55 protein-coding genes, 2 CRISPR repeat arrays and 1 riboswitch (2 of these 58 only partly in view) are annotated in these 57,671 nt (G+C 32.3%); of the genes, 38 read left to right on the top strand and 17 right to left on the bottom strand.

All coding sequences use genetic code 11. From position 1 onward, the window contains the following. From LKE46_RS02550 to LKE46_RS02570, 5 genes are all read left to right on the top strand, one after another. Positions 1-44: the end of an HAD-IIA family hydrolase gene (locus LKE46_RS02550; RefSeq protein WP_291718153.1), read on the top strand. 766 nt of this gene lie to the left of the window's left edge; 44 of the gene's 810 nt are visible here — the last part of the coding sequence; its start codon lies off the left edge, out of view; it ends in the stop codon at positions 42-44. Positions 45-114: 70 nt separating this feature from the next. Next, positions 115-1,149, top strand: coding sequence for an alcohol dehydrogenase catalytic domain-containing protein (locus LKE46_RS02555; protein ID WP_291718155.1), 1,035 nt, complete (start codon positions 115-117; stop codon positions 1,147-1,149). A 101-nt stretch (positions 1,150-1,250) separates the two neighbouring features. Next, entirely contained in the window at positions 1,251-1,946 is a 696-nt protein-coding gene (locus tag LKE46_RS02560; RefSeq protein WP_291718157.1) for an arginase, read from the top strand. A gap of 60 nt (positions 1,947-2,006) precedes the next feature. Beyond that, positions 2,007-2,702, top strand: a complete 696-nt coding sequence (locus LKE46_RS02565) for a metallophosphoesterase family protein (protein ID WP_291718158.1) — start codon at positions 2,007-2,009, stop codon at positions 2,700-2,702. 10 nt (positions 2,703-2,712) lie between these two features. After that, on the top strand, positions 2,713-3,489 hold the full coding sequence (locus LKE46_RS02570) for an alpha/beta hydrolase family protein (RefSeq protein WP_291718160.1): 777 nt from the start codon (positions 2,713-2,715) through the stop codon (positions 3,487-3,489). Positions 3,490-3,540: 51 nt separating this feature from the next. Here LKE46_RS02570 and LKE46_RS02575 read toward each other — a convergent pair whose 3' ends face one another. Continuing rightward, complete coding sequence (locus tag LKE46_RS02575; protein WP_291718162.1) at positions 3,541-3,777, bottom strand: hypothetical protein; 237 nt, start codon at positions 3,775-3,777, stop codon at positions 3,541-3,543. 284 nt (positions 3,778-4,061) lie between these two features. Between LKE46_RS02575 and LKE46_RS17645 the strand changes: the two genes are divergently transcribed. From LKE46_RS17645 to LKE46_RS17650, 4 genes are all read left to right on the top strand, one after another. After that, on the top strand, positions 4,062-4,247 hold the full coding sequence (locus LKE46_RS17645) for a CRISPR-associated endoribonuclease Cas6 (protein ID WP_363316075.1): 186 nt from the start codon (positions 4,062-4,064) through the stop codon (positions 4,245-4,247). Beyond that, a complete protein-coding gene (cas6, locus tag LKE46_RS02580) occupies positions 4,237-4,470 on the top strand; it encodes a CRISPR-associated endoribonuclease Cas6 (protein WP_291725528.1) in 234 nt (77 codons plus the stop codon). The genes LKE46_RS17645 and cas6 overlap by 11 nt, the downstream gene beginning before the upstream one ends. 290 nt (positions 4,471-4,760) lie before the next feature. Beyond that, positions 4,761-5,777: a CRISPR direct-repeat array (repeat unit 30 nt; unit sequence GTTGAACCTTAACATAAGATGTATTTAAAT). An 86-nt stretch (positions 5,778-5,863) separates the two neighbouring features. Next, positions 5,864-6,259 (top strand): GNAT family N-acetyltransferase, encoded by a 396-nt coding sequence (locus LKE46_RS02585; RefSeq protein ID WP_291718163.1) that lies wholly within the window; start codon positions 5,864-5,866, stop codon positions 6,257-6,259. Beyond that, entirely contained in the window at positions 6,225-6,344 is a 120-nt protein-coding gene (locus LKE46_RS17650; RefSeq protein WP_366843463.1) for a hypothetical protein, read from the top strand. Before LKE46_RS02585 ends, LKE46_RS17650 begins: the two co-directional genes overlap by 35 nt. A gap of 127 nt (positions 6,345-6,471) precedes the next feature. On the opposite strand, the gene LKE46_RS02590 is transcribed toward LKE46_RS17650, so the two are convergent. Continuing rightward, positions 6,472-7,665, bottom strand: a complete 1,194-nt coding sequence (locus LKE46_RS02590; RefSeq protein ID WP_291718164.1) for a multidrug effflux MFS transporter — start codon at positions 7,663-7,665, stop codon at positions 6,472-6,474. A gap of 295 nt (positions 7,666-7,960) precedes the next feature. Between LKE46_RS02590 and LKE46_RS02595 the strand changes: the two genes are divergently transcribed. The 10 genes from LKE46_RS02595 to cas2 all read left to right on the top strand — a co-directional run bounded on the left by LKE46_RS02595 (position 7,961) and on the right by cas2 (position 19,028). Next, on the top strand, positions 7,961-9,190 hold the full coding sequence (locus LKE46_RS02595; RefSeq protein ID WP_291718165.1) for an EAL and HDOD domain-containing protein: 1,230 nt from the start codon (positions 7,961-7,963) through the stop codon (positions 9,188-9,190). 193 nt (positions 9,191-9,383) lie between these two features. Continuing rightward, entirely contained in the window at positions 9,384-9,755 is a 372-nt protein-coding gene (locus LKE46_RS02600; protein WP_366843488.1) for an HI0074 family nucleotidyltransferase substrate-binding subunit, read from the top strand. Positions 9,756-10,380: 625 nt separating this feature from the next. After that, entirely contained in the window at positions 10,381-11,091 is a 711-nt protein-coding gene (locus LKE46_RS02605; RefSeq protein ID WP_291718166.1) for a CRISPR-associated endoribonuclease Cas6, read from the top strand. A gap of 17 nt (positions 11,092-11,108) precedes the next feature. Continuing rightward, positions 11,109-12,893 carry a hypothetical protein gene (locus tag LKE46_RS02610; RefSeq protein ID WP_291718167.1) on the top strand — a complete coding sequence of 595 codons (1,785 nt, stop codon included), beginning with the start codon at positions 11,109-11,111 and terminating at the stop codon, positions 12,891-12,893. Further along, on the top strand, positions 12,894-13,832 hold the full coding sequence (locus tag LKE46_RS02615; RefSeq protein ID WP_291718168.1) for a type I CRISPR-associated protein Cas7: 939 nt from the start codon (positions 12,894-12,896) through the stop codon (positions 13,830-13,832). Between the two features lie 3 nt (positions 13,833-13,835). Next, entirely contained in the window at positions 13,836-14,576 is a 741-nt protein-coding gene (gene cas5b, locus LKE46_RS02620; RefSeq protein ID WP_291718170.1) for a type I-B CRISPR-associated protein Cas5b, read from the top strand. Positions 14,577-14,594: 18 nt separating this feature from the next. Further along, positions 14,595-17,180: a CRISPR-associated helicase Cas3' gene (cas3, locus tag LKE46_RS02625; RefSeq protein WP_291718172.1), complete on the top strand. Its 2,586-nt coding sequence runs from the start codon at positions 14,595-14,597 to the stop codon at positions 17,178-17,180. Positions 17,181-17,197: 17 nt separating this feature from the next. After that, positions 17,198-17,692 (top strand): CRISPR-associated protein Cas4, encoded by a 495-nt coding sequence (gene cas4 / locus LKE46_RS02630; protein ID WP_291718174.1) that lies wholly within the window; start codon positions 17,198-17,200, stop codon positions 17,690-17,692. A 26-nt stretch (positions 17,693-17,718) separates the two neighbouring features. Further along, positions 17,719-18,723 (top strand): type I-B CRISPR-associated endonuclease Cas1b, encoded by a 1,005-nt coding sequence (gene cas1b / locus LKE46_RS02635; RefSeq protein WP_291718177.1) that lies wholly within the window; start codon positions 17,719-17,721, stop codon positions 18,721-18,723. 20 nt (positions 18,724-18,743) lie between these two features. Beyond that, entirely contained in the window at positions 18,744-19,028 is a 285-nt protein-coding gene (gene cas2 / locus LKE46_RS02640; RefSeq protein WP_291718179.1) for a CRISPR-associated endonuclease Cas2, read from the top strand. A 708-nt stretch (positions 19,029-19,736) separates the two neighbouring features. Beyond that, positions 19,737-22,262: direct repeats of the CRISPR family, unit length 30 nt; unit sequence GTTGAACCTTAACATGAGATGTATTTAAAT. A gap of 722 nt (positions 22,263-22,984) precedes the next feature. Here cas2 and LKE46_RS02645 read toward each other — a convergent pair. The 5 genes from LKE46_RS02645 to LKE46_RS02665 all read right to left on the bottom strand — a co-directional run bounded on the left by LKE46_RS02645 (position 22,985) and on the right by LKE46_RS02665 (position 27,584). After that, on the bottom strand, positions 22,985-23,293 hold the full coding sequence (locus LKE46_RS02645; protein ID WP_291718181.1) for a hypothetical protein: 309 nt from the start codon (positions 23,291-23,293) through the stop codon (positions 22,985-22,987). 213 nt (positions 23,294-23,506) lie between these two features. Continuing rightward, the gene (locus LKE46_RS02650) at positions 23,507-24,628 is read right to left on the bottom strand and encodes a DegT/DnrJ/EryC1/StrS family aminotransferase (protein WP_291718183.1); all 1,122 of its coding nucleotides are present in this window, start codon (positions 24,626-24,628) and stop codon (positions 23,507-23,509) included. Between the two features lie 21 nt (positions 24,629-24,649). Further along, a complete protein-coding gene (locus tag LKE46_RS02655) occupies positions 24,650-25,828 on the bottom strand; it encodes a DegT/DnrJ/EryC1/StrS family aminotransferase (protein ID WP_291718185.1) in 1,179 nt (392 codons plus the stop codon). A 42-nt stretch (positions 25,829-25,870) separates the two neighbouring features. Next, a complete protein-coding gene (locus LKE46_RS02660) occupies positions 25,871-27,070 on the bottom strand; it encodes a MerR family transcriptional regulator (RefSeq protein WP_291718188.1) in 1,200 nt (399 codons plus the stop codon). Between the two features lie 178 nt (positions 27,071-27,248). Next, positions 27,249-27,584, bottom strand: a complete 336-nt coding sequence (locus LKE46_RS02665) for a cupin domain-containing protein (RefSeq protein WP_291718190.1) — start codon at positions 27,582-27,584, stop codon at positions 27,249-27,251. A gap of 523 nt (positions 27,585-28,107) precedes the next feature. Between LKE46_RS02665 and LKE46_RS02670 the strand changes: the two genes are divergently transcribed. The 5 genes from LKE46_RS02670 to LKE46_RS02690 all read left to right on the top strand — a co-directional run bounded on the left by LKE46_RS02670 (position 28,108) and on the right by LKE46_RS02690 (position 32,375). After that, complete coding sequence (locus tag LKE46_RS02670) at positions 28,108-28,338, top strand: hypothetical protein (RefSeq protein ID WP_291718192.1); 231 nt, start codon at positions 28,108-28,110, stop codon at positions 28,336-28,338. Positions 28,339-28,510: 172 nt separating this feature from the next. Next, entirely contained in the window at positions 28,511-29,587 is a 1,077-nt protein-coding gene (locus LKE46_RS02675; RefSeq protein WP_291718194.1) for a M24 family metallopeptidase, read from the top strand. 90 nt (positions 29,588-29,677) lie between these two features. Further along, the gene (locus LKE46_RS02680) at positions 29,678-29,914 is read left to right on the top strand and encodes a hypothetical protein (protein WP_291718196.1); all 237 of its coding nucleotides are present in this window, start codon (positions 29,678-29,680) and stop codon (positions 29,912-29,914) included. 38 nt (positions 29,915-29,952) lie between these two features. Then, positions 29,953-30,594 (top strand): YidC/Oxa1 family membrane protein insertase, encoded by a 642-nt coding sequence (locus LKE46_RS02685; RefSeq protein ID WP_291718198.1) that lies wholly within the window; start codon positions 29,953-29,955, stop codon positions 30,592-30,594. A gap of 122 nt (positions 30,595-30,716) precedes the next feature. Beyond that, positions 30,717-32,375 (top strand): glutamine--tRNA ligase/YqeY domain fusion protein, encoded by a 1,659-nt coding sequence (locus LKE46_RS02690; protein WP_291718200.1) that lies wholly within the window; start codon positions 30,717-30,719, stop codon positions 32,373-32,375. Positions 32,376-32,419: 44 nt separating this feature from the next. Here the strand turns inward: LKE46_RS02690 and LKE46_RS02695 are convergent, their stop codons facing one another. Together LKE46_RS02695 and LKE46_RS02700 are read right to left on the bottom strand one after the other, a co-directional pair. Continuing rightward, on the bottom strand, positions 32,420-33,313 hold the full coding sequence (locus LKE46_RS02695; protein WP_291718202.1) for a DUF2156 domain-containing protein: 894 nt from the start codon (positions 33,311-33,313) through the stop codon (positions 32,420-32,422). Between the two features lie 14 nt (positions 33,314-33,327). Continuing rightward, complete coding sequence (locus LKE46_RS02700; RefSeq protein ID WP_291718204.1) at positions 33,328-33,894, bottom strand: GNAT family N-acetyltransferase; 567 nt, start codon at positions 33,892-33,894, stop codon at positions 33,328-33,330. A 153-nt stretch (positions 33,895-34,047) separates the two neighbouring features. After that, positions 34,048-34,156, top strand: a riboswitch (TPP riboswitch). A gap of 162 nt (positions 34,157-34,318) precedes the next feature. Here LKE46_RS02700 and thiS point away from each other — a divergent pair. The 4 genes from thiS to LKE46_RS02720 are packed head-to-tail and all read left to right on the top strand — an operon-like array spanning position 34,319 to position 37,058. Then, positions 34,319-34,513 (top strand): sulfur carrier protein ThiS, encoded by a 195-nt coding sequence (thiS, locus tag LKE46_RS02705; protein ID WP_291718206.1) that lies wholly within the window; start codon positions 34,319-34,321, stop codon positions 34,511-34,513. Positions 34,514-34,560: 47 nt separating this feature from the next. Then, complete coding sequence (locus LKE46_RS02710) at positions 34,561-35,325, top strand: thiazole synthase (RefSeq protein ID WP_291718208.1); 765 nt, start codon at positions 34,561-34,563, stop codon at positions 35,323-35,325. Positions 35,326-35,336: 11 nt separating this feature from the next. Continuing rightward, on the top strand, positions 35,337-36,446 hold the full coding sequence (thiH, locus tag LKE46_RS02715; protein ID WP_291718210.1) for a 2-iminoacetate synthase ThiH: 1,110 nt from the start codon (positions 35,337-35,339) through the stop codon (positions 36,444-36,446). Further along, the gene (locus LKE46_RS02720) at positions 36,447-37,058 is read left to right on the top strand and encodes a thiamine phosphate synthase (protein WP_291718212.1); all 612 of its coding nucleotides are present in this window, start codon (positions 36,447-36,449) and stop codon (positions 37,056-37,058) included. Positions 37,059-37,113: 55 nt separating this feature from the next. On the opposite strand, the gene LKE46_RS02725 is transcribed toward LKE46_RS02720, so the two are convergent. The 3 genes from LKE46_RS02725 to LKE46_RS02735 all read right to left on the bottom strand — a co-directional run bounded on the left by LKE46_RS02725 (position 37,114) and on the right by LKE46_RS02735 (position 40,154). Continuing rightward, positions 37,114-37,767: an HAD family hydrolase gene (locus LKE46_RS02725; protein WP_291718213.1), complete on the bottom strand. Its 654-nt coding sequence runs from the start codon at positions 37,765-37,767 to the stop codon at positions 37,114-37,116. 14 nt (positions 37,768-37,781) lie between these two features. Next, positions 37,782-38,612: a methyl-accepting chemotaxis protein gene (locus LKE46_RS02730; protein ID WP_291718215.1), complete on the bottom strand. Its 831-nt coding sequence runs from the start codon at positions 38,610-38,612 to the stop codon at positions 37,782-37,784. Positions 38,613-39,476: 864 nt separating this feature from the next. Beyond that, entirely contained in the window at positions 39,477-40,154 is a 678-nt protein-coding gene (locus tag LKE46_RS02735; RefSeq protein WP_291718218.1) for a Crp/Fnr family transcriptional regulator, read from the bottom strand. Positions 40,155-40,271: 117 nt separating this feature from the next. Between LKE46_RS02735 and LKE46_RS02740 the strand changes: the two genes are divergently transcribed. Next, positions 40,272-40,991: an ATP-binding protein gene (locus LKE46_RS02740; protein ID WP_291718219.1), complete on the top strand. Its 720-nt coding sequence runs from the start codon at positions 40,272-40,274 to the stop codon at positions 40,989-40,991. Here the strand turns inward: LKE46_RS02740 and iadA are convergent. Together iadA and LKE46_RS02750 are read right to left on the bottom strand one after the other, a co-directional pair. Continuing rightward, entirely contained in the window at positions 40,981-42,156 is a 1,176-nt protein-coding gene (iadA, locus tag LKE46_RS02745; protein WP_291718221.1) for a beta-aspartyl-peptidase, read from the bottom strand. The genes LKE46_RS02740 and iadA overlap by 11 nt on opposite strands. 66 nt (positions 42,157-42,222) lie before the next feature. Continuing rightward, the gene (locus LKE46_RS02750; RefSeq protein WP_291718224.1) at positions 42,223-43,209 is read right to left on the bottom strand and encodes a biotin--[acetyl-CoA-carboxylase] ligase; all 987 of its coding nucleotides are present in this window, start codon (positions 43,207-43,209) and stop codon (positions 42,223-42,225) included. A 121-nt stretch (positions 43,210-43,330) separates the two neighbouring features. Between LKE46_RS02750 and LKE46_RS02755 the strand changes: the two genes are divergently transcribed. From LKE46_RS02755 to LKE46_RS02795, 9 genes are all read left to right on the top strand, one after another. After that, a complete protein-coding gene (locus LKE46_RS02755) occupies positions 43,331-44,260 on the top strand; it encodes a ribonuclease Z (RefSeq protein ID WP_291718226.1) in 930 nt (309 codons plus the stop codon). Between the two features lie 52 nt (positions 44,261-44,312). After that, on the top strand, positions 44,313-45,668 hold the full coding sequence (locus LKE46_RS02760) for an MDR family MFS transporter (protein ID WP_291718228.1): 1,356 nt from the start codon (positions 44,313-44,315) through the stop codon (positions 45,666-45,668). Positions 45,669-45,796: 128 nt separating this feature from the next. Continuing rightward, a complete protein-coding gene (locus LKE46_RS02765) occupies positions 45,797-46,141 on the top strand; it encodes a hypothetical protein (RefSeq protein WP_291718231.1) in 345 nt (114 codons plus the stop codon). A gap of 319 nt (positions 46,142-46,460) precedes the next feature. Further along, positions 46,461-47,540, top strand: coding sequence for a carbamoyl phosphate synthase small subunit (locus LKE46_RS02770; protein ID WP_291718233.1), 1,080 nt, complete (start codon positions 46,461-46,463; stop codon positions 47,538-47,540). Continuing rightward, a complete protein-coding gene (gene carB, locus LKE46_RS02775) occupies positions 47,527-50,733 on the top strand; it encodes a carbamoyl-phosphate synthase large subunit (RefSeq protein ID WP_291718235.1) in 3,207 nt (1,068 codons plus the stop codon). The genes LKE46_RS02770 and carB overlap by 14 nt, the downstream gene beginning before the upstream one ends. Before the next feature lie 67 nt (positions 50,734-50,800). Further along, the gene (locus LKE46_RS02780; protein ID WP_291718237.1) at positions 50,801-51,388 is read left to right on the top strand and encodes a protein kinase; all 588 of its coding nucleotides are present in this window, start codon (positions 50,801-50,803) and stop codon (positions 51,386-51,388) included. Positions 51,389-51,452: 64 nt separating this feature from the next. Continuing rightward, positions 51,453-52,280, top strand: a complete 828-nt coding sequence (locus LKE46_RS02785; protein ID WP_291718239.1) for a hypothetical protein — start codon at positions 51,453-51,455, stop codon at positions 52,278-52,280. Continuing rightward, the gene (locus LKE46_RS02790) at positions 52,246-53,256 is read left to right on the top strand and encodes an SPL family radical SAM protein (RefSeq protein ID WP_291718241.1); all 1,011 of its coding nucleotides are present in this window, start codon (positions 52,246-52,248) and stop codon (positions 53,254-53,256) included. Before LKE46_RS02785 ends, LKE46_RS02790 begins: the two co-directional genes overlap by 35 nt. 102 nt (positions 53,257-53,358) lie before the next feature. Beyond that, on the top strand, positions 53,359-54,450 hold the full coding sequence (locus LKE46_RS02795; RefSeq protein WP_291718243.1) for a glycerol dehydrogenase: 1,092 nt from the start codon (positions 53,359-53,361) through the stop codon (positions 54,448-54,450). Positions 54,451-54,520: 70 nt separating this feature from the next. On the opposite strand, the gene LKE46_RS02800 is transcribed toward LKE46_RS02795, so the two are convergent. The 3 genes in view from LKE46_RS02800 to LKE46_RS02810 are tightly spaced (at most 20 nt apart) and all read right to left on the bottom strand, a layout consistent with a single transcriptional unit that may run on beyond the window. After that, complete coding sequence (locus tag LKE46_RS02800; RefSeq protein WP_291718245.1) at positions 54,521-55,582, bottom strand: glycosyltransferase; 1,062 nt, start codon at positions 55,580-55,582, stop codon at positions 54,521-54,523. Positions 55,583-55,584: 2 nt separating this feature from the next. Next, positions 55,585-56,745 carry a glycosyltransferase family 4 protein gene (locus tag LKE46_RS02805; protein WP_291718247.1) on the bottom strand — a complete coding sequence of 387 codons (1,161 nt, stop codon included), beginning with the start codon at positions 56,743-56,745 and terminating at the stop codon, positions 55,585-55,587. Positions 56,746-56,765: 20 nt separating this feature from the next. Beyond that, positions 56,766-57,671, bottom strand: partial view of an NDP-sugar synthase gene (locus LKE46_RS02810; protein ID WP_291718249.1) — the 3' portion only. The gene runs 156 nt beyond the window's last position; only the last 906 of its 1,062 coding nucleotides appear in the window; its start codon lies off the right edge, out of view; it ends in the stop codon at positions 56,766-56,768.

A 57,671-nucleotide genomic window follows, 5' to 3' on the forward strand; every position in this document is an offset into this window, starting at 1 on the left:
CACTGGGTGATGTAAGAAATGTATTGAAACAAATTTATAAGTAATTAGTAAGAAATGGAGATGATCAGGTAAATAAATATTTAAAAGGATGAAAGCTTATGGGGGGAATAAAGAATGAAAGCATTGGTACTCAAGGGACCTGACGATATTTCACTGGAGGAAGTCGATAAACCTATATGTGGAGACAATGATGTGCTGCTCCATATCAAGGCTATAGGATTATGTGGTTCCGATATAAGGACGATTACTTTTGGACATTATAAAGTGAAATATCCACAGATAATTGGGCATGAGATAACCGGACAAGTTGTTGAAGCAGGCAAAAACGTAACAAAATTTAAAAATGGAGACAGACTATTTGTTTCACCAGTAGTACCTTGTCATGACTGCAGGCCTTGTAAACTTGGTCTGGACGGTTTATGTGATGATCTTGTTGTCATTGGTACTCAGATACAGGGAGACTATGCAGAATACATGCTTCTCACTGAAAAGATATTAAGCAAGGGGCTTCCACTGCTTATTCCGGATGATCTTTCCTATGAAGAAGCTGTCATGACCGAGCCGCTGTCATCAGTATATGCCTGCCAGGAAAATGTGAAGGTAACTTTGGGGGATACTGTAGCTATTATTGGAATGGGGCCGATAGGCAGCCTTCATACCGAACTGGCTAAAATAAGGGGGGCAAAAACAGTAATAGCAATTGAACAGTCTGAGAGCAGACTTGAAATGGCAAAGGAATTTGGAGCCGATTATCTTGTAAATTCAAGTAAAGATGACCCGGTTGCAAGAGTCAGAGAAATAACAGGCGGCTGGGGAGCAGAAAAGGTAATAGTGGCCTGCCCGTCAACGGATGCACAGAAACAGGCTGTATCAATGGCATGCAAGGCAGGTACGGTTGTATTCTTTGGAGGAGTTCCAAAAGGAAAATTGACTGAGATTGATACAAATGTTGTACATTATAATCAATTGTCATTGGTGGGGCATTATGGATATAGTAATTTGCAGGCCAGCAAGGCTTTTTCCCTTATAGCTTCCCATAGATTAAAGGCAGGCAGGTACGTGACTCACGAACTGTCGCTGGAAGATATAAGGAAGGGCATAGAGCTTACAAGATCAGGAGAAGCGATAAAAGTAGTATTAAAGCCATAAATATTTTATCTTTATAGATTATTAATAAATTGTAAATAAATATAAAAAACACCTCTAAATAGAAATAACTATTGTAACATTATATATAAGAGGTGTTTTTTATGTCTAAAACTCTTTTGAGTATAGATTGGGATTATTTCATTCCTATAAAAGAAAGTTGGAGTGGATCTTACATTGAAAATAAAAGGAATATTATGCTCATATGGTATAAGAGATATTTTGAAAGTAAAAGACATGGAAATAATATAGAAAAATCTATAAGAGTAGGTAACGAATTGTATAGGTTTATCTGCAATATGCGAAAATATTTTAAATTGAGAAAAAATATTAAAATGTATGTTTCTGATTCACACAAATTTTCCTATGATATAGCATTAAAAAACAAGTGTGAAAGTGTTATTAATGTTGATGCACATTCGGATTTGGGATATGGTGGCATTAAATCACTTGAATTTGAAGTTAATTGTGCAAACTGGCTTGGGAAATTGTTAAAGAACAATATTATAAAAAGTGCAAATATAATCTATAGTCCATATACAATGGAGTATAAAGAGGAATTTTCTGAAATAAACAACAAGTTTAATGTAAACTATACACAATTAGAACATATATCAGACATGAAAATAGAGGCAATTCACATATGTAGATCTGGAAGTTGGACACCACCGTGGCTTGATGATTTTTTTAATAAATTTATACATTCATTCAGTATACCTTATAAGACTATGGATTGTCCTCTAAGAAGCTGGCATCCGGAAAAACTTACTCTAGCCGATAGAATCTATATGTGCATTTAATTGAACTGCCAATATATGATATAATCTTTATTAAGTAGATTATAAAAACAGGTGATTAAAATGAAGATAGCAATTATTTCAGATATACATGGAAATTTGGAGGCATTGAAAAAAGGACTTCATGATATAGAAGATAAAAAGGTTGACACTATAATATGTCTTGGAGATCTTGTTGGATATGGTCCTTATCCTAATGAAGTTGTTGAACTTATACGAGAGAAACATATATTGAATATACTTGGAAACTATGATGCCGCAGTTTTAGAGGGAAAGTTCAATTATATAAGAGACAATGAGGCCAATAAATTTTGCATGCCCTGGGCGGCAAAACAATTGAAAGCTGAAAATAGAGAATATCTGGCGTCTGTACCAAGACAGCTGGTCGTTGAATTCAATGATAAAAAATTTAGATTTGTTCATGGAAGTACTAGAGCTATAAATGAGTATCTAACAGAAGGATCAAGACAGGCTGAAGAGGTAATGAAAAATTTGAATGAAGATGTTTTAATCTGTGCGCATACTCATATACCATATGAAAAAAATTATGGATCAAAAATACTTTTAAACGATGGAAGCATAGGAAAACCCAAAATAGGAAGGCCTAATGGAACTTATATGCTTGTTGATATATCTAAAAATAAGGTAAATAGCGAAATTATAGAATTTGCTTATGACTACAAAAAAACTGTAGATGTTATGGAGAAGAAGGGTATACACCATTCATGTATAGATAATATAAGAACCGGAATTGAATGAGGGGATTTTTGTGATAGAGAATTTTGTAGTAAAAAATTTGTATGGAAAAAATATAAGGGGAATCATAAACAGGCCGGAATGCAGCGAAAAAGTTCCATGCATCATATATTGCCACGGACTTTCAGGGAACAGAATGGAACACAATTTTATGTTCGTGAAAATAGAAAGAAGCCTGGAAAAGCTTAATATAGCATCTGTAAGATTTGATTTTACTGGAAGTGGGGAAAGTGATGGAGATTTTAAGAATATGACTTTATCCAGTGAAATTGAAGATTGTAAAAATGTACTTGAATTTGTCAAGAAGCTTGATTATATAGATCAGAACAATATAAATACTCTTGGATTTAGTATGGGAGCAGTTGTTTCACTTGTTTTATGCAGCAAGCACCGTGAGGAAATAAGAAATACAATATTTGTAAGCCCTGCAATGAATTTGTATGATATATTCATACGTGAGATAAGGGGAGAGAAACTTCAAAAATTTATGGAATACGGTCTATTTGATATTGATGGCAAGGTGATAGAAAAAAATGTAGTAGATGATATATTCAACTATAATTTTTATCAATGTGCAAAGAATGTTTGCCAAAATACACTTATAGTACATGGAGATGAAGATAAATCAGTACCACCAATATATTCTATAATTTTGAAAGATATAATTTCAGGAAAAACTCTACTCAAGCTTGTTAAAGGTTCCGATCATTGCTATGACAGCCCTGAATATATGAATAGTCTTGTAAATTATATAAGATGGTTTACAGAGAAATTTATAATTATAATATGATATTTTCCAACCTTTCTATTCTTGTGCAAGCGGGTGTTCTTTTAAATTATTTTAATTTACGTTGATATTTAGACGAAACTTGCTTGAATATTGTGTCATATCTTTTCCAAATTGAAGTTCTTCTAGATTTATTGTTGTACTTCCAGAATTTATAGCCTCAATGAGCCAGGATCTTTTTATATTGCTTTCTATTATATTTGATGGAGATGTGTTGATATTTATATCATATATTGTTTTTAATATACTGGTATTTAAATTCTGCCTGAGTATCCAATAAATAAGCCCCATCAACATGTTCTGTCAAAGACAGCTATATTTTATTTCTTTTTTTATGTTTATGGGTTTCGTTATTGTTGTCTTCATTTAATTTCAGAGCATCTACTTTGATTGTAAAAGGTAGGTATGTGTTGCTGGATAACTGTTTCCCCAAGGCTGATTTTACATTTTTGGTTATATAAAGGAAGTACTCGGTATAGTGTGAATAATTGACTGTAGGAGATACAGTTACAATATCATTTTGACATTTTAAGTTTGTGTTTATTATGTCGCATCATTGTTCATTGATATAGATTGTGGAAGTAGATTCAATTGAGACTGTACATAATAGGATTTCTGAGAGAGAAGAAGTTTACACAAAGTCTTCCATAGTTATGTACAGTACTTTCAAAAATTATGCAGGAAATAAAACTTATTATTACAATCCTCTAGAACGTGAATTTAGTGAACTTATAAGAAAAAATTTAATACATAAATTATGAAGCTTATTATGATAAGATGCCCATAAAATATGATTTTTCCATAAGTCCTCTTAACACAAAAAAGCTAAAGAAAAGAGTAGTCATTTATAAGGATTATGTTATAAAAGGATGGGATGGAGAATTTTTAGTTGAAGGTTCAAAGGAACTTATGGATATAGCTTATAATGCTGGAATTGGGTCAAAAAATTCTCAAGGTTTTGGATGCGTTGAAATAAAGAAGTAAGCTATTCTCTGACAGTTTACTCCTTGGGATTATAAATAAAACATTAAGTAAATTACTATGCAGAGAATTTTCTCATGTTTTTATATAATTATACTTAAAAATATTGTAGACATATTTTCCAACCTAATTTATGAATGAAGACAGCAAAAACCGTTGGTTTACAAAGCTTTATGCTGCTTTTTTATATTGATTTCGGAAAACTAAAAATGACTGGAAAATTTTCAGATGAACTCTTTATTTATGCGATTTTAAGGCATATAATAAAAATAAAGAATGGTTATTTTTCATAGGTTGAACCTTAACATAAGATGTATTTAAATAATTTAAGCAAGGCATGATTTGCTACAGGGGTTCTGGTTGAACCTTAACATAAGATGTATTTAAATGTAACTATCTGCTCCGGAAACATTGTTCCAGCTCAGGTTGAACCTTAACATAAGATGTATTTAAATTCTTTTTTTCTGGATTTAACCATATTAGGTATATAAGTTGAACCTTAACATAAGATGTATTTAAATAGTGTCATGCCTTCGACTTCTTCTATAGTAAGATAGTTGAACCTTAACATAAGATGTATTTAAATACATTTACTTTATCCTGTAACTTACCAATTATCTGGGTTGAACCTTAACATAAGATGTATTTAAATTTGACGATATGATAAATAAACACGGGTTGTGATTATGTTGAACCTTAACATAAGATGTATTTAAATTATTTGTATTTACTAACATTTTTATAATTCTTCTGCGTTGAACCTTAACATAAGATGTATTTAAATTATATAATCATCTACCTTTTAATATTGCTTCTAAAAGTTGAACCTTAACATAAGATGTATTTAAATCAATTACATCCGTTTCGCCTTTGAATTCATAATCTCGTTGAACCTTAACATAAGATGTATTTAAATGATAGTTTCACTTTTGCGTTATTTCTCCTTTCTAGGTTGAACCTTAACATAAGATGTATTTAAATTATAAAATATTGGTTGGTAAGTTTTTATTTGATATTGTTGAACCTTAACATAAGATGTATTTAAATAAAATGTGGAAGCCCTTTGCAAAATTATTGTACTAAGTTGAACCTTAACATAAGATGTATTTAAATGTATTTACTGCTGGTCCAGTGGTAGTTGCGGATATGTTGAACCTTAACATAAGATGTATTTAAATGAGGAGGAATGATGAAATGGAAACAAAAACAAAGAGTTGAACCTTAACATAAGATGTATTTAAATCCATCACGCATTCCTGTAGCTGCTGCAATAACGCAAGGTTGAACCTTAACATAAGATGTATTTAAATTCTTTAATAGCTTTTTTCTTAACCTCGAATTCATCTTTTTAAATATGGAAGCTTAGAGTTTAAATATTAGACTTGATAAGTCTGTAATGAATTGGAAAAAGGATCTTGTTTTGAAAAATAATTTAATTATAAGAGAAGCCCATAAAGATGATATTAATATGCTGATTGAGTTGTTGAGAGAACTTTTTTTAATTGAAGATAATTTTGTTTTTGATAATGGGAAACAAAAGCAGGGATTGGAAATGATGCTGGAAGATTCAAATAACAGGCGTATATTTGTGGCAGATTTAGATGGCAGAGTTGTAGGGATGATTTCAGGACAAATTTTGATCTCCACAGCTGAAAGAGCAGCATATGTTTTAGTAGAAGATGTAGTAGTTAACAGAGTTTATAGAAGGCAAGGTTATTGGAAGAGAACTTCTTTTGAACATACAAAATTGGGCAATTTTGAAGAAAGCAAAGAGGATACAGCTTTTGGCTGATAAATATAACACCCAGGCTATTGAATTTTATAGACATTTTAAGTTTGATAATACAAAACTTATATGTCTTGTGAAAAAAATATGATTTAAAGATATTTTAATTCAGGAAAGTATTTGAACGTATAAAATAACGAGTCAAACATTTAATAGATGGATCTGTCTATATATAGGATATAGGACAGATCATATTTTTTTAAAACAGTAGTAATTATTTAAACCTCCAATTGTTTCTTGTGCTTGGAAATAATACAAATAAAAATCAAAGCTGCTGCTGCATTGCAAAATAAAATTACAATGCCCATGGGAACAGATGTATTTTCTCCAGCTATCCCAACTAGTGGAGAGGCTATTGCACCCAAGGCAAAGGGCATGAATCCCAGTAGAGAAGAAGCACTGCCGGCTTCGTCACCTTTGGGTTCCATTGCCAGTGAACCTGTAGTTGTTGTAATGGTGCCGACGGAGGATATTACGATAAAAAGTGGAATTAGTATAGAAATTAATGGACCATTTATAATTGTCATACCAAACAGCACCAAACTTCCTAAAAGAGAAATAAACAATCCTACGCCCAAGATTTTATTGAGGGGAATTTTTTTTGCAAGATGTCCTGTGACCTGAGTCATAGTGACAATTCCCAATCCATTAATGGCAAAACATAAGCTGAATTGCTGGGCAGATAGACCGTAAATATCTTGAATGACAAATGGTGATGCCGAAATGTATCCGAACATTCCAGCTAGAATAAAGCCCTGAATAAAAGTGTATCCTATAAAAATCTCATCTTTAAAAAGATGGATTAATCCTACAAAGTTATTTCTCAAATTTCCAATTGAACGCATATTAATCGATAAACTTTCTTTTATACCTGCCCATACCATTATGCATAATAAAAGACCTAAAATTGCGAGTATGTAAAATATACCTTGCCAATTGACAAATTTAAGAAGCTGTGCACCTAGTACAGGTGAGATTATAGGTGCAATTCCATTTATCAGCATGAGCATTGAAAAAAATTGTACTAAAAGTTTCCCAGAATAAATGTCTCTTGCCATGGCTCTTGATATGACAATGCCGCCGGCTCCTGCAAGGCCTTGTAGAAGTCTCATCAAAATGAAAACATAAATTGATGAAGTTAAAGGACACAGCAAGGAGGAGAATGTAAAAATAATCAATGATAAAATTAGAGGTTTCCTTCTTCCTGTTTTATCACTTATAGGACCAATAATAATTTGTCCAATGGCCAGGCCAAGCAAACTGGTAGTCAAACTTAATTGAGTGATTGAAGTGGAAGCATTAAAAAATTTTGATACAGTTGGGAGAGATGGAATATATAAATCAGTTACAAGTGGTCCTAATCCAGCTAAAATTCCTAATATAACTGCGAGTTTAAAAAATTCTTTTTTCATTAGTTTCGTTCTCCTTTTTATTTGACCATTTAATTTTAACATAAAAAGTTATAATAATATAATAGAATTAAATTTAATTAGTACTATAAAGTCACTTGTGAAAATTGTAATGTTAATTGTTTTAAGATTAATGTAAAATTTTTTGAACTCTGGATAATTTGTTCATTTTTTGGTACAAAAGTCGATAATATATTAATCTATATTTTAAATTTAATAGTAGAAATGTAGATAATAGGTATAGGATCTCAATTATTAGTAACTGGTATTTTTTAAATTGGGAGGCGTTTAAGTTTAAATGGATACTTTTTTAGCAAGACAACCAATTATGGATAAATCAGGAAACATAATAGGATATGAAATTCTATTCAGGAGTAATGACAGGAGCAATAGATATAACTTTAGTGATGGGGATGAAGCCACTATTAAAGTAATACAAAATACTTTAATTAATATCGGAATGTACAAGATTGTTGGAAACAAAAAAGCTTTTATAAATTTTACAAAAAATGTTTTAAAATCAGATTTGTATTCTATTATTTCATTTAGAAATGTAGTAATAGAAATTCTGGAAAATGTAAACCCTATAGAAGAAATTATTGAGTCTTGTAAAATATTAAAAAGAAGTGGATTTACAATTGCACTGGATGATTTCGTATTTAATGATGAGTATGTTGAACTTATTGAATTAGTTGACATTATAAAAGTTGACTTTCTTATAACCAAGGGAGCCGAGAGAAAAAAAGTGATAAATACAGTAAAAAGTATAAATCCAAATTTAAAATTTCTAGCTGAAAAAGTTGAAACATTGAAAGATTTTGATGAGGCAGTATCACTAGGATATTCTTATTTCCAAGGATATTATTTTAGTGAACCACAAATAATAAAGGGTAAAAAAATACCTGTAAATAAAGTAATCTATTTAAATCTGCTGAAAGAATTGAATTCTAAAGAATTTTCTATAGAAAGCGTTGAAAATTTAATAAAAAAAGACGTTTCACTATCATATGATATATTAAAATTGATAAATTCTGCAAAGTATTTTTTTAAAGACAAGATTATTTCCATAAGACAAGCTATAACTCTATTAGGTGAGAGAGATATAAAAAAATGGATATATTTTGTGTGTATGAAGCCCATATGTAATGATAGGCCCTCAATAATTATGATTGAATCTCTGCTTAGAGCGGAATTTTCAGAGTTGTTGGCTAAGAAAAGTAAAAAATCATCTCAATATCAGTTTAATGCATATTTGACAGGAATTATGTCTCTCATGGATGTGATTTTACAAAAACCATTGTATGAGATATTGGATGAGCTGATGGTACCACAGGAAGTTAAATATGCATTGTTAGGTAGGAAAGAAAATTACTACAGTAAAATACTTGATATAGCTATTGCGTATCAAAGAGGAGAATGGGAAAGAAGTATAATCATGGCAGCTTATCTTGATCTTGATAAAGAGGATCTGGCTATTTCATATCTTAAAACTATCAAATGGTTGAATGAGGCTATCCCGGATTTATAAAGGATCTGTATATTTTATTAGTGGATTAAACTAAAGTCTATATGATCTTATATATTTATCTTCAAAAATAAAGAATATATGGGAAAATTTAAAAATAACACTTTATCTATGAGTTTTTAAGATATATAATAAAAATAAGAAGTAGTTATTTTATATAGGATAAACCTTAATATGAGATACTATAAATAACTTTATTAAGGCATTAAACAAACTGGATAAGGGACTGCTGCAATATGATGGGAAAAATGAACTTTTAAGGTATGGATTAATCCAGAGGTTTGAGTTTACATTTGAATTGGCATGGAAAACTTTGAAAGAGGTTTTCAAAGATGAAGGACTAATGGAATTAAACTCTCCCAAATCTGTACTGAAAGAAGCATTTTCGTCAGGATTAATTGAAAATGAAAAGTTATGGATAAATATGCTTAAGGACAGAAATTTTACATTATATATGTATAGTGAGAGTATTTCTATGGAAATCAGTGAAAATATAAAAGACAAATATGTGGATACCTTGAATAAGCTTAAAGATAAAATAGTTGAAAGAAGGAAGAAATATTCATAATATTGATATTATCTTTTATATAAGATAGGCAATTAAAATAATCAGTAGAAGTAGTTCTGGTTAAGAACCTAAGGCTGTTTAGTAATAGAAAGATGCATAAACTATTTTTAAAAATAAGGGAAATTATGTACTTATTTAGATTTAAATAAGAAGTTGAAATAGTTGGACCTCAACATTGAATGTATTTAAATACTTTACTTTAATAAAGCGTTTAATTGAGTTGAACCTCAACAAGTGTTGTAAAATATAAAAAATTGTATTTTGATAAATATTATATTATTCAACTTTACTTTAATAACATTTTTGAATTTATAATCATATAGTATTAATATAAAGAAAGCCTATGGAGGAATGAAAATGATCATATTTATATTGAATTTAATTTTTGCCTTTACTCTATGTATTGTAAATTCAATAGAAAATATAAACATAACATTTAAAAAATAATTTATGTTAATTTACAATAAAAATTTATATGAAAGATTCTGCAGTTTATAGAAATAATTTCCATTCATATTGTAAAAAAATAATATTTTGTGCAGGATTTTTCGCAAAAAAATCGAATGAATATTATATAAGTTAATTACTACTAATTATATAAAATACAATTAAATGGAGGCGGATTATGGAGGTACATGAGGTAAATGTTAAAGTGTATATTCTACAAAATATTACAGTAGAAGAAACTTTGGAAGATTTGAGTAAATTAATCGACAAATCTTTTTATAGGAATAAAGATTTAAAGAATTTTCATGAAGAGAATAAAATGAAAAATTATTGTTTTAACAGCCTGTATCCGTTGAATATGAAAACCAAAATATATGAAAAAGGGTGTATATATAATTTCCAATTGAGATGTATAGGTTTTAAATTAAGAGATCACTTTTTAAAATTTTTAGCAAATGAATATACATCAAGAGTAAAAGTGCTCATATGCCAAGACAAAGATATATATAAAAGACCTATAGATAGAATTTATAGTATAACTCCCCTGATGGTGAAAATGCCGGGCAGTGAAAAAATTATATATTGGAGAAATGGATATACTGAGGATGAATTTTTTGAATACATAAGGACAACCAGTATAAAAAAATATGAGGTTTTAACGGGAGAGTGCCTGGACAAAAATTTAAAATTGTTCAGCTATATGAAAATAGATAATAAAAAACCTATAGCAGTTGATTTCAAGAGGAAGAGAATTCTTGGGGATAAGGTAACTCTAAATGTTGAAACAAATAATGATGCTCAAAGTATTGCCTATATGCTTCTCGGGACAGGCCTAGCTGATATGTGCCCAAGAGGATATGGGTTCATGAATTACCAATATATCAGATAATTTGGAGGTGATTGTATTTGATAAATGAAATTTATGATGTATTTATCAGTGAATATGACAAATATGATAAATGTGGCAAAGATTTAGTTGCAGATAATTATATTCTTACTCCAGGAGATTATATAAAATTCACTTTAAAAAATACTTCAGGAGATTTGAAAATATTTCATGTAGATAAAGATACTGATAGAACAGAAGAAATTTATAAATACTTTGTAAATAGAGATTATTTAAGTGGTTTGAATGTAGATAAAGCTCTTGACCGTAAAAAAGTAATACATAGTAATAATATGTATAGCTTTTATGTGAAAAAGGAAAATCTTGATGAAATTAAGGGAAAATTGAATAATGAAATTATTGATGGCTATTATAGAGTACTAAAAAATCCTGAAACTAAATATAAAAAACCAAAAAGCATGGAGCTTTATTTACAAGTTGAGAAAAAGTATGGAAAACCGGATATAGAGTTGATAAATAAAATACAAAATTGGATAAAAGGAAATATATTTAAAATTTCGAAACGAGATGACGTTAAACTTGACAAAACATATATTAAGCTTTTTTATGACACAGATTTAGGCGAATATAAAAAGGAGAGTGAGAGATATTTTATACCTAATATTTATAATAAGACAGATTACAATGTAAAAATAAATAGTAAAATTTATGGACTGCCAGATTTCAATATGGGAATGAATTCTAAAAAACCTTACCTTGATAATAAGACAAGAAAATGCAGACTGCCGATGCTTGTGGATTCGCAGAAAATTTTTATGGAGAAAAAATTGTTTGATTATCTTATGAATTGTGCATCTGATGGTAAAAATTATATATATGCAGAACAGGATGAAATTGAAAGCAAGAAAAATAGAGAAAAAGATTTTAGGGGATATTTTCTTAGGCTCAATAAGGGAAAAGAAGTTGAAATTACCGACTGTGATTCCATAACCAATTATAAGTATAAGCTTAGGAAAGTTTTAAAAATTTCACCTATATTGAAAAATGGCATAGGTAAGGACTTTAAATTAATTAAGGGAAATTTGAACAATGTGGGAAGATTGAAGGATATTATTAATGAGGTATTTTTGAATAAATATCTGGAGAATAATTTGTTTACAGATGCAAAGAAAATAAAATTAAATGACAGCAAGGTAAAAGAGTCACTTTTAAAATATAGATATGGATTTTATACTTGGTTTTATAAAGGCGAAGAACTTCTCGTAAAAGATTTCTGGGATAAGATGAGTTTGGAACTTTTGTGCAATTCCATAAATCAAGGTACTATAAATAAGGCTGTAAATCAATTTAATTTAAGGCATGCATTGCTGGATTATTTTAGAGATGAAAATGGAGGGGATAAAATGGCGAATACCATTAAAGATGTTAGAAAATTTGTGGATGAAAAGATAAATATAAAAAAAGACATAGAGTACAAGGTAGAAATTGATGGTGACAGGGAATATTATTTTTGTATAGGACAGCTGCTGCAGTATTTCTACAGCTTAAATAAATCGAATAACAAGAATTATTCTTTTATAAATCCTATATTGAATGCTTCAGGTGACAAAGTTATAAAGGAAAAATTACGACGTCTATTTGTTAAATATGATTATGCAATTATACCTTCTGTGAAATTTAGAAATATGTATTATATGATTTTAGGTTATGAACCGGAAAAAGAAATAAATAAGGATCTTATAATAGCTGGCTTTTTGTGTCCTAATTTGATATATAAAAAATCTAAAGATGATTCTGATGGCAATGATAAAAAAAATGATAATATAAATGAGGAGGAAAATTAAATGAACAGAGTATATGGAGTAATTGGAATAAAATCAATTATGGCAAACTGGAATGCTGATTTCAGTGGATTCCCCAAAAGTATAAGTGACGGGTCAATATTTGGAAGCGACAAGGCTTTAAAGTACAGTATTAAAAAATATTGGGATGATTTAGGCGAGAAAATTCTTTATATGAAGTCATTTAAAACTGAAAAAGATAAAATGAGGCCAAGGTCCCTTGAAGAAAGATATAACCAGATTTTCAATACTAATCTCACAAAAAAAGATAAAAGTGAAGATGTAATTAAAAATCTTTTTTCTGCATTAGATGTGAAATCTTTTGGAACTACTTTTGCAGAAGAAGGAAACAATATATCCATAACTGGTGCAGTTCAAATTGGACAGGGATTCAATGTATATGGAGATTCTAGCACGGAAGAACAGCAGATATTATCCCCTTTCAGGAGCGACAGAAAGGTAAAGAATAATGAAGAAGCTAAAGAAGCCAATCAAAGTACCTTGGGTACAAAGATTGTAAGTGATGAAGCCCATTATCTTTACCCCTTTTATATAAATCCAATTTCTTATAAAGATTATGTGGATATGGGGCTTACACAAGGATATACTGAGGAAGATTATAGAAAATTTAAGGAAGGTGCTCTTGTAGGTGCTACAGCACTTAATACCAATTCAAAGGTAGGTTGTGAAAATGAATTTGGATTGTTTATAGAAACAGATGAGAAAACTTATCTTCCAAATTTAGCTCAGTTTATGAAATTTAGTAAGGATGAAAATGGGGAAAATACAATTACTTTTGCATCAGAATTAAATGAAATTTTACAGGAGATTAAAGAGGACATTAAAAAGATAGAGATTTATTATAATGACTATAAATTGAAATTAAACAATGTACCGGAAGGAGCTAAAAAAATTAATATTTTTACAAGAAAAGAGGTTTAGATAATGAAAGTAGTTAGGTTCAAGCTTTCTGGAAAAACTGCATTTTTTAAAAAGCCAGATGTGAATACTTACTATTATTTTACATATGGCAATATACATAAGATAGCCCTTCTCGGTATAATTGGAAGTGTGCTTGGACTTGGAGGCTATAATGTACAGAGCCGGGATTTTAAAAATAATATTTATCCTGAATTCTATGAAAAGCTTAAAGATTCTAAAATTGCAGTAGTACCTCTCAATACACATGGTTATATAACAAAAAAAGTTCAGACATTTAATAATTCTGTGGGATATGCGAGCTTGGAGGCTGGTGGAAATCTTGTGGTAAAGGAGCAGTGGCTGCAAAATCCTAAGTGGATGGTTTATGTTATAATAGACGAGATTACAAAAAAATTTGCAGATATGCTCATGCATAAAAAAGCTGTATTTTTGCCTTATCTAGGTAAAAACGATCATTTTGCTGATATTACTGAAGTTAAAAAGACAGAAATTTTAAAAACTGAAGATTACAATAAGATTGATAGCTTGTTTGAAAGTAAATATTTTCATATTAATAAGTATCCAAATGAAGAAGATGATACAGCATGGAAATATGCAGAATATCTTCCTGCTGAATTGGGAAGTAAATTGAATCAATATAAGTTTGAATATTTTGTGGCTACAAATATGGATGTAAAATCAAAGAAAAAGGATATAAGTGTATATAAAGATTTAGAAACAAAGTATAATTTATGCTTTTTTTGAGATTGAGGAGGAATTATTGTGTATTTTGATAGGGTAAAGCTTTTTGATTTTCAATTAAATGTAAATAATATATCAAATATGTATGCACATAGAGATAGAAATAATAAAAAGAGAAGGGAAAAACTTATCGATCATATAGATTTAACGTATAAATATATGAGATTTATCTGTAATGAAAAGAAACTCGATAATGTATTTAAAAACTTTCAAGATAAACTTTTTGCTGATAGAAGTTCGGATATAATTTTAATGTGGAGAGACATGGTAGCAAATACAGTATATATGCATGATGCTGGGAAAATAAATCCAGCTTTTCAATATGATAAAATGTTAAATCAGTTTTATGAAGATAATTCAGAAGGGGGATCAGAACATTCCCTTCTTGGAGCGTATATTTATGTAAGCTATTTTAACAGCAGGATAAATAGTATGGGCTTTGAAGAAAAAGATAAATTCTATTTAAAATATTTTATGTATTTGAATGGATACATAATATCAAAACATCATGGGTATCTTGATGATATGAAATATTATAAATTCGAATTAGAAAACTTTAAGGAAACTTATGATAAAGAAGAATACTATCCTGATTTAAATATGAAAACTTTAGGAGAATCAGCTATTTATAATTCTTTGAGTAGTTCAAAAATTTATATGAATGAATGTGTTCAAAAGAATAACAAATTGAATTTTGTTATATACATCTACTCAAAATTACTATTTTCCATCATTACAGCAGCGGATTATTATGCCACTTCTGAGTTTATGAATGGTGAGAAGATCAATGATCTTGGAATAATAGATGATGGCTTAAAAAGGAAGTTTGGCGAGGATGTAGACAGTTATAGTACGTTTAAAAGTATAGAAGCTTATAGGAAAAATCCTGTAAAGGATGGAAAATATACAAGCATAAATCAGCTCAGATCTGAGATAACCCTTGAAAGCGAGAAAACTTATAGAGATAACCAGGGTAAAAATATATATTATCTTGAAGCACCTACTGGCGGAGGCAAGACTATAACTTCTGTAAATCTTGCTAAATTGATGCTGAAGTCAAATAAAAACATAAATAAATTATTTTATATTTTTCCCTTCAATACACTGGTGGAACAGACAGAAAATGAATTGATGAAGATATTCAATAATGACAGCATGATAAAGGAAAACTTGGCAGTAATAAACTCAATAACGCCTATAAAAATAAAGGATGTAGATGAAGACTGCAGTGAGATAATTGATTTAAATACCGGGAAAAAGGTTGACTATAATAAGTCTTTTATAAACAGAATCTTCATAAATTATCCTTTTGTCATAACTACCCACGTAAAGCTGTTTGATTCCTTTTTTGGTACAAGCAGGGAAGAGGTTTTTCCACTTGTGAACTTGTGCAATTCAGTAATAATTCTAGATGAGATACAGAGTTATAAAAATTCCATATGGAAGGAAATAATAAATTTTTTAAGTGTGTATTCAGAAATATTGAATATTAAAATTATAATAATGTCTGCTACGCTGCCGCGATTAAATAAACTTGTAGACAGTGATGTGGGCAATTTTGTGTATTTGATAAAAGACAGAGATCATTATTTTAAAAATCCATTTTTCAAGGACAGGGTAAAGTTTGAAATGATTGATCTGGGAGAGGATGAAGATGAGGAATTTGAAAACCTGTTGAAAGATATAGAGTATGAAAGTAAAAGCAATGACAAGATATTGCTTGAATTCATATTCAAAAAAAGGGCAGATAGATTTTTTGATTATATAAAGTCTAATAAAAAATTTCCTCAAAATTGTAAACATGAAGTTGTAATAATTACTTCTGATGATAATAAAGCAGACAGAAACAGGGTCATAAAAAAGGCAAAAGAAAAAAATAAGAAAATAATTATAATAGCTACCCAGATTATTGAAGCCGGAGTTGATATAGATATGGATATTGGGTATAAAAACATATCTATTTTAGATGCAGAAGAGCAGTTTATGGGAAGAATAAACAGGTCATGTCTGAATATTGGCAGGGTAAAATTCTTTAAAATTGATGATTGCAAAATTATATATAAAAGAGATGTGAGAAAAGAGGAAGAACTTACGCTGGCCAGTGAGGAGATCCAGGAGTTGTTGAAAGAGAAAGATTTTGAGAAGTATTATGAAAAAGTCATAGCTAAAATCGAGGAAGCTAAGAGGGAATTAAATGACAATGGATATGATGCTTTTATTAAAATATTGAATGATGTTGATTTTAAAGAGATAAAAAAGCATATGCAGTTGATAGATGATAATCAGGATAAATATACTATATTTTTGTCTAGAAAAATAAAAGATGAAAAAAATAATGTAATTGATGGAAATCAAATCTGGGAAGAGTACAAATCCCTTATAATGGATAATAAGATGGATTATGCCGAGAAGAAAGTTAAGTTGTCGCAAGTGAATTCCAGGTTGAATTATTTTATATATAGAGTTAAAGAAATGCCGCAGGTATACAGTGATATGCTTGGAGATATATATTACATTTCAGATGGTGAGAAGTATATAAAAGACGGCAGGTTCAATCAGGAGATATTTATTGGACAAACTCCTGATGAGGCAAATTTGTTTATGTGATTATGAGGTGATTCAATATGAAAATAAATGGTACGCTTATAAATTATTATTTTCACTGCAAAAGGCAGTGCTGGCTTCATGGCAGCAGGATCAACATGGAGGACAATAGCGAGGATGTTCACATAGGAAAGATAACCCATGAATTAAAATCCGAAGGAAAAAAGAATGCAGAAATATCCATAGACAACGTGAAGATAGATAAGATCACAAAAGATTATCTGGTGGAGATAAAGAAATCCGATGCGGATGTAGAGGCGGTGAAGTGGCAGGTGTTGTTCTATCTCAGCCTGTTGAAAGGTAAGGGAATTAATAGAGAGGGAAAAATTGAATTCCAGGAGAAAAACAAGCAGGATAAAAAGATAATATATGTAAGTCTTACAGAGGAAAATGAAATGAAGCTAAAAGAGCTGAGTTCAAATATGGAAAAATTGTTTGAGGAGGACATGCCTCCTAAAGTCAAAAAAGTAAAAGGATGCAGGAAGTGTGCCTATTATGAATACTGTTATATTTAGAATAGATTGTAGGAGGGTGAAATTTCATGGCCAGCGGTACTAAATATTTGATGAGCATGGGTGAACTCAAGAGAAAAGACAATTCTGTTTTATTTCATAATGAAAAAGGAAATTTTTATTTGCCTATAGAATCCACAAGAGAAATATACTGCATGAATGAAATCACGGTAAACAGCAAGTTCCTTGATTTTGCTGCAAAGGCAGGGATGGTAATTCATTTTTTTAATTATTATGGATATTACAGCGGAAGCTTTTATCCTAAAGAAAGTCTTGTAAGCGGTAAAGTTACAATAAAGCAGGTAGAAGCTTTTTTGAATAATAGAAATGATATAGCGAAAGTATTTGTACAAGGTATAGCAGACAATATATGTGAAGTACTTTATCATTACTACAGGCATGATAAAAAAGAAGTATATGATACTGTTGAGTGGATGAGAAAAAAGGTTCCCCAATATATGAAAAATGATAATCTGGGTATAAAGCAGATATTGAGAATTGAAGGTGAGATATGGCAGAAATTTTATGAGAACTTCAAGTACATTCTTCCTAAGGATTTTATACTTAATAAAAGGGTGAAAAGGCCACCGGACAACCCCATAAATGCACTTATATCCTTTGGAAATTCCATCTTATATTCAAAGACCGTATCTCAAATTTACAACACCCATTTGAATCAGACCATAAGCTATCTACACGAGCCCTCTGAGGGTAGATTTTCCTTAAGCCTTGATCTGTCTGAAGTTTTCAAACCGGCTATAGTTTACAGGACAATTTTTGAACTTGTAAATACGAAACAGATTCAGGTGAGCAAGCATTTCGATAAAAAGTACAATTACTGTCTTTTAAACGAAGAAGGAAAGAAGATATTTGTACAAGCTATTGAACAGAGATTTGAAAGTGTTTTTGATCATAAAAAACTCAAGAGAAAGATAAGTTACAAGACAGCTATAAAATTGGATGGATACAAGCTTATAAAATATTTGGTGGAAGGTGAGGATTTTAGACCTTTTAGTTTAAAGAATATGATGTAAGAATTGGGGGGCAGTGCTTTATGGCGAAAAATTTTAATTTCAATTACGCCTTTGTATTTTATGATGTAAATGAAAAAAGGGTGAACAAAGTGTTTAAGGTATGTAAGAAATATTTTCACCATCATCAAAATTCTGTTTTTAGGGGAGCTATAACTCCTTCGAAATTGATAAAATTGAAAAGTGAATTGAACAAGATCGTGGAGGGAACAGATTTTGTAACAATAATAAAACTTATAAATGACAGTTGTTTTGATGAAGAAACTTTGGGAGTAAATGTAAATAATACCGAAAATCTGATACTATGATTTTTCCAACCAAGTTGAATTTTAAAAGTGTTTCAATGTTTTGAGTTGAAATAGATTGAGACACTTTTTACTCTATTTAAAAAAATCAAAGTGTTTGGGGAATTCTTTATTTGTACTGATTTATTTTTTATAATAAAAAAATAAGAAATGGTTATTTTGTACAATTCAATTTTAATATATGATACACCTCGATTAGCTTAATATTTTAATTTTAAACTTATTAGTATAAATTTAATTTTTAAATAAAATATACCAAAAAGGTATTGATTATTTCTGCTCATATGCTATAATAATAATTAATAAATAGCAGCTATCGATTAGAACTTATATTTTATAGCAGCCCACAGGCTGCTCATTTTTTTGTAGTAAGGTTTAATAATCATGTAAAAAAAGAAAAGTTAAAATTGCTATCATTTTGATGTCTATTTTTTCAATAGAGATTTCTTTACTATTATATTAGCTGTATATTCTATTGACATGTTGTTTCCTATTTGAATGTACTTTTACAAGTACATCATATCATAAATTATTTTTCCAACCTACATTACTATTGAATATTCTATAATTAATTGATATAAGTAAGTTTGTAGACATTTTTATTGCAGAAATAAAAAAATATCGTAGCAGGTTGGAAAGTTTTTATGAAATGCCTTTATTTTCAATATGTGTAGGGTTATAATAAAAATAAAGAATGGCTTTTTTACTGTGGTTGAACCTTAACATGAGATGTATTTAAATCCTTTAATCAAATAATCATTATCCTTTACAGTATACGTTGAACCTTAACATGAGATGTATTTAAATAAATTGTAGTAGTTAAAGCAATCAGCAGGTTTAGTGTTGAACCTTAACATGAGATGTATTTAAATTGCTTTTCTGGCAATCCATACATAACATCTTTCCATAGTTGAACCTTAACATGAGATGTATTTAAATAGCTTTGCGTATAAGGGTTTCAGCCTATTCTCTCTGGTTGAACCTTAACATGAGATGTATTTAAATTAGTATATATATCACCTACCCATTACATATCTTTGGTTGAACCTTAACATGAGATGTATTTAAATCACAATACCATATTCGGATCTGGTACATATAAGGAAGTTGAACCTTAACATGAGATGTATTTAAATAATGCAGTACAAACAAGCATGAGCATAAGAGGCATAGTTGAACCTTAACATGAGATGTATTTAAATTGGCTCTTTTTGCTAGTGCCCAAGCCATTTTTAAAGTTGAACCTTAACATGAGATGTATTTAAATATAAGAAAGGTAGGTGCTTATCTTGAAAATATGTATAGTTGAACCTTAACATGAGATGTATTTAAATCCTATTTAATTATACTAAAAAAGAGCACATTTAAGTAGTTGAACCTTAACATGAGATGTATTTAAATGATTTATATATATCATCTTTGGTATGATCCTCGCCTGTTGAACCTTAACATGAGATGTATTTAAATAATAGATGATGGAAGGCTATATGATGAAACATCCGTTGAACCTTAACATGAGATGTATTTAAATTATACTTTAGTATTAAAGCTTGTATCTGTATCATCTGTTGAACCTTAACATGAGATGTATTTAAATCCTGCTGTCACCGCGATCGTTGGTGCATCTGGCACGTTGAACCTTAACATGAGATGTATTTAAATTTAATTTACCTCCTGTGGGCTTTTAGGATTGTTTTGGTTGAACCTTAACATGAGATGTATTTAAATGCATCTACATCGGTTATTGGTGGCGTAAAAAAGGGTTGAACCTTAACATGAGATGTATTTAAATTTAAATCGAATAATTTAATAGAAAGTAGTTATAAATGTTGAACCTTAACATGAGATGTATTTAAATCCTATTTAATTATACTAAAAAAGAGCACATTTAAGTAGTTGAACCTTAACATGAGATGTATTTAAATGATTTATATATATCATCTTTGGTATGATCCTCGCCTGTTGAACCTTAACATGAGATGTATTTAAATAGCGTGGATAAACTTTAGAAGGTCAGAGATAGCTAGTTGAACCTTAACATGAGATGTATTTAAATTTTTGCAGGTCACCAGGATGTAACTAGTGAAGTTAACGTTGAACCTTAACATGAGATGTATTTAAATATTTTTAGAAGTAAGGTCTCAAATAGTTCCTGGAAGGTTGAACCTTAACATGAGATGTATTTAAATTATAATTTACATAGTAAGCACGCATTTCAATATAGTTGAACCTTAACATGAGATGTATTTAAATATCCCGCAGTATCGGGGATAGTATTTATAGGTATTTGTTGAACCTTAACATGAGATGTATTTAAATCTGTTGTAATTTAAGTCATAAGTGCTGTCGTTTATGTTGAACCTTAACATGAGATGTATTTAAATACTCGAATCCCTTTTTATCTGCCATAACCGCCTGGGTTGAACCTTAACATGAGATGTATTTAAATAGGATTTCTTTGCTACATGGGGTCCAGTATTGATTGGTTGAACCTTAACATGAGATGTATTTAAATCTCTTAGATATAATTACGCTTGTACTAAACTTTGGGTTGAACCTTAACATGAGATGTATTTAAATACTGCTGAATCTAAAGGCAGGGGACGTAATAGAGGAGTTGAACCTTAACATGAGATGTATTTAAATTAACAAGCCCTAACAATATTAAATATATATTTTTAGGTTGAACCTTAACATGAGATGTATTTAAATTACCCACATCTTCGGTAGTCTTTCCGTATTTATCCGGTTGAACCTTAACATGAGATGTATTTAAATAATTTAAGCAAGGCATGATTTGCTACAGGGGTTCTGTTGAACCTTAACATGAGATGTATTTAAATCGATATGTATTTGGTAGGTGATTGAATGAAAACTGTGTTGAACCTTAACATGAGATGTATTTAAATAAATAGGCTATAGAATAATTTGCACTTTTATTTTCGTTGAACCTTAACATGAGATGTATTTAAATTAGTGGGACATGAAAATGCTACACTTGAATTTTAGTTGAACCTTAACATGAGATGTATTTAAATGTTCTGATAGCACTTTTGTAGCTAGTGGTAATCTTAGGTTGAACCTTAACATGAGATGTATTTAAATAGGGTTAAGTCAAACATTAAAAAATTATTTTAAAAAGTTGAACCTTAACATGAGATGTATTTAAATTTTTCAGACCTTAGCACAAACTTCTGGATCTGCTTTGTTGAACCTTAACATGAGATGTATTTAAACAGAGGGATAAGGGCATCTGATTCACCCTTGGGGAATGTTGAACCTTAACATATGAGATGTATTTAAACGGATCTATTTCATTCCCTATAAAATCATCCTTTTCAGTTGAACCTCAACATGAGATGTATTTAAATGTAGAATCAGTATGCTGTCGTAGAATAATAAAGCAAGTTTAGAATTTATAGCTTTTGGAAGAAATCATAAACGATTCAAGTCAGTACAAGATATCTTTATGATATGTATACAACCTATATCAGTATACAATTTTCATTTATTTTATTGATATTAAAATCTCTTTAATATATATTTTTTCTTTAATTCTAGATTTGGATGAAAATAGCTTGAATCTTTTTGAATATAACAAGTGGATTTCTGAACTATTTTAAGGTTTATATTGGAATGTTTTAATTTATTTGGAATTTGCGTAATTTCTTCTTTTAAGATTTTTATAGAAGAGTTCATTGATTAAAATTATGTATAAATGGTGTAGTACGGTCAAGTGCTGTTTTAAGACTACTATTCTTGTAGAGTTTACGAGTACAAAAATAACGTAAGGAAGGGTTTCTCATATAGAAAAAGATCACAAGTTCCCATATCCGTCAGTATAGTTTTGCCAACAGTTACAGTATCTTATTGAAATGGAAACCCAGGCTACGAAGATTCTGATATTGAGGCAATAAACCATAATATTTTTTATAAGTTTGTGATGGTTGCTATTTTCGTTAAGCTGTAACGCCTTTAAGTCCAAATCTTGGCTTCATGAAAAGTAATTTTGGCTTTTGATAAACATTTATATTGTCAGTGACCTTTAGAGTTTTTAATACAAATAGTTTGATACCATTATATTCATAGATATTATACAGTTCTTTATCTCTTACTTCTGTTTCAAAAACTACCTTAATTTTGATAATTTTAACGTTATTGTGAACATTTCCACAATCACAGTCTACTGATGTATTTTTAACAGATGTTACGAAACATAAATTTCTGCCTTTAACATAATTTAAGGCTTTATCTTGAATTTTCAACATGATTGGACTCCCCCACTTGTATAGATAATGCATTTTAAATTATCTACAAATTAAATAATTATTTTCTACATATTGATAATACATAATTAATGTGTAGATCTTATGAAGATACTAAAATATGCTGCCCATGGATAAATAATTCTACTTTTAACTGTTATACCACGGGAGCATATCAAAATTTTTACAGTATTTCATATTTTATTTTTTCTAAACTTACTTTTTATAGAATTTTTTTATAGTATCGCACACAAAATCTATTTCTTTTTCAGTTATTTCAGGATAGATTGGAAGAGCTATGACTTCTTTTGAAAGTTTCTCAGCTACCGGGAAATCCCCTTTTTTATATCCAAGATAACTGAAGCACTTTTGAAGGTGAAGTGGTATTGGATAGTAGATGCTGTTGCCTATTTCATTTTCTTTTAAATATGCTGCTAATTCGTCGCGATTTTCTGCAAGTATATTAAATACATAATAAACTCCATGCTGATTTCCCTTTATTTTAGGAAATTTTATGTGCTGGCAGTCGGAAAGCCTTTCTTCATATAATTTTGCAGCAACAGCTCTCTTTTCTATTGCATTGTTGATGTATTTAAGTTTGACTAAAAGTATTGCAGCTTGAATAGTATCCAATCTTGAATTATAGCCTATGTAATCATAGTGATATTTTTTGGAGGCTCCATGTACTCTGAACATTTTAGCATGTTTTCCAAGTTCATCATCATTTGTGACTATCATTCCTGCATCACCATAGGAGCCCAGAGTTTTTGTAGGGAAAAATGAAAATATACCCATGTCTCCTATAGTACCGGAATGCCTGAATTCTGTACTATTTCCCTTCCATCTCATGCCGAAGGCTTCGGCTGCATCTTCAAGTACTTTTAAATTGTGCGATCTGGCTATTCCCATTATCTTATCCATATTGCACATTTGGGAAAACAGGTGTATGGGAAGTATTCCAGCGGTTTTGTCTGTAATTTTTTCTTCTATCCTGTCCGGGTCCATGCTGAAGCTATCTTCATCTATGTCTACAAATACAGGTTTTGCATTGTGTTTTGCAAGACAGGAAGCTGATGCAAGAAATGTAAAAGGAGAGGTTATTACTTCTTTTCCATCCTTGAAGCCAAGTATATCTGAAGCTATTACCAGGGCATCTGTACCTGATGCCACACCTACTGCGTATTTTGCCCCGGTATATTTTTTAACGGCATCCTCAAGGCTTGATACCTCGTTTCCAAGTATAAAATTTCCGCTCTCAAGTACTTTTGATATGGCATTGTCAAATTCCAATTTTTTTTCATGATATTCTCTTTGAGGACTGTAAAAATTAACTTTCATATATTAATCCACCTTATAATATTATTTTTTGATTTTTTCTACAACATCTATTAGATTTTCTATAACATACTCTGCATCCCCTTTTGAAAGTGTAGAATACATTGGAAGAGTTATTTCATTTTTATATTGCTCGTAGGCATTTGGATAATCTTTTATTGAATACCCAAAATTTTTATATGCAGTAAACATTGGAAGTGGTGTAAAGTGTACATTGGTTGCGATATCTCTGTCCGCCATGGCTTTTATAACTTCATTTCTGTCTTTCTCTTTAAAGTTTCTGAGCCTGAGCGTATATAGATGATATGAGGTTACAGTGTCATTTTGCCTTTCGAAAGGAATTATTGCCCAATCTTTGTCTTTCAACGCATCTGTATATACGTCGAATATCACTTTGCGCCTTTTCAGCATATTTTCATAACGGGAAAGCTGAACAAGACCTATTGCCGCATTTATATCTGTCATGTTGCATTTATATCCAGGGTATATTATATCATATTTCCATGCACCTGCTTTCATCTTTGAAAGTGCATCTTTTGACTGTCCGTGAAGGGACATCAATTTAAGATCCTTTGTCAGATCCTTTTTGCCAAGCAGTTCGTTGTCATTGAAAGTTACTGCGCCGCCTTCTGCCGTAGTTAAATTTTTTACTGCATGAAAGGAAAATACATGGGCATCCAGTTGTGATCCCACTTTTTTGCCTTTGTAGCTTGCACCGAATGCATGGGCGGAATCGGCTACAAGTAGTATGTCTTCACGTCCCTTTGCTCTGAGCACTTCGTGAATTTTATCATAATCAACAGGTACTCCGGCAATATCTACAGAGTATATAGCCTTTGTATTTGGTTTTATGGCATCATATAATTTATCTATGTCTATAAGGAAAGTATCTTTTTTCACATCCACGAAAGTAGGTTTTATTCCTCTATGAATGGATACACTTGCAGTGGCCGTATAGGTGTATGGTGTTGTTATAACATCATCGCCTTCTTTTATGTCAAATACCTGAAGGAGGAGTTCCAACCCGGCAGTTGCATTTCCAACTGCTACTGCATGATTTGCTTTACAGTACTCTGCCAGTTGTTTTTCAAATTCCGCAGTTTTAGGACCGGTAGTTATCCATCCCGATTTTAATACCTCTATTGCGGCATTTATTTCATCCTGTGTTATATCAGGCGGAGAAAATGAAATTTTTCTATTCATAAAAATCATATCCTTTCAATATTTAAAAATTAATATAATAGATTACGGATTGGCACTGAAGAATCCAGTGTCCTTAGTTACATATATCCAGCCATTTTTTATTATTTCAGAATGCAGAAAATCTGTCAAACTTTTGAGTTCATTCCTCGAAAATGTACTTTTTTTATTTCCGGGTATTGAAAATATATAGTCCATAAGAGCTGATTCATCGGTTATTTTCAGACTGTCTGGATATTTTTTCAGATTTATATTTTTAAACCATTTTTCCATCTTTTTCAGGCCGTTTTCAAGTTGAAAATTCTCTGTAAGGGTCCAGCTGTTAAAAGTAAGTTTTCTGGAATTAAATAAATTGATTATATCACGCATTTCCTTCATATGATTTTTCCCAACAGTAGAGGCATATATTGTCCCATGAGGTTTAAGCACCCTGCGTATTTCAGAAAATGCAGAATCTATATTCGAAATATGATAAAGCATGTTGTTTGCAATCACAATATCAAAACTAGCATCATCAAATGGAATTTTCTGTGCATCAACTACTCCGAAGATAAATTTCCCCAAATTTTTTTCTAGGTTTGTTTTAGCATCTTTTATCATACCTTTGGAAAAGTCAGTGAGAACTATTTCCCAGCCTTCTGGTATTCTGTCTAGATTTTTCTGCCACAGTTCACCATCACCGCAGCCAAGTTCCAATATGCTGGAATTTTCTCCAATGTTGAGCTGGTCAAAGAACCAGTGCATCCATCCTTCTTTATTTGTACTGAATAATTCATGAATTCTTATCCTTGCCCTTAAGTTGGAAGCATTTTCATATTGACTCATCCATTGTTGATCCGTGTTTATTACATTTATTATATTTATAAATTTATCCCAGTTCAATGTAGTGTTCGTATTCAGCATGGATATGGCTTCATCTATGGATTTTATTACTGTTTCCATATGATTTATCTTTTCTTTCATTATAGATCTCTGTATTTCCAGAGATTTTTTAAAGTCACTGTCTTCCATATCGTAATTTATTACTTTCTGTATTTCTTTTAGGGAGAGTCCTATAAATTTCAATGTTAAAATTTTTTGCAGTTTTCCAAAATCCGATTTACTGTATAATCTATGCCCAGACTTATTATAACCACATGGTTTCAATAGATTTATCCTGTCATAGTATCTCAAAGTTCTAAGAGTAACATTAGCTTTTTTTGAGAATTCTCCCGTGGTAAATATTGGAGATTTATTATTAACCATTTTACACCTCCCAGAATATATTAGCACATTACGTAATGTAATGCACAATAGCCTATTTAAGATCTTACTATAGCAAGTTTTCTATAAATTCGCTCAAAATTTGTCGGAAAATATTTTTAAAATATATTTTGGATCAGATAATTTATAAAAGGCAGCATATGCTGCCCAATCAAATCATTTAGTGTTTTATAACTGTTAAAAGCATTTTAAATTTTTCACGGGCTTCAAGTCCATGAGGAATATCAGAAGGCATAATTATTGTTTCACCAGCTTTAACATTAAAAACATTATTACCTATGGTAATTTCAGCTGTACCATCTAATATTTGAACCATGGCATCTCCTGAAGTTACATGAGTGCTGATGCCTTCACCTTTATCTAGTGAGAACAAAGTAATATTTGCAGAAGATATTTGAGCGATAGTCCTACTTATGACCTGACCTTCTTGATAAGATATTAAGTTATTTAAATCAAGTACTTTGGAAAAATCTATATTTTTAAATAAGCTATTCATATTTTTACCTCCTTGGATTTCTTAATATATAGTATAACCTCTTTATTGGTAAAGATATGTAACATGTGTTACCGTCTAGTAGATATTACACAAAATACGGAATTTTAATTAAATGAATTTAGAGTACATTTAAATATTGACTTACGAAACAAATATATTTACTCTATACGGTAGATACCATAATACAGCTTATGATAAAATTTACCCACAAAATTATTGTTAAGGGACCTCTTAGATTATTTTAAGGGGTTTTTCCTTTATTCATCATCCCCCATATTATAATAAGTTTTTATTATTTTATATACAATATGTTTGAAAAAATAAATCAGAAATTAACCACAAAATAGCATATAGTTTATCATAAAAACAAAGATAAATGGTTAAAATATGCCATAAATGTTTTGTGTAAATATTTGCAGTTAGTATTTTTCGGTTATATTGGGGATCGACAAATTACCAGTATGTCGGTATTATATATTAAGAATAATAAATATAAATTTCATTGAAGGGAATGTGAATTAAAATGAAAATTTCGGGTGTGATTTTTAATGTGCTAGGTATAATAGGTGTTATCTTGAGCAGCTATATGTATGGAGAAGTAAAATTAATTTCAATGACAGCATCCTTTGGGGCTTTGATATGTGGTATAGGTTTCATTCTGTCTTATGTTAATTTTATTAAATTAAGCAAATTGGACAATATAGTAGCTCATGATGGGGCAGGCCGAAAATATAAAAAGTCAAAGGCAGTATAAAACATCAATTAACACCTAAATTTTAATTATAGAGATCTACTTCAAAACCCTGGTTGAATTACAGGGTTTTATTTTTATTTAATTTTGGAAGTTCAACATATATTGTGTTTGGAATGAAAGAAATCTATAATAAAATTGTTGTATTTAATTTACAAAGCAGGAGGAATATCAAATGAATTTAAAAAGACTTGATAAAGTAATACAGCTTATGAAATTCAATAATATACCGCAGCTCATTGTATCTGATCCGGCATCTATATTTTACCTTACCGGGAAATGGATACATCCAGGAGAAAGACTGCTGGTTCTTTATTTTAATATAAGCGGAGATAATAAATTGTTTATAAATAAGCTATTTCCGTTGACTGAGGACATTGGTGTAAAAAAAGTATGGCTTGAAGATACAGATGATGGCGTAGAGATAATATCAAAATATATAGATAACAGCCAGCCGATAGGGGTAGATAAAAACTGGCCTTCTAAATTTTTAATTAGACTTATGGAATTAAAAACAGGAAGTTCCTTTGTAAATGCTTCCGAAATATTGGACGGCATAAGAATGTGCAAGGATGAAATGGAAAGGGAGCTCATGAGAGAGGCTTCTAAATTGAATGACATTGCCATGGGAAAGCTTGTAAAACTTGTTTCAGAAAAATATACTGAGAAAAAAATGGGAAGGCTTCTGGAAGATATATATGAAGAGATAGGGGCAGATGGATTTTCCTTTGATCCAATTATCGCCTATGGAGTGAATGGAGCCGATCCACATCATGAAACTGATAACTCCACGTTAAAAGAAGGAGACAGCATAACTCTGGATATTGGCTGTGTAAAAAATTCTTATTGCTCTGATATGACAAGAACAGTATTTTACAAATATGTGCCTGATGACAGCAGAAAAATTTACAATATTGTTTTAGAGGCAAATAAGAGAGGAATTGATGCAGTTAAACCGGGAGAAAGATTTTGTGACATAGATTCAGCCGTCCGGGATTATATAGAAAGTAAGGGCTATGGAAAATACTTTACACATAGGACAGGGCATTCCATAGGGATTGAATGTCATGAGCTTGGTGATGTGTCTGCCGTAAATACTGAAAGGGTGGAGCCTGGGATGATATTCTCAATTGAACCCGGTATTTATATTCCAGACAAGGTTGGAGTAAGGATAGAGGATCTTGTTATGGTTACAGAGGATGGCTGCAAGGTATTGAACAGATACAGCAAGGATATTATAATTGCGGAATAAGTGTAGGGCATATTTTGTTGCATATGATAATTAAATATTGTAATATATATAATGTATATAATTATACCATATTTTAAGGGGTTATCTTTTATGGATGTTGATTTTATAAATATAGTTAATTTTATTGCAATTTTCATGTGTATGGCAATATTGATCATTAGTGCAGTTCATGTATATGAAAATTGCAGAAAAGTATTTATAAGAAATATTATAGGAAATATTCTCATTCAGGCACTTGTATATTTTAAAAGGTTGTCTGTAGATCAATATGTGTGCTATGAAAAATATGGGACATGGAGATTTTGCGTGGAGCCCGATTCAAAATAATGTTCTCAAATACAAATTTTAAATAAAGGAGTTAGCACATGAACATTATTTTGAATTCTTTTACTGTGTTGCTGCAATATATATTTGGAATTACGGGAGACTGGGGTGTTTCGATAGTAGTTCTGACGATGATTATAAAATTTATACTTTCACCACTGTCTTTTAATCAGAAACTCAGCCTGTTAAAACAGCAAAAAATGGGTCGGCAAATAGAAAAACTAAAGTCCGAATACAAGTACAACAAGGAAAAAATGAAAGAAGAGATTCAAAAATGTTATAAAGATGGGGCAAAAAATATCTTGGGATGTCTTATTACATTCATACAGCTTCCTGTAATATGGGTACTGTATAGTACTGTAATAAATATGCCGGTTACTTCAAGTTCAATGCTTGTTCCATGGATTGCTTCCATAAAAATGAGTGACAGTTACTATATTGTACCTTTACTGTATTCAGCCGTATCCACTTTTCCGTTCCTCATAAATTATGTAGATTATTTTAATATATACAAACAAGTCCAATCGAATAGAGCAAGCATTTTGATTTCTGTATTTGTTGGTATTATGATAACTATTAAAGCACCTATAGCCATAGGCCTGTATTTTATAACTTCTAATATCTTTTCTTTTATAGAGGATGTAATTTTTAGGGCGTATGTGAGAAACAAGAATCTTGTTTAGGAATTAAAAGGGCATTTTCTGCTTAAGATGCCCTTTATTTTACTCAATCAATAATCGATACCTTTTATAATTTGCCAAACTGGATATAATAATAAATAAGTTAATAAAAAAGGAATGATTCTATGGGCGATAATAAAGTTGCTTCAAATTTTATAAAAAACATAGTTCTAGATGATTTGAAATCCGGAAAATATAAGAATATAATCACGAGATTTCCACCGGAACCCAATGGATATTTACATATAGGGCATGCAAAGTCAATAGTGCTGAATTTTGGATTAGCTGATGAATTTAATGGAAGAACCAATCTCCGTTTTGATGATACAAATCCTATAAAGGAAGATACGGAATTTGTAGAATCCATAGAGAAGGATGTAAAATGGCTTGGATATGAATGGGATGAGCTTCATTTTGCATCAAATTATTTTGATGAGATGTACAGACGTGCTTTGATTCTTATAAAAAAGGGAATGGCCTATGTCTGTGATTTGACTGCAGATGAAATAAGAAAATACAGGGGGACGCTTACAGAGCCTGGGAAAGAAAGTCCTTATAGAAATAGGACTGTAGATGAAAATTTGGAACTGTTCGAGAAGATGAAAAATGGAGAATTCAAGGATGGAGAAAAAGTGCTCAGGGCAAAAATAGATATGACCTCTCCGAACATTAATTTGAGAGATCCTGTAATTTACCGTATAGCCCATGCTTCCCACCAGAATACAGGCAACAAGTGGTGCATATATCCAATGTATGATTTTGCACATCCGCTTGAAGATGCAATTGAAGGCATAACACATTCAATATGTACGCTTGAATTTGAAGATCACAGGCCTCTATATGACTGGATAGTGCGTGAATGTGAAATGGAAAATGTACCAAAGCAGATAGAGTTTGCAAGGCTCAATATGACAAATACTGTTATGAGCAAGAGAAAACTCAAAAAGCTTGTAGATGAAAATTTCGTAGATGGCTGGGATGATCCTCGTATGCCCACAATTGCCGGGCTTAGAAGAAGGGGATTTACGCCTGAATCAATACGAAATTTTTGCAAGGCTATAGGAGTGTCGAAGGCAGGCAGTGTAGTTGATTCACAAATGCTTGACTACTTTTTAAGGGATGATCTTGAAAAAAAGGCACCTAGGACTATGGCTGTTTTAAGACCTCTAAAGGTTGTAATAACGAATTATCCAGAAGGGAAGACTGAAGAGTTCGAAGTTGAAAATAATCCTGATGATCCTTCAGCAGGAACGAGGAAGGTTCCTTTTTCAAGAGAGCTGTATATTGAACAGGAAGATTATATGGAGAACCCTCCTAAAAAATACTACAGGCTGTTTCCAGGAAATGAAGTTAGATTGAAGGGAGCTTATTTCATAAAGTGTATTGATCCCGTCAAGGATAATGGAGGAAACATTATAGAGCTCCACTGTACTTATGATCCTGCATCAAGGGGAGGAAACAGTCCGGACGGAAGAAAAGTAAGAGGAACTATTCACTGGGTAAATCTCAATACTGCGATTCCGGCAGAGATAAGATTATATGAGCCACTGATACTGGATGGTGGAGAAGAGGATAGTGATTCTTTTCTGGATAATGTAAATCAAAACTCACTTGAAATATTGAATGGATTTCTGGAACCAAATATGAAATCAGCAAAACCTGGACAAAAATTTCAATTTTTCAGACATGGATATTTCAATGTTGACAGTAAATTTACCAAAAATGGTAAACTGGTATTTAATAGAATTGTTTCACTGAAGAGTTCTTTTAAGATAAAAAAGTAGGAAAAGATGTAGATAAACCTGAATTAAAGGTTATCTACATCTTTTTATACACGTATACAGTATTTTTTAGCCATTTTTATGGGATGGTAGGATTTTTTTGCCTTTATGAGACCCTCAAGCCCCAAATCCTGTTCCCTGTTTATATATTTTACATCCTGAAGATAATTTTCCACGAAGGTTTTGTTTACGAATGTGTAAATCCCATTTACATTTGTAATTCCTTTTTCTATGTGTATTATTCCCATATCTGGATTTACTTTTTCACCTATTGTAAAGGCGGATATTTCATTGTCTACATATACTGCCATGGCTTCAAGATTGAGTTGTTTCATGTTGGATGATATCTCCTTTATACCCTCCAGTTCATAATACAGGTATTTATTGTCACTATTTTTCATGTCGTACCATAATTTGGCAGCCTTCATACAATCTTCTTTGACCCCTGGTTCAAAAAAATCCTTTGTAGCATAGTTGTAGGTTTTTATGAATTTGTTGTAGTGATTTTTTTTTGAGTGCAACTTTTTGCCTGACAATGTTGTCAGCTTCTGGGTATCATATAAATAGTCGAAATTATCTACATCCTCTTTTACAATAATGTTATTTCCATATATATCTTTTAAATCTTCTAAAAAACTTTCCTCTGCATCTCCAAATAAATATGGCATGTTATTTGATGATGAATACTCCTTGAGCAGTTCCACAACATTTTTGAGATTTTCTTTTGTATAACCTATAGGCTGCATAAAGTAATAATTTCCATCGAACCCCATTTTTCTGAGTACAAGTACGTCATCTATTACAGTGTAGCTTATATCACATGCCTTCCTCCAGATAAGAAGAGTTGTAAAGGAATATTCGCAGGTAGTAAAATTATAATCGTGTAGATAATTGTCAAAAAAACTTTTATCCTCCATAGTTAGTGGATTGAATTCTAGCATAAATATTCTCCTTGTCATTTCAATTTGTTAATAGGTTGATTGGATTGCCATTCATTTCTAAGAAGGCCATACAGATACATATCATATCTTTTGTTATCCCTATGTATAAATTCCCTGTAAGTTCCCTCCCTTTTAAATCCCACCTTTTCATATAATTTTATAGCTGGTGTGTTGTAGGATAATACAGTTAATTGTATTCTGTGAAGATTAAGTTCCTCAAATCCAAATTCAATAGTGAGACTCAGGGCCTCTCTACCTATACCGACTCCACGATATGATTCATTCCCTATGCCTATGTATATGGTAGCAACTCCATTGTTCCACAATATATTTTCAAAGCCTGTAACTCCTATGAATTCGCCATTTGAAGTGTTTCTTACAGCAAATATAAATTTATCGGGAGATTTTTTTACATCTTCTATCATAGGCTTTAATTCATATAGTGACATTGGAAAAGATGATATCATATCATAGTTTCTTAAAAATGATACGTCATTGTACCATGCTTCCAATATTTTCAGATCGTCTTCTCTAAAAGCGGTCAGTATGATTTTTGATCCTTTTAGTAAATTTTTTATCATAATATGCGCCACCCTGTGAAAACTAAAATTAATAAATAATAACTTTTATATAGATTATAACTTATGTATATGTAATAATTCAAATTAAATTGAAGAATTTTAACATTGATTTAAATTTTTGCTATGCTATAATATATATGTATCAACAATTTAATAGAACATATGGAGAGGTCATATTGATGATCTGAGAGTGGAATGTTATTCCTTATCCTCATAACCTGATTTGGGCAATGCCAACGTAGGGAGATAATATTTGCAAAATATATGGCAAGGTTGTTTTAAACACAAATTCTCCTGGAATTTGTGTTTTTATCTTTTAAAGTATATTTAAATCAGATTATGAGGAAACATTTTTTATATGTTTCCTTTTTGCTGTATTTTGTATCAAACTAAATCTATATAATTGAGAAAGGGGGAGTAAACTTTGATAGTAAATGGAGAAAAAATGGAATTCCAGGATGGAATAACAATTTCAGAGCTTTTGGAAGCCTTAAGTATTGATTCCAATAATGTAGCTGTGGAGGTGGATATGGAAATTGCAGAAAGAGGTCGGTTCGGGAATATAAAGTTGAACAGCAATTCAAATGTAGAGATAATACGCTTTGTAGCTGGAGGCTAATATATAGCTGAATATAATTATTTTAAAATAATTTATGGAGGTATTTTATGGATAAGTTGATTATTGGAGGAAAAGAACTCAGCAGCAGATTGTTTTTAGGAACAGGTAAATATTCTTCGGACGAGTTATTGCCGGATGTACTGAAAAGTGCAGAGACTAATGTGGTGACTACAGCACTTAGAAGAGTAGATATGCATTCCAACAGAGGAAACATTGTAGATTTTATAGGCAAGGAGTATATATTGCTTCCCAATACATCAGGGGCAAGGACAGCAGATGAAGTGGTGAGACTGGCCAAGCTTGGAAGAGCTGCAGGATGTGGAAACTGGATAAAGATAGAGGCAGTATCTGATAATAAATATCTTCTGCCGGACAATATTGAAACTATAAAAGCAACAGAGGAACTTGTCAAAGATGGATTTGTCGTACTCCCATATATAAATCCCGATCTTTCAGATGCAAAGAGACTTGTAAATGTGGGTGCAGCAGCAGTTATGCCTCTTGGCTCACCAATAGGATCAAACCGTGGAATAAGGACTAAAGAAATGATTAGAATACTTATAGATGAAATAGATATTCCTGTAATAGTAGATGCAGGCATAGGCAAACCTTCCGATGCAACTTTGGTTATGGAAATGGGAGCAGATGCCGTACTTGTAAATACAGCGATAGCTACATCAGAAAATCCCGTACTTATGGCAGAGGCCTTTAAATATGCAGTAAAAGCCGGAAGACAGGCATATATTGCAAAGTTAGGTGCTCAAAGAGACAGAGCTGAAGCTTCTTCTCCACTCACGGGATTTTTGAGATAGGGGGGAACATATTGGGAATTTATGAAGAAATAAAAAAATATGAGGATTTTGATTTTGACGGATTTTTTGAGAATGTTACTGACTCAAAAGTAGAAAATATACTTTTGAAAGATAGAATTTCACGGGAAGATTTTTTGGCACTTTTATCTCCAGCGGCAGAAAGGTATCTTGAACCCATGGCCAGAAAAGCTAGAGAGATAAGTATAAGGAATTTTGGAAAGAGTATAGTTTTGTATACACCTATGTATATTGCAAATTATTGTACAAATAAATGCATTTACTGCGGATACAATGTAGAGAACAAAATTGTACGAAAAAAGATGACCTATGAGGAAATTGAAAGAGAGGCCAAAGCAATATCACAAACGGGCCTGAAACATATAATACTGCTTACAGGTGAATCAAGGTATCATTGCCCTATGGAATACCTGAAAGAAGCTGTAAAAATACTCAAGAAATATTTTGCTTCCATATGTCTTGAAATATATCCTCTTGAGGAGGATGAGTACAGGGAGCTTGTAGAACTTGGTGCTGACAGTTTGACGGTATACCAGGAAACCTATAATGAAGATGTATATAAGACAGTGCATCTTGCAGGGAAGAAGAGAGACTATAGATATAGACTGGAGGCACTTGACAGGGGATGCAGGGCAGGAATACATTCTGTAGGAATGAGTGCACTTCTGGGACTTTACAAGTGGAGAAATGAAGTATTTCTGACAGGTGTTCATGCCGAGTATATTTCAAAGAATTATCCCTCCGTTGAAATAAGTATGTCTGTTCCAAGAATAAGACCTCATGCCGGAAGCCCAATCAAGATATATGAAGTAACTGACAAAAATTTAGTACAGGCTGCTATGGCATATAAGATATTTCTGCAGAGAGCGGGTATCAATATTACTACAAGAGAGGGAGCGGAAATGAGAAACAACCTTATTCCACTTGGAGTTACGAAAATGTCTGCAGGTGTCACTACCGAAGTTGGAGGACATTCATTGGATGATGAAGATAAAGGAGAAGGCCAGTTTATAATATCCGATAGCAGATCAGTTGATGAAATAAAGGATGAGATAGAGAAGCAGGGATACAATGCAGTATTCAAGGACTGGCAGTATTGTTAAATGAAAAATGAGGATATTTTTAAATTGAAGGGAAGCAAAAGGATAATTTCAATTACAAACAGACATCTTGTACCGGAAGGATGTCTATATAGTACGCTGGAAAAATGTGCCCGGCTTGGTACGGATGCCATAATGCTCAGGGAAAAAGACTTATGTTATGAAGAAATCATTGCAATGGGTAAAAGTATTAAAGATATATGCGATAGATACAATAAAAGATTCATAATAAATGGAAGTGCAAGAGCAGCTTTGAATCTCAGGGCTTTTGCATTCCATACAGGATTTCAGATATTTAAATCCATGGAGGAAAATAGCAGGGAGATAGATACTCTGAAAAATAAAAATATAAAGATAGGAGTCTCAATCCACAGTGTCCGGGAAGCTGTAGAAGTTGAAAAGTCAGGGGCAGATTATATAATAGCCGGTAATATATTTGAAACCGGCTGTAAACCAGGCTTGGAAGGAAAAGGACTGGATTTTTTAAAAAAAGTAATTGAAGGTGTAGATATACCTGTAATTGCAATAGGAGGTATAGGGCCTTCCAATATTGAAGAAGTTCTTAATACTGGAGCTTATGGTGTTGCAATAATGTCATGTGCCATGCTGCTCTGATGTCTGTTGTAAAAATATACGAGGCTGTTAATGGCCTCGTATATTTTTATAATATCTATTTTATAAATTTCATGAGTTCCATGGGATTGTGGATAAGTACATTTGCACCATTTTCTAGCAATTCATCGGCACTTCTGAATCCCCAGGTAACACCTATGGCATACATTCCAGCGTTGTTTGCAGTTTTCATATCGACATCTGTATCCCCAAGGTAAAGGTATTTAGATGGCTCAATTTTGGATAGCCTTGCTATTTCAAGTGCCGAATAGGGATCAGGCTTATTAGGTACACCACCCCTTGAACCAAATACAAAGTCAAAACGCTTCAGCCCAAAAAATTTATCAATCATTAATTTAGTAAATTCATCCGGTTTATTTGACAAAACAGATATTTTCATATCTTTATTGTAGAGATTGTCAAGCAATTCCTCTATTTCAGCATAAGGCATTGTAAGTTCATGCCATTTTCTGCTGTATTGTTCTTTAAGTTGTGACAGGCATATCTCTACTAGTGATTCTTCGGGTTCTTCAAAGGGCAGCGTACGTCTTACGAGCTCTTTCATTCCGTTTCCTACAAAGTAATTATATTTCTCAATATCGTGAGTTGGAAAACCATGTTTTTCAAGTACAAAATTCATTGAGTTTGCAAGGTCGCCAAGTGTATTGAGAAGTGTGCCGTCAAGATCAAATATGATTCCAGAATAAATCATTTTAATTCCTCCAGTTATTCAGATAGCTCATTGAGTTTGTTAATTAATATAGTAAGATTGCTTATGGAAGCATTAAGTTCTTGAATCTGGGAAAGTTGATCCTTGAATGTATCTGAGGTGGAACTTATTCCACTGGATATATTATTTACCGATTTTTCTATTTCCTTAAGTATGGAGTTTATTTGGGATACAGACTCAGTACTTGAACTTGACAACTTTCGTATTTCATTTGCAACTACAGTAAACCCTTTTCCGTTTTCTCCTGCCCTTGAAGCCTCAATAGCTGCATTTAGGCCTAAAAGATTTGTCTTAGAAGCTATATTTTTAATAAAATCTAATACTTCATCTGTATTTTTAGTTTTTTCTGCAGCATCCTTGACTTCCGACAATATGTTTTCATTGGAATTTACCGATTTTTCTACATCAGAAGTTATAACTTCTGAAGCTTTTGAAATTCCCTGAATGGCTTTTGACAATATTTTAGAAGCCTCCAGAAATTTATAGTGACGTTCCATGCTTTTAACCAAAACTACACTGCCTATTATTTTATCATCCTCTTTTACTGGTATTCCTATGGCTTTTATTTCAACACCAAAGGTTTCCTTGGGAACTATTGTTACTATTGGTTTGCCGGCCTTTATGCATTCATAGGCAGCCCCTTTAGGTCTCAAAGGATCGCCGGGTTTTGCATTCATGTTTATATTTTCACTGTTTACTACCTTTATGAAGTTGGTAGTAGTTGACATAGTAAAGGCTATCTCATCGTCGAAAAAGTAGTGCATATAAGGGATTAGAATATCAAAAGCTTTTTGGAATGTGTTATTAATTTCAATAGTATTTTCCATTTTTTATACCGCCCCCGGATTAAAGCATAATTTAAAATATATGATTTACTAAATATAATTTTAAGTGCTGGAGAGGGATTTGTCCATAATTAATTTTTAGGTTGTTTTTGTATAAAAAGTCACATTTACTCCGCTGATTAATATTATAGAAGTATAGAACACATGATAAAAAATTAGTATACCTAGTAAATATTTAAGAAAACAAGGAGGGGTCTAGTATGTCACACAGATGTAATGATAACAGTTCAGCAAGAAAATGTGGATCTGGGAAAGAGGTATTGATAATAATAATCATACTGATACTATTCTGTGGTATTAGTTGTGGAGACTAATAAAAGAAAGTAACAATTCACCTGATTCACCAATATACTGAAATTGAACAAAAGATTAAAAATAAGTTAGCTTAATACAAGATGATAAGGAGGGGTCTTTATGTCACGTTCAAGTAGCTGCGGATCAGGTAGTGGATCCGGGAAAGAGGTATTGGTAATAATAATCATACTGATACTATTCTGCGGTATTAGCTGTGGAGACAGATACTAATACAAAAAGATAAATTTTATATGATTAACTTTTAAAGAGGGACAGATATGCCCCTCTTCTGTTTATAGAATATATACTTTAGAACAGGAGATTAAAAATCGAAGAACGATATATTGGATAATAAGGAGGGATTTTTATGTCATGCTGCAGACATAGGTGTCATAGACATAGGGACTGTGGATGTTTTGGAGGCAGTAATAAGTGTATAATAATATTGATATTGCTGATATGCTTCTGCGGATGCGGCAGAAGATTCTGTTAGATCTATACGATATTTTGATGATGAAATCAAGGGAAAATGAGGAATTCATTTTCCCTTTTCTAATAAAATAAATTATATATAGATTCTATGTCCTTTATGATTATCGTATTTTTTATCATTTCAATTAAATTGTCATTTTTCATATTTATAAGTTCTCTTGAAAGTGAAGGTCTCGGAACTCCAAGCTGACCGGCCAATTCCTTTTTTGTAATATTCAATTTTACTCTCAAGCTTTTTTGTGATTCATATTCTTCCAAAAGATATGCTGCAATTTTCTGCCTTAAAGTCTGATAGGACATGTTTTTTACTTTTTTATTCAGCATCAATATCTTGTCAGACAGAAGCGTCATAAAATTATTCAAAAAAATAGAGTGCATACTGCAGAGCTTTAATATACTCTCCTTTGATATAAACATTATATTTGAACTGGTTGAGGAAATTATGGTTGCAGGGTAGGTATTTCTATTTGAAAATATTATAACCTCACCAAATATATTGCCTTCGGATAAACTGCTCATGGTAATGATTTTACCAGATGCATACAGCTTTTGTACTTCAACGATTCCGCTAAGTATTATACCTATTTTTGAACAGCTGGAACCTTCTATGGCAATGACTTCATTTCTTGAATAGCTGTCAACAGTAAGGGGAAGCCCCGCCAGAAGATTTTCTATTTCACTGTCAGAAAAATTTTTCATCAATATGCATTTCTTCAATGGGTTTAACATTGTATCCATAGTATATACTCCAATATAGAAAATTTTTGATTGTTGTAACATTGGTTACCGATATCATATAATTATTCTATTATAATAAAAACATAAAATCAATATGAAGCTGAGGAGGAAATTATAATGATAAGAAAAATAGTTAATATAAATAAGGAAAAATGTAATGGATGTGGACTGTGTGTTAATGCCTGCCACGAAGGTGCAATAAAAATAGTTGATGGAAAAGCTGAACTCATAAGTGATGAGTATTGTGATGGATTGGGGGATTGCCTTCCTGAATGTCCTACAGGTGCAATAAATATAGTTGAAAGGGAAAGCAAGCCATATGATGAAGAAATGGTCATAAGCACGAAAAAGGAAAAGCTGCCCTGCGGGTGCCCTGGAACAGCGGCCAGAAAAATAAATAGAAAAACTGGTGTTAATTTGAAAGCTGATAATAAAATCGATAATGGAGTCAACGATGTAGAAAATAATGTATCTGAATTACAACAGTGGCCGGTTCAGTTGAAGCTTATAAACACAAAGGCTCCTTATTTGAAAAATGCGGATCTTTTGGTAGCTGCAGATTGCACTGCCTATGCCTATGGAGGGTTTCACAAGGACTTCATAAAAGGCCGTATTACAGTTATAGGATGTCCTAAATTAGATGATATATCCTATTATGAAGATAAACTTGCAGAGATAATTTCAAATAACGATTTAAAAAGTATAACTGTTGTAAGAATGGAAGTTCCGTGCTGCAGGGGAATTGTAAGTGCGGTGAAAAATGCAATGTTGAAGTCTCAGACAATAATTCCATATAGGGAAGTTGTTGTTTCAACTGATGGCAATATCATAAGCTAGGATGTTCGAATGTCCCATAAACTATAGGCTTATAATTGTTTACCATGATTCTGCCTCTGGCTATTACACAGTATAGATTCAATTTTTTGTCAAGAAGCAGTATATCAGCATCAAAGTTTTCTTTTATATGGCCCTTGTCTTTTAATTTTAAAAGACGGGCAGGTGAAGAAGTAAATGGTATAAGGGCAGTTTCCAGTGATGTATTTTTTTCAACCGATTCCCTTATAGCTTCCATGTCCGTAGTAGGAAGTCCTACAGTTAATTTTATCAGATTCCCATCATGGTCAAATATGGGCATGCTTCCTCCGGCATCGGAACTCATTGTTATATGGTAGGGAGAAATATTTTCTTTTAACATTGACATGTATAATTGTGATGCTGATATAGATGATGTTCCATCTTCATTTTTTATACCTGTAGTTATATCCACAAATCCACCTGCTTTGGCATAATCAATGGACTGTTTTACAAGCAGGGGATTTCTGTTCAAATGAGTTGGAAGAAGATTTTCCAAAGGAATTTCTGCACTGTCGATGAGGTCAAATAAAGGTTGAAGTCCACTTTTGTCATCTCCAACATGAAGATGGAGTATGCCGCATTTACTTGATAGAAGGCCGCCAGCACATGTTTCACTTGCAATGTGGGCTAGATTATGGCAGGAAGGATGGCTTCCTCTATAGTCGGATATGGCTATTTCGCCAGCACCTATTATTTTATCTATGAGAATTATGTCCCCTCTCACTGTGTTTGTCAGTGTTCTCGTAGGAACTTCATAACATCCTGTCCAGCAGTAAGTACTTATCCCTTCGGATTCAAGAGCCCTTGCTTTTGAAAGCAATCCACCCATATTTCTGGTAATGCCGTCTGTACCTAGAAGACCAACACAGGTTGTAATGCCGTTTGTAGTAAAACTGGTGAGGTTCATTTCAGGAGTCCTGTTTATAAAACCACCTTCACCGCCGGCACCGTTTATGTGAATATGGAGGTCGATAATACCTGGAACGGCAGTTAGGCCTTCACCATCAATAATGGTTATTTCGGGAAAATACCTGTCAGGCAAGTTTACTTTGGAGGATAAATAGGCTATTTTGTCATAACAGATAAGTATATTTTTCTTCCCTATGTACTCTGGGGAAAAAATTTCTATATTTTTAACAAGTAACATAAAGTATAACAACTCCTTTTAATTTACTATATCTATTAATAGAAATTTTATACTTATTATACTGTTTTAAATGTATCCATTAAGTGCCCTTATGGATATTTCACCGGATATTATGTGTTTTATTGACCCATCGGGATATTTTACTATAAGTTCGCCATTTTCTCCAATATCTATAGCTTTTGCGAAATATTCTTTTCCGTTGAATATTATCTTTATATCACGCCCGAGTACAGCGGAGTGTTCTTTACATATGCTTATGGATGATTTAATACTAAGATTTTCCTCAAATTCATTATAAAGATTTTCAAACTTGTTCATTATCAGTGCAAGAAGAAGTTTCCTGTCAATGGGAGAACCTGTTTCAATTTTCAGAGAAGAGGCCTTGTTTGATATGTCACCTTTGAAATCACATTTGTCAAGATTTACATTTACACCCATTCCCACAACCACGTAATTTACCATGTTGAGTTCACCGCTCATTTCCGTAAGTATTCCACATACTTTTTTGTGGTTTATGATTATGTCATTGGGCCATTTGACATATCCGTCTATTTCTAATTCATTTAAGGCCGTTATAACTGCAGCTGCAGCTATCTGGGTTATTTTAGGAACATTTACAGGAGCAGTTTGAGGTCTTAAAATTATGGAAAGCCATATACCCTTGTATTTTGGAGAAATCCAGGTTCGCCCCAGTCTTCCATGCCCTATAGTCTGTTCTTCCGAGACTACAACGGTTCCATGAGATTCACCTTTTTCTGCAAGTTCCTTTGCTTTCATGTTTGTAGAATTTATGCTGTCAAAATAGAAAAAATTTTTCCCGATACAATTTGTATGAAGATTACATTTTATTTCATCATAAGTAAGTATATCCGGAGAATACATAAGTTTGTATCCCTTTTTCGGAGAGGAATCTATCCTATACCCCTCATTTCTCAATATATTTATATATTTCCATATGGCTGTACGGCTTACTTTTAATTTTTCACTTATAAGCTGACCGGACAGAAAGGTGTCATTGTTTTCTCTCAGTAAATTTAATATCGATTCTTTCATAAAAACCATCCTTTTCTTGTATTGACTAATGGTATTATACTATAAATTAATTTCCTATTACAATTTTAGCTGAATATAGTTTATAATTTATTTAGAAGTTAATTCGGCAGGAGGTTTTATTATGTTGGATTTATGTTTGCTTGGCTGTGGAGGAAGTATGCCAACTCCGGATAGGTTCTTAACATCAGTGCTTGTTTCATATAATGGAAGAAAACTTCTTATAGACTGCGGAGAGGGAACACAGGTGAGTTTAAAAATAAACAAATTGGGATTCAAGTCCATAGATGCCATCTTGTTTACACACTTTCATGCAGATCATATTGCAGGCTTACCGGGACTTCTTCTGACAATAGCCAATTCCGGGAGAGAAGAACCACTGACCATGATAGGACCCCGCGGGCTATCAAAAGTAGTAAGTGGATTGAGGATAATAGCACCTAAGCTTCCCTATAAGATAAATTTAGTAGAACTCTTTGGAAGCAAAGAAAATTGTGAAAAAATAGGCAACTTTGACATAAATATATTACCTGTAGATCATGGAATAGAATGTTTTGCATATTCTATCTACATAAGGAGAAATAGAAAATTTGACAGAGAAAAAGCTGTGCTTAATAATGTCCCGATAAATTTGTGGAGCAGACTTCAAAAGGAAGAGTGCATAACATATAATGGTGTACTTTATAAAAGTGATATGGTTCTTGGGGAACCACGCAGAGGAATCAAGTTTTCATATTGTACGGATTCAAGACCGATTCCAGAGTTGATAGATTTTGTGAGAAATTCGGATTTATTTGTATGTGAAGGTACCTATGGTGACAATGGAAAATATGAGAAAGCTGTAGAATACAAGCATATGCTTTTTAGAGAATCGGCAGTACTTGCAAAAAAATCTCATGTAAAGGAATTATGGCTGACTCATTTCAGTCCGTCTATGGTAAATCCTGAAATCTATCTTGAAGATACAAGAAAAATATTTGAAAATACTGTTTTAGGTGAGAATGGAATGAAAAAAAATCTTAATTTTGAAGATGATGGTTATATTATGTTATAATTTACATTGATATTATTTTAACATAAATAAAGAATTTGGAGATGTGATGGAAATGAAAACATCCAGGAGGGGAATAATTGCTGCGGTAATGGTTGCCATGGTGCTTGCTGCCGTGGAGAATACTGTTGTTACTGTAGCTGTACCGACTATAGTAAAAGATTTAAATGGATTTCAGTCTGTGAGCTGGGTGTTTTCACTTTACCTTTTAACTGCTTCTATAACTACTCCGATCTATGGTAAATTGGCAGATCTTTATGGTAGAAAAGATACTCTTTCAATAGGAATAGGAATATTTTTGATAGGAAGTTTTCTGTGCGGTTTATCAACGAATATGTATGAATTGATGGTTTTTCGTGCAATTCAGGGAAGTGGTGCAGGAGCTATATATACGGTTACCTATACTATAATAGGGGATCAATTTTCTGTTTTTGAAAGGGCAAAAGTTCAGGGATGGCTGAGCAGTGCCTGGGGAATATCCAGCTTAATTGGGCCATTTGTAGGAGGAACTTTGATAGATGCGTTATCATGGCACTGGATTTTCTTTATCAACATGCCTTTTGGAATAATTTCAATAGTGCTGCTTCAGAAAAGCATTGTAGAGAATTTTGAAAGAAAAAAGGCAGCTGTGGATTATTGCGGAATAATATTTTTGACATCGGCGATTGTAGCACTACTTATGGTTTTCATGACAGACGATAAGAATTATGGAATTGAACTTTCGAGAATCATAGCTTGTGTAACAATTTTTACAGTATCAAGTGTGATGTTTTACAGAGCGGAAAAAAAGGCTGAGGAACCAATTATGCCCTTTGAGATATTCAGGGGCTCTAATATAACAATAAATACAATAAGCTTTATATCATCGGCAGTATTGATTGGAATAGGAGTATATATGTCAATATATGTGCAGAATGTACTTGGGTATAATGCTGCCGTAGCAGGACTTTCAATGTCTCCAATGTCTGTTACGTGGTTTCTGGTTACATTTTTTCTGGGAGATAAAATAGGCAAATATGGAGAGAAAGCCATAGTAGTGTTTAGCAGTTTTATTATAATTATGGGAACGGCTTGTTTGCTTACTCTTGGTATAAATTCTTCACTTCTGCTTGTGATGTCGTTTTCAGCAATACTTGGAATTGGTTTTGGACTGAATTTTACTATCCTAACCATAGCAATACAGGAGTCGGTGAATTATGACATGAAAGGTGCGGCTACAGCTTCAAATGCACTTATACGTAATTTAGGACAAACTATAGGAATCAGTATTTTTGGAAGTATTTTTAATTTTAGTATAGTGGAGAATTCATTGAATTCTGGAATTCATTCTGTATTTCTGGTCATGTGTGCTTTGGATGCCATAGTACTTGTTATATCGTTTACTTTATCCAGCGCTTTGAAAAAATTATAAAAACTTTGTTAAAACTTTCTCAAAAGGCTTGTATTAAATCTGCAATGGGGTGTATAATAAAGTCAAAGAAGTATTTCAACAATAATTGCAGCTTACAAAGCCCAAAATATATAGAGGAGTTGATTGGAATGAGTAAATATAAAGTTGGAGATGAATTAATAATAGTGACAAATCCTTCTGAAGATGCAAAGAAACTGGAGAATTTAACTAAGTTGAAGGTAAAAGACAATTTTGCTCAGATCTCATGGGGATTGAAGATAATAGATGTTCAGTATGATAAACCTAACGTTACGTTGACTTATCAGAATCTTTATGGTGATGTAAACAGGGTGTTTGCAGTGTGCACTGATGTAGCTAATTTTGATCATGAAAAAGTTCTTGAGAAAGCGTTGCTTAAAGCATTCCAGGCTGAAATCATAAATATAACGACAATCAAGAATGTAAAAAATAGCGAGAAATGCTGCGAATTATAAAATATAATTTTATGATTATGTATTGGGGGTAGATAAAGTCTATTCCCCTTTTTTATTTTATACTTGACATGAATCTGTTTTTAAATTAGAATAGTCAATAGAATTTAAGTAAAAAATACACTTTAAATTGGTCCTGTGAGGCCAGAAAGAGGTATAATATTATGTATATATATCTTTATATATTAAAGAAAATGAATAGTTTTTTATCTAATAATATAATTTAGGCAATAGGAAAATTAGTCCCAATGATTTTTCTATTGCCTTTTTTGTTTTTTATAGTCAGGTGTATTTTTACAGTAAAAATACAGGAGGTATATTTATGAAGGCAAAATTGATACTGGAAAATGGAGACAGTTTTGAAGGTGAGGCTTTTGGATACTTGCAGGATACGGTAGGTGAGGTCGTTTTTAATACTGGTATGACAGGTTATGAGGAAATACTTACAGATCCATCCTATTATGGACAGATTGTTACGATGACGTATCCTCTTATAGGAAACTATGGAATAAATTTAAGCGATGTGGAATCTGAGTCGCCAAAAGTAAAAGGGTTCATAGTAAGAGAAAATTGTAAACTATCAAGTAATTTTAGATCGGAACTGGAACTTGAGGATTATCTGAAATTGAACAAGATTGTCGGTATATGTGGAATTGACACTCGTGCCCTTACAAAATTATTGAGAAACAACGGTACCATGAAGGGTATTATAACAGTTAAAGATGTAAATTTCCCCATGGTTAAGGATGAGATAGCTTCTTTTTCAAACAGGGAGGCTGTATCAAAGGTTACGGCTAAAAATATATATTCCATAGAGGGAAAAAGAAAACACATTGCTATTTTGGATTTTGGAATAAAAAAAAGCATAATAAATAATTTTGTAGATAGAGGATTTAAAATTACTGTATTTCCTGCAGATACAGATGCCAAAACTGTACTTGGGATAGATCCGGATTTAATATTTCTGTCCAACGGGCCGGGAGATCCATGTGATTTAAAAGATGAAATAAAGAATATAAGGGAACTTGCAGTTAAGAAACCAACGGTTGGCATATGTCTTGGACATCAGCTCCTTGCACTTGCTTTTGGAGGAAGTACTGCAAAATTGAAATTTGGGCATAGAGGCTGTAACCATCCGGTAAAAGATCTCCAGAGCGGAAGAGTTCACATAACTTCTCAAAACCACGGTTACTATGTAAATAAACTTCCAGAAAATATGGAAACAACTCATATAAGCTTGAATGACGGCACTATAGAAGGTATGAGACACAAGGAACTGCCTGTATATTCCATACAGTTCCATCCGGAGGCAGCTCCGGGACCAGTAGACAATAACTATATATTTGATGAATTTGCCGGTTATGCATCTAAGGGAGGTATTAAACGTCATGCCATTAAATAAAAATATCAGAAAAGTACTTGTTATAGGATCAGGACCAATAATTATAGGTCAGGCTGCAGAATTCGACTATTCGGGAACACAGGCCTGCGAATCACTGAAAGAGGAGGGAATAGAAGTCGTACTCATAAACAGCAATCCTGCAACTATAATGACGGACAGGGAAGTTGCAGATAAGGTATATATTGAGCCTCTTACTGTGGAATTTGTAGAGAAGGTTATAGAAAAAGAAAGGCCGGATAGTATTCTGGCAGGAATGGGAGGACAGACTGCACTCAACCTTGCAGTCGAGCTGTATGAAAAAAAAGTACTTGAAAAATACAATGTAAATATCATAGGAACTTCCATACAATCTATAAAAAAGGGTGAGGACAGGGAACTTTTCAGAGATACCATGAATAAAATAAATCAACCTGTAGTGGAAAGTGACATAATAACTGATATAGAAAGTGGAAAGAAATTTGCCGAAAAGATAGGATATCCTGTTATAGTAAGACCTGCCTATACTCTTGGGGGAACAGGTGGAGGAATAGCCGAAAATGAGGAACGGCTGGAAGAAATACTTGAGTCGGGACTGGAGTTGAGTTCCATAGGTCAGGTGCTCCTTGAAAAGAGTATAAAGGGATGGAAGGAAATAGAATATGAGGTTATGAGGGACAGCTATGGGAACTGCATAACTGTATGCAATATGGAAAATATTGATCCTGTTGGAATACATACTGGTGACAGCATAGTCACGGCTCCGAGTCAGACACTGTCGGATAAGGAGTACCAGATGCTCAGAACTGCTTCAATAGATATAATAAATGAAGTTGGAATAGAGGGTGGATGCAATGTTCAGCTTGCATTGAATCCCGATTCCTTTCAATATGCAGTAATAGAAATAAATCCGAGAGTCAGCAGATCTTCTGCACTGGCATCAAAGGCAACGGGATATCCAATTGCGAAAGTTGCTGCAAAGATAGCACTTGGATACGGGTTGGATGAAATAGAAAATGCAGTAACTAAAAAAACCCTTGCATGTTTTGAACCGTCATTGGACTATGTTGTTGTCAAAATACCAAAATGGCCTTTTGACAAATTTCAGGGGGCGGACAGGGAACTTGGCACAAAGATGATGGCAACGGGTGAAATTATGGCTATAGGGAGCAATTTTGAAGCTGCATTTTTGAAGGGTATAAGGTCTCTCGAAATAGGGGCATATTCTCTGAACTACAAAAAATTCGAAAATCTTACCTTGGAGGAGTTGAAGAACAGAATAATTTATCCTGATGATGAGAGAATATTTGCACTCGCTGAAATAATTAGAAGGGGTTATAGAGTAGAAAAACTTTCAGAAATAACTGGAATAGATAAGTTCTTCATATATAAATTCAAGTGGATAATAGATCAGGAAGAAAAGTTGAAAAACGGCACCATAGACGATCTTGATAAAAAATACCTTCAAACACTGAAGAAAAAAGGATTCTCCGATAAGGGAATAGCTGACATGCTCAAAGTATCTCCGGACGAAGTATATAAATTGAGAACTATATGGAATATAAAACCGTCCTATAAAATGGTTGATACCTGTGGAGGAGAATTTGAAGCACTATCACCGTACTATTATTCAACTTATGATGAAAAAGATGAAGTTGATGTGTCCAACAATAAAAAAGTGCTTGTTATAGGTTCTGGACCAATAAGAATAGGTCAGGGTATAGAATTTGACTATGCTTCTGTCCATTGTATTAAGATACTTAGGAAATTGAATATTGAAACAATTATTGTAAACAATAATCCAGAGACTGTAAGTACAGATTTTGATATTTCAGATAAGCTCTACTTTGAACCGATAACAGAGGAAGAAGTACTCAATGTTGTGGAGAAAGAAAAACCTTATGGTGTAATACTTCAATTTGGTGGTGAGACTGCCATAAAGCTGGCAGAATTTTTGAAGGAGAAAAATATAGTAACCCTTGGTACTACAGCTGATCAGATAGATACTGCGGAAAACAGGGAAAAGTTTGATGACCTGCTTGAAAAGCTTGATATATCAAGACCTAAGGGAAAGGGAATCTGGTCTGTAGAGGAAGGCTTGAGGGAAGCTGAAAGGCTTGAATATCCTGTACTTGTAAGACCATCCTATGTACTTGGCGGACAGGGTATGGAAATAACTTATAATAAGGATGAACTGGCTTACTATTTATCTAGGGCGTTTTCAAAGGACAGAAAAAATCCAATATTGATAGATAAGTACCTTATGGGAAGAGAGATAGAAGTGGATGCCATATGTGACGGAGAAGATGTTTTGATACCGGGTATTATGGAACATCTGGAAAGGGCTGGAGTCCATTCGGGAGACAGTATAACTATGTATCCGAGTCCCAATATAAATTATGAGATGAAAGATAAAATACTTGATTATACTAAAAAACTGGCAATTGGAATAGGGATACATGGAATGATAAACATACAGTTTATAGAATATAAAAATAACCTTTATGTAATAGAAGTAAATCCGAGAGCATCCAGAACAGTACCTTATATAAGCAAGGTAAGCTGTGTTCCTATTGTGGATATAGCAACCAGGGTAATGCTTGGAGAAAAACTCAGGAATATGGAATATGGAACTGGTATTTTCAGAGAACCACATATTACGGCAGTAAAGGTACCTGTTTTTTCAACACAGAAATTACCTAATGTAGAAGTATCACTTGGACCTGAGATGAGGTCTACAGGAGAGGTGCTGGGCGTTGGAAGAAATCTTACGGAAGCTCTCTATAAAGGATTTGTAGCTGCAGAAATGTTTTCTGAAAGTAATTTCAATACTATACTTGCTACTATAAGCGATCATGACAAGCAGGAATTTTTGCCTATAGCACGGGAAATCGACAAGATGGGCGGGAAGTTTATTGCAACTAAAAATACAGCAAAGTTATTGAGGGACAATGGAATAGATGTTAAAGAAGTTAGAAAAATGAAGGAAGAAAGGCCTAATATAATAGATATTATAAAAAATGAGGAAGTAGATCTGGTGATAAATACTCCTACCAAGGGAAATGATTCTAAAAGAGATGGATTCCATATAAGGAGAGCCGCAATCGAGAGAAATATAGAAGTTATAACATCCCTTGATACATTCAAAGCCATGACCTATGTTAAAGGTAACAACTGGGCGGAAAAAGACATTGAAGTTTTTTCAGAATATGAGTAATGTATTAGTAAATTAAATACCTGTTCATTCATACAATATAGTAACAGCAATCGGAAAGGATAATTCTATGAGTAAAAAGGCTGGTTACTATATTCAATTGGACAATGAGGCTGAGAAACTATTGAGGAAAGGGCAATTTTTAGGAGCAGGTCATAATGGTATAGTATATTTACTCCCCGATAACAGGGTGATTAAGATTTTTAAAAGTAGCATTGTGTGCGAAAATGAATACAGCATATTGAAAAAAACTTCTAAAAGCATACATTTTCCCACTGTTTATTCTCATGGCTCCCACTATATTGTAAGAAGCTATGCAGAGGGTACAAGACTGGACTATTATATTAAAGAAAGAGGCTTGGACTATAATACGGCACACAGTATTGTAGAGCTTTTAAAGGAATTTAAGAAACTCAAGTTTACTAAATTGGACATAAGATGTAAAGATTTGTACTTAGATGAAAGTTTTTTTTTAAATGTTATTGATCCTAAGAATAATTATTCCAGAAGCTGTATTTATCCCAGGCACTTGATGAAGGGATTGAACAAATTAGGAGTACTTGGCAGCTTTTTGAATGTTGTACGTAAAGAGTATTCTGAAGTTTACGATGAGTGGAGTTTTAGAATAGAGAGATATTTGAAAAATGGAATAAAGTAGGAAAAGGGGGCAGATAATCTACAGGCTGCCTCTTAATTCTACTTTTATGTAAGAGGAGGATAAAATGGTTTTTCTGGCAGCAGCATTATATTATGAGGCGAAACCTTTTATAGACAGATTGAATTTAAAAAGGGATAATTCCATAAATAAATTCCAGGTATTTAAAAATGAAGATATTGTTCTTATAGTTACGGGAACTGGAAGTATAAATGCGGCATGTGCCTGTACATATTTGATTGGCAGATTTGATGCTGATAAATATGATACCTTCATAAATTTAGGAGTTTGTGGAAGTGTAAAGAAAAATATAAATATAGGAACAGCTGTGCTTATGAATAAAATAATAGATAGCGGAAATGACAGAGAATTTTATCCTGATATATTATTCAGCCATCCTTTTCTTGAAGGGTGTCTGGAAAGCTTCAACCAGTGTGTTAAAATAAATGACTCTATTAGAGGACAATTTGTAGATATGGAAGGAGCAGCCTTTTTTCAGGCTGTATCCATATTTATTCCTCCTCATAGAATTTCTTGTATTAAAGTTGTTTCCGACTATTTAAGTGATAAACTTATTACAAAGTATGACATTGAAAAACTAATGACGATAAATTCAGATATCATATGCAGATGGATTATTGAAATAAAGGATGGAATTTCACAACCCAATGATATTTTATCCGAAAAAGATATGGATTATATAAGTGAAATAATTGATAATTTAAAATTGTCAGTAACTATGCAGCATGAACTGAAAAAAATAGCTGAAAATTATAAACTTGTAAATGAAAATTTAATTCTTGCACTTGAACCTTTTTCACAAATTTACTGCAGGTCAAAACGGGAAGGGAAGATATATTTTGCGCAGCTTAAAAGACAACTTGAAACTTTCTAGTTTTTCTCATATTTATGTAGAAAGTAGAGCTCTTGAAAATAGAAATACAAAAAAGATATTATCCTATTTTAAGAGTTCAAAAATTATAGAGATAAATCACTACAAGGATGTGTTCTGCAGAAAAAATCAGGATTTTTCTGTTCAGAAACTTTCTCCGAATATAATACTTGCTGTAAAAGAAGGAAATCTGATTTACAAAGGTGCTGAAGTATGTGAGAATTTTGGAAATAAGTATTTTTACTATACATCAGCTGTTATGAATTGTATATATAATTGTGAATACTGTTATCTTCAGGGAATGTATCCATCTGCCAATATAGTTGTATTTGTGAATTTACAGGAAGTATTCCGGGAAGTTGAAGACAGCTTGAAAAAGCATCCTCTGTATTTGTGCATATCATATGATACAGATATTCTGGCACTTGAAAACATATTGGGATTTACTAGGCAATGGATAGAATTTACGAGAAATCATAAAAATCTGAGTATAGAGATAAGGACAAAAAGTGCAAATTTTAAAAGTATAGAAGATCTGCAGCCCTGTGAAAATGTGATACTTGCATGGACATTTTCACCTGAGAAAGTATCTGCAAAATACGAATCAAATGCACCAACTTTTGAATCAAGACTGATGGATGCCAAACTCGCGATTTCAAGAGGATGTAAGGTGAGAATTTGCTTTGATCCAATCTTATATGTTAGAAACTGGAGGAAATATTACTATGAATGTATAGAACGTGTTTTTGAGGCCATATCACCTTCTGCAATTGAGGATGTCAGTATTGGAGTATTTAGAATCTCAAAAGAGTATATGAAAAATATGAAAAAAGTAAACCTGCGATCTGAAATTTTAGCATATCCTTTTGAAAGTAAACATGGAGTGTGCACTTATTCCACGGAACACTGTATGGAAATCAAAAATTTTATTTATAATATTTTGGTTAAATATGTAGAAATAGAGAAGATATTTGTATAGAATGATTGTAAATTGTAAATTAAGCTGCTTTAATGGATGAATAATCAATGGTATAATATAAATTGTATCATTGATATTAGGATTAATTAAAGGAGTGATTACATGTCAAGAATTATTATCTCTACTGGAAAGTATGTGCAGGGCAATGGCGAATTGGCAAATATATATAACTATGTAAAAGATCTTGGAAATAATTTTTTTATAATAGCAAGTAAAAATGGTATAGGAAGAACGAAGCTGACTATAGAAAATAGTTTTAAGGAAAAAAATTGTTCATTGACATTTGAGACCTTTAATGGAGAATGTTCCAAAAATGAAATAGACAGGCTTTGCAAACGTTTAATTGAAGCTGGAAGCAATGTAGTTGTCGGCATAGGAGGAGGGAAAATATTTGATACCGCAAAAGCAGTAGCACATTTTTCAGGAATACCGGTTGTAATAGTTCCTACTATAGCAGCAACTGATGCACCATGTAGTGCCCTTTCAGTAATATATACAGATGACGGAATATTTAGCGAATATCTTTTCCTACCTAAAAATCCCGACGTTGTACTTGTTGATTCATCCATAATTTCAAAGGCTCCTGTAAGACTTTTAGTTGCAGGTATGGGAGATGCACTGGCTACATATTTTGAAGCTAGAGCCTGCGTTAATTCCGGGGTAGTTACTATGGCTGGAGGTAAAGCTACAAAAGCTGCTTTTGCCCTTTCAAAGTTATGCTATGATACGCTCCTTGAGGATGGGCTTAAAGCTAAAATATCGGTATCTAACAAGGTTGTCACTAAGGCACTTGAAAATATAATAGAGGCAAATACTTATTTAAGCGGAGTAGGATTTGAAAGCTGTGGACTTGCAGCTGCACATGCAGTTCACAATGGGTTTACTGCAATTAGGGAGAGCCATAGTCTATATCATGGAGAAAAAGTTGCCTTTGGAACATTGGTCCAGTTAATTCTTGAAAATAGTCCTTTAGAAGAGATAGAAAAGGTTATAAATTTCTGCCTGCAGGTTGGACTGCCGATTACACTGTCTGATCTGGGTATAGAGGAAATAAACAAGGATGATATGATGAAAGTAGCAGAATTATCATGTGCTGAAGGTGATACAATGCACAATATGCCTTTTGAAGTTACTGAAGAAGATGTGTATGCTGCGATATTATCTGCTGATAAGATGGGAAGATTGTATATATAATTTAAAATAAATTTTAAAGAACAGGATAAACTTAGGGAAAATTGAATTATCTCTAAACCTGTTCTTTAATTTATCTATCTATTATCAATTGTGTAATGATTTTTGCAAGTATGCTTTCTGCTCCGGTATTCAAATTTATTCTGGAATCCATTATTCCATCATAGCATCCGCCGGTCTGTTTATTGACAAGAGGTTTTCCAGATGAGTTATTACCAGTAAACCATTCGTAGCATAGTTCTGCTTTGAACTTGTATTCCTTTGTTCCGGTTATTTTATATACCTCATTGTATAAAAGAGATGTACTGCATGCTTCTACAGGCTGTTCATCAAATTCTGCCGGTGAGGGATCACCTTTTTTATACCATCCCCTGCAGCCTATGGGTTTAAAGTAACCATTTTTAAAATATATATTGTCCAGGAAATTAAGAGAATCCATTGCAGTTGAAAAACATTTTTCTCTCTTGTTTATAGTATAACTTCTCAATAAACTTAAGGGTATTATTGAATTACTATAAGTCAGCTCATCTTCACACCATTTCCACTGCCTGTCTGATTTTTTTTCAAATTCATCTATGATATCATCAGATATTTTATCTATATAATTTTCGATTTTTCCCTTGCTGATTGAGGGAAACATGTCTGTAGAGATATCGTGATTATGCAGAAAACTGTAAATCAGACATAAACCTATCAGTGTGTAGGCTTTGCCTCTTATATGAATTATTCCGTCGATGTTTGGAAGAGCTCTTTCTATCATCTCAATTGGTGCATATTTGATAGTATTGTGAAGGTATTCTGAGTTAATTGTAAAACCAAGACACCATAGACATCTTCCAAAACAGTCTTCTGATCCATTTTCTTCTAAAAAATGCCTGCTATAGTCCATAAAATTTCTAAAACCGCCATTTTTGTTTTGTGCATATATGAGAAATGACAAATACCTGAATATCAATTTTAAAAATTTCTGGCTTTTGTATCTTTCATACAACATGACAGCGGCAATTAAAGCTCTAGCATTATCATCTGTTGTATATCCGGAATTGGGATCTGGTATTGTAAAGGAGCTGTGCTGTATCATACCTGTATCGTCCGTCATTATGAGTAGAGGTTTGGAATCCGCTTCTACAAACATTATTACACCACCTGTTTAGCATATTGATTGTTCTTTATTATATTTGAAAATAAGTTGTTATACTTAGCTGCTATATTCGGCCATCTCATAGTTTTACCTATCTTTAACATATTTTTTTCGATAATAGACCTTCTAGCTGGATTATCCAGTAAAAATTCCACTGCACTGTAAAGTGAATCTGCATCTCTAAATTTTGCAAGAATACCGTTTTTATTTTTAAGCATCTCCCTGGCATATCTGTAGGGAGTTGATACTATTGCCTTTCCATAACCTGCCGCATAGGCAAGTGTCCCGCTTACTGATTGTTCTTCTCCAAGATAAGGTGTCATATATATGTCAGATATGCTTAAGTATTGTACTATTTCTTTTTTTGTAAGATATTTGTCAACAAATTTTATATTGTTTTCTATACCCAATTTTCTTACCATGTTTTTTAGATTTTCCCTGTAGCTCTCTCCAAAGTCCTTTTTTATGCAGGGATGGGTTTTACCTAGTATGAGATAAAGTACTTCGGGATGCTCTGCAGAAACTTTTCCAATGGCATCTATTGCATATTCAATTCCCTTTCCAGGGCTTAAAAGACCAAAGGTGCTTATTATCGATCTATTCTGGTATCCAAGAGTTTTCTTTAAACAGTCTATATCTGGTATTGCAATGTCCGGGACACCATGATGTATTACTTCTATCTTTTGTTCTGGTATGGAATATACATCCTCCAGAATTTTTGCAGAGTTTTTAGCCATGATTATTACCTTGCTGCCTTTTTCACCGAGTTTGCATATTATGGATTTTTGCTTCTGATTTGGCTTTGACAAGGTAGTATGCAAGGTGACTATAAAAGGAACATTTAGGTTTTCTATGAAATCAAGTACATAGTCACCTGTGTTACCACCGTATATGCCATATTCATGCTCTATTACAACTAAATCAACGTCTGAGTTGTTTATGTTTTCTGATATTTTCTTGTAATTATTCTTTTTAAATTGATCTATGCTGCATAATACGTCATGACCATAGTTGTAACTTTTATCATCTATAGCTATTATACTATAGGAATTTGAAGGATAGTTAATTCTCAAATTTTTTACCAGGTCTTCTGTAAAAGTTGCTATACCACATTGTCTTGGCGGATAAGTGCTTAGGAAGACTATATTCTTACCCATGTATTTCACTCCTTTAATTTTTATATTGCAAGTAAATCAGTATTATAATCATTTGTTACACAAGCCTTGTTTTCAATGCTGCAATGAGCTTTTACCTTGAAGTTTGAAGTTATTACCGTATTTCTCAAGGTTACATTTTTATCAACATTGACGTTATTCCACAATATACTTTTATATATTGTACAGCTTGAGGATATTAATGAATTATTACCTATAACTGTATAGGGACCTATATTGCAATTGCCACATATAGTTACATTGTCACCTATAAATACTGGACCGATTATGTTTGTGTCCGAGTCTATAGCTATATTTTTCCCTTTTATTATAAGATTATTTATTTTAAAATCGGGTTTTTTGCCTAAAATATTGTTGTAATGGCTGGAAAAAATATCAATGTGTGCCTGAAGATATTTTTTTAAGGTGCCTATGTCCAGCCAGTAGTCTGAATATTTGTATGCAGCCATTTTATAGCCTTTATTTAATAGGAGGGGATATGTATCCTTTTCAATGGATACTATTTCATTTTTAGGTATTTCGTTTAATACCTCCGGTTCAAAAATATATATGCCTGCATTTATCCACTTTGAATCAGTTTCACCTTTTTTAGGTTTTTCTTTAAATGCTTTTATGCAACTGTTATTGTCAAATTCTATAACCCCATATTGTGAAGGATCTTCAACTTCAGTCATGGCTATTGATATCTGAGCATTTTTTTCCCTATGATATTTTATAAATTTTTCATAAGGCATGTTTGATACTATATCAGAGTTTAGAACTATAAAAGTATCATCTAAAAACCTCTCGGAATTTTTTATGGCACCACCTGTACCAAGGGGTAGGTCTTCAGATATATAGTCTACTTTTATTCCCAGCTTTTCGCCATTTGCAATGCGATTTTTTATATAGTCAGATTTGTAACATGT

The organism is Clostridium sp., from assembly GCF_022482905.1.
GTDB lineage: Bacteria > Bacillota > Clostridia > Clostridiales > Clostridiaceae > Clostridium_B.

Excerpts from the sequence above, each read along its gene's own strand:
- LKE46_RS02760 (WP_291718228.1), top strand. The coding sequence starts at position 44,313 with ATGAAAACATCCAGGAGGGGAATAATTGCTGCGGTAATGGTTGCCATG.
- LKE46_RS02560 (WP_291718157.1), top strand. The coding sequence starts at position 1,251 with ATGTCTAAAACTCTTTTGAGTATAGATTGGGATTATTTCATTCCTATA.
- LKE46_RS02585 (WP_291718163.1), top strand. The coding sequence starts at position 5,864 with ATGAATTGGAAAAAGGATCTTGTTTTGAAAAATAATTTAATTATAAGA.
- LKE46_RS02555 (WP_291718155.1), top strand. The coding sequence starts at position 115 with ATGAAAGCATTGGTACTCAAGGGACCTGACGATATTTCACTGGAGGAA.
- LKE46_RS02780 (WP_291718237.1), top strand. The coding sequence starts at position 50,801 with ATGAGTAAAAAGGCTGGTTACTATATTCAATTGGACAATGAGGCTGAG.
- cas1b (WP_291718177.1), top strand. The coding sequence starts at position 17,719 with ATGGCCAGCGGTACTAAATATTTGATGAGCATGGGTGAACTCAAGAGA.
- LKE46_RS02655 (WP_291718185.1), bottom strand. The coding sequence starts at position 25,828 with ATGAATAGAAAAATTTCATTTTCTCCGCCTGATATAACACAGGATGAA.
- iadA (WP_291718221.1), bottom strand. The coding sequence starts at position 42,156 with ATGTTACTTGTTAAAAATATAGAAATTTTTTCCCCAGAGTACATAGGG.
- LKE46_RS02725 (WP_291718213.1), bottom strand. The coding sequence starts at position 37,767 with ATGATTTATTCTGGAATCATATTTGATCTTGACGGCACACTTCTCAAT.
- LKE46_RS02660 (WP_291718188.1), bottom strand. The coding sequence starts at position 27,070 with ATGGTTAATAATAAATCTCCAATATTTACCACGGGAGAATTCTCAAAA.
- LKE46_RS02795 (WP_291718243.1), top strand. The coding sequence starts at position 53,359 with ATGTCAAGAATTATTATCTCTACTGGAAAGTATGTGCAGGGCAATGGC.
- LKE46_RS02800 (WP_291718245.1), bottom strand. The coding sequence starts at position 55,582 with ATGTTTGTAGAAGCGGATTCCAAACCTCTACTCATAATGACGGACGAT.
- LKE46_RS02785 (WP_291718239.1), top strand. The coding sequence starts at position 51,453 with ATGGTTTTTCTGGCAGCAGCATTATATTATGAGGCGAAACCTTTTATA.
- carB (WP_291718235.1), top strand. The coding sequence starts at position 47,527 with ATGCCATTAAATAAAAATATCAGAAAAGTACTTGTTATAGGATCAGGA.
- LKE46_RS02615 (WP_291718168.1), top strand. The coding sequence starts at position 12,894 with ATGAACAGAGTATATGGAGTAATTGGAATAAAATCAATTATGGCAAAC.
- LKE46_RS02755 (WP_291718226.1), top strand. The coding sequence starts at position 43,331 with ATGTTGGATTTATGTTTGCTTGGCTGTGGAGGAAGTATGCCAACTCCG.
- cas4 (WP_291718174.1), top strand. The coding sequence starts at position 17,198 with ATGAAAATAAATGGTACGCTTATAAATTATTATTTTCACTGCAAAAGG.
- LKE46_RS02590 (WP_291718164.1), bottom strand. The coding sequence starts at position 7,665 with ATGAAAAAAGAATTTTTTAAACTCGCAGTTATATTAGGAATTTTAGCT.
- LKE46_RS02695 (WP_291718202.1), bottom strand. The coding sequence starts at position 33,313 with ATGCTAGAATTCAATCCACTAACTATGGAGGATAAAAGTTTTTTTGAC.
- LKE46_RS02765 (WP_291718231.1), top strand. The coding sequence starts at position 45,797 with ATGAGTAAATATAAAGTTGGAGATGAATTAATAATAGTGACAAATCCT.
- LKE46_RS02685 (WP_291718198.1), top strand. The coding sequence starts at position 29,953 with ATGAACATTATTTTGAATTCTTTTACTGTGTTGCTGCAATATATATTT.
- LKE46_RS02595 (WP_291718165.1), top strand. The coding sequence starts at position 7,961 with ATGGATACTTTTTTAGCAAGACAACCAATTATGGATAAATCAGGAAAC.
- LKE46_RS02750 (WP_291718224.1), bottom strand. The coding sequence starts at position 43,209 with ATGAAAGAATCGATATTAAATTTACTGAGAGAAAACAATGACACCTTT.
- LKE46_RS02645 (WP_291718181.1), bottom strand. The coding sequence starts at position 23,293 with ATGTTGAAAATTCAAGATAAAGCCTTAAATTATGTTAAAGGCAGAAAT.
- LKE46_RS02700 (WP_291718204.1), bottom strand. The coding sequence starts at position 33,894 with ATGATAAAAAATTTACTAAAAGGATCAAAAATCATACTGACCGCTTTT.
- LKE46_RS02770 (WP_291718233.1), top strand. The coding sequence starts at position 46,461 with ATGAAGGCAAAATTGATACTGGAAAATGGAGACAGTTTTGAAGGTGAG.
- LKE46_RS02670 (WP_291718192.1), top strand. The coding sequence starts at position 28,108 with ATGAAAATTTCGGGTGTGATTTTTAATGTGCTAGGTATAATAGGTGTT.
- LKE46_RS02740 (WP_291718219.1), top strand. The coding sequence starts at position 40,272 with ATGATAAGAAAAATAGTTAATATAAATAAGGAAAAATGTAATGGATGT.
- LKE46_RS02805 (WP_291718247.1), bottom strand. The coding sequence starts at position 56,745 with ATGGGTAAGAATATAGTCTTCCTAAGCACTTATCCGCCAAGACAATGT.
- cas2 (WP_291718179.1), top strand. The coding sequence starts at position 18,744 with ATGGCGAAAAATTTTAATTTCAATTACGCCTTTGTATTTTATGATGTA.
- LKE46_RS02665 (WP_291718190.1), bottom strand. The coding sequence starts at position 27,584 with ATGAATAGCTTATTTAAAAATATAGATTTTTCCAAAGTACTTGATTTA.
- LKE46_RS02680 (WP_291718196.1), top strand. The coding sequence starts at position 29,678 with ATGGATGTTGATTTTATAAATATAGTTAATTTTATTGCAATTTTCATG.
- LKE46_RS02720 (WP_291718212.1), top strand. The coding sequence starts at position 36,447 with ATGAAAAATGAGGATATTTTTAAATTGAAGGGAAGCAAAAGGATAATT.
- LKE46_RS02565 (WP_291718158.1), top strand. The coding sequence starts at position 2,007 with ATGAAGATAGCAATTATTTCAGATATACATGGAAATTTGGAGGCATTG.
- LKE46_RS02675 (WP_291718194.1), top strand. The coding sequence starts at position 28,511 with ATGAATTTAAAAAGACTTGATAAAGTAATACAGCTTATGAAATTCAAT.
- LKE46_RS02735 (WP_291718218.1), bottom strand. The coding sequence starts at position 40,154 with ATGGATACAATGTTAAACCCATTGAAGAAATGCATATTGATGAAAAAT.
- LKE46_RS02690 (WP_291718200.1), top strand. The coding sequence starts at position 30,717 with ATGGGCGATAATAAAGTTGCTTCAAATTTTATAAAAAACATAGTTCTA.
- LKE46_RS02605 (WP_291718166.1), top strand. The coding sequence starts at position 10,381 with ATGGAGGTACATGAGGTAAATGTTAAAGTGTATATTCTACAAAATATT.
- LKE46_RS02575 (WP_291718162.1), bottom strand. The coding sequence starts at position 3,777 with ATGGGGCTTATTTATTGGATACTCAGGCAGAATTTAAATACCAGTATA.
- cas5b (WP_291718170.1), top strand. The coding sequence starts at position 13,836 with ATGAAAGTAGTTAGGTTCAAGCTTTCTGGAAAAACTGCATTTTTTAAA.
- LKE46_RS02650 (WP_291718183.1), bottom strand. The coding sequence starts at position 24,628 with ATGAAAGTTAATTTTTACAGTCCTCAAAGAGAATATCATGAAAAAAAA.
- LKE46_RS02730 (WP_291718215.1), bottom strand. The coding sequence starts at position 38,612 with ATGGAAAATACTATTGAAATTAATAACACATTCCAAAAAGCTTTTGAT.
- LKE46_RS02710 (WP_291718208.1), top strand. The coding sequence starts at position 34,561 with ATGGATAAGTTGATTATTGGAGGAAAAGAACTCAGCAGCAGATTGTTT.